The 57,671-nt window shown below is 59.7% G+C and carries 45 protein-coding genes, 1 pseudogene and 2 riboswitches (2 of these 48 cut by a window edge); of the genes and pseudogenes, 25 read left to right on the top strand and 21 right to left on the bottom strand.

The features are described from left to right. The 18 genes from RCH91_RS02100 to RCH91_RS02015 all read left to right on the top strand — a co-directional run. Nucleotides 1-531, top strand: the 3' portion of a protein-coding gene (locus RCH91_RS02100; RefSeq protein ID WP_306532870.1) for an IclR family transcriptional regulator. 276 nt of this gene lie to the left of the window's left edge; only the last 531 of its 807 coding nucleotides appear in the window; its start codon lies off the left edge, out of view; its stop codon occupies nucleotides 529-531. 456 nt (nucleotides 532-987) lie between these two features. Continuing rightward, nucleotides 988-2,991: an aldehyde ferredoxin oxidoreductase N-terminal domain-containing protein gene (locus RCH91_RS02095; RefSeq protein ID WP_306532869.1), complete on the top strand. Its 2,004-nt coding sequence runs from the start codon at nucleotides 988-990 to the stop codon at nucleotides 2,989-2,991. Nucleotides 2,992-3,045: 54 nt separating this feature from the next. Continuing rightward, entirely contained in the window at nucleotides 3,046-5,001 is a 1,956-nt protein-coding gene (locus tag RCH91_RS02090; RefSeq protein WP_306532868.1) for an aldehyde ferredoxin oxidoreductase N-terminal domain-containing protein, read from the top strand. Between the two features lie 21 nt (nucleotides 5,002-5,022). Continuing rightward, nucleotides 5,023-5,568, top strand: a complete 546-nt coding sequence (locus RCH91_RS02085; RefSeq protein WP_306532867.1) for a 4Fe-4S binding protein — start codon at nucleotides 5,023-5,025, stop codon at nucleotides 5,566-5,568. Between the two features lie 187 nt (nucleotides 5,569-5,755). Next, nucleotides 5,756-6,913 carry an acyl-CoA dehydrogenase family protein gene (locus RCH91_RS02080; protein ID WP_306532866.1) on the top strand — a complete coding sequence of 386 codons (1,158 nt, stop codon included), beginning with the start codon at nucleotides 5,756-5,758 and terminating at the stop codon, nucleotides 6,911-6,913. Between the two features lie 28 nt (nucleotides 6,914-6,941). Then, entirely contained in the window at nucleotides 6,942-7,772 is an 831-nt protein-coding gene (locus RCH91_RS02075; protein ID WP_306532865.1) for an enoyl-CoA hydratase-related protein, read from the top strand. A 53-nt stretch (nucleotides 7,773-7,825) separates the two neighbouring features. Continuing rightward, a complete protein-coding gene (locus RCH91_RS02070; RefSeq protein ID WP_306532864.1) occupies nucleotides 7,826-8,653 on the top strand; it encodes a class I SAM-dependent methyltransferase in 828 nt (275 codons plus the stop codon). A gap of 135 nt (nucleotides 8,654-8,788) precedes the next feature. Next, nucleotides 8,789-9,964 carry a thiolase family protein gene (locus RCH91_RS02065; RefSeq protein ID WP_306532863.1) on the top strand — a complete coding sequence of 392 codons (1,176 nt, stop codon included), beginning with the start codon at nucleotides 8,789-8,791 and terminating at the stop codon, nucleotides 9,962-9,964. 147 nt (nucleotides 9,965-10,111) lie between these two features. Then, on the top strand, nucleotides 10,112-10,957 hold the full coding sequence (locus tag RCH91_RS02060; protein ID WP_306532862.1) for a 3-hydroxybutyryl-CoA dehydrogenase: 846 nt from the start codon (nucleotides 10,112-10,114) through the stop codon (nucleotides 10,955-10,957). A gap of 14 nt (nucleotides 10,958-10,971) precedes the next feature. Next, on the top strand, nucleotides 10,972-11,754 hold the full coding sequence (locus RCH91_RS02055) for an enoyl-CoA hydratase/isomerase family protein (protein WP_306532861.1): 783 nt from the start codon (nucleotides 10,972-10,974) through the stop codon (nucleotides 11,752-11,754). Nucleotides 11,755-11,800: 46 nt separating this feature from the next. Beyond that, nucleotides 11,801-13,792: a heterodisulfide reductase-related iron-sulfur binding cluster gene (locus tag RCH91_RS02050; RefSeq protein ID WP_306532860.1), complete on the top strand. Its 1,992-nt coding sequence runs from the start codon at nucleotides 11,801-11,803 to the stop codon at nucleotides 13,790-13,792. Between the two features lie 241 nt (nucleotides 13,793-14,033). Continuing rightward, nucleotides 14,034-15,197 (top strand): ADP-forming succinate--CoA ligase subunit beta, encoded by a 1,164-nt coding sequence (gene sucC / locus RCH91_RS02045; protein ID WP_306532859.1) that lies wholly within the window; start codon nucleotides 14,034-14,036, stop codon nucleotides 15,195-15,197. Nucleotides 15,198-15,210: 13 nt separating this feature from the next. Continuing rightward, nucleotides 15,211-16,101 carry a succinate--CoA ligase subunit alpha gene (gene sucD, locus RCH91_RS02040; RefSeq protein ID WP_306532858.1) on the top strand — a complete coding sequence of 297 codons (891 nt, stop codon included), beginning with the start codon at nucleotides 15,211-15,213 and terminating at the stop codon, nucleotides 16,099-16,101. A 21-nt stretch (nucleotides 16,102-16,122) separates the two neighbouring features. Further along, nucleotides 16,123-16,935 (top strand): electron transfer flavoprotein subunit beta/FixA family protein, encoded by an 813-nt coding sequence (locus tag RCH91_RS02035; RefSeq protein ID WP_306532857.1) that lies wholly within the window; start codon nucleotides 16,123-16,125, stop codon nucleotides 16,933-16,935. An 86-nt stretch (nucleotides 16,936-17,021) separates the two neighbouring features. Further along, complete coding sequence (locus RCH91_RS02030) at nucleotides 17,022-18,368, top strand: electron transfer flavoprotein subunit alpha (RefSeq protein WP_306532856.1); 1,347 nt, start codon at nucleotides 17,022-17,024, stop codon at nucleotides 18,366-18,368. Nucleotides 18,369-18,404: 36 nt separating this feature from the next. After that, nucleotides 18,405-20,381, top strand: a complete 1,977-nt coding sequence (locus tag RCH91_RS02025) for a (Fe-S)-binding protein (RefSeq protein ID WP_306532855.1) — start codon at nucleotides 18,405-18,407, stop codon at nucleotides 20,379-20,381. Nucleotides 20,382-20,452: 71 nt separating this feature from the next. Then, entirely contained in the window at nucleotides 20,453-21,232 is a 780-nt protein-coding gene (locus tag RCH91_RS02020) for an IclR family transcriptional regulator (RefSeq protein WP_306532854.1), read from the top strand. 230 nt (nucleotides 21,233-21,462) lie between these two features. Beyond that, the gene (locus RCH91_RS02015) at nucleotides 21,463-22,239 is read left to right on the top strand and encodes an acyl-CoA thioesterase (RefSeq protein ID WP_306532853.1); all 777 of its coding nucleotides are present in this window, start codon (nucleotides 21,463-21,465) and stop codon (nucleotides 22,237-22,239) included. A gap of 19 nt (nucleotides 22,240-22,258) precedes the next feature. Here the strand turns inward: RCH91_RS02015 and RCH91_RS02010 are convergent, their stop codons facing one another. Beyond that, the gene (locus tag RCH91_RS02010; RefSeq protein WP_306532852.1) at nucleotides 22,259-25,468 is read right to left on the bottom strand and encodes a SpoIIE family protein phosphatase; all 3,210 of its coding nucleotides are present in this window, start codon (nucleotides 25,466-25,468) and stop codon (nucleotides 22,259-22,261) included. A gap of 422 nt (nucleotides 25,469-25,890) precedes the next feature. On the opposite strand from RCH91_RS02010, the gene fabG reads away from it, so the two are divergent. The 7 genes from fabG to RCH91_RS01975 all read left to right on the top strand — a co-directional run bounded on the left by fabG (nucleotide 25,891) and on the right by RCH91_RS01975 (nucleotide 34,020). Further along, nucleotides 25,891-26,634 carry a 3-oxoacyl-[acyl-carrier-protein] reductase gene (gene fabG, locus RCH91_RS02005; RefSeq protein ID WP_306532851.1) on the top strand — a complete coding sequence of 248 codons (744 nt, stop codon included), beginning with the start codon at nucleotides 25,891-25,893 and terminating at the stop codon, nucleotides 26,632-26,634. A gap of 33 nt (nucleotides 26,635-26,667) precedes the next feature. Then, nucleotides 26,668-27,867, top strand: coding sequence for a thiolase family protein (locus tag RCH91_RS02000; RefSeq protein WP_306532850.1), 1,200 nt, complete (start codon nucleotides 26,668-26,670; stop codon nucleotides 27,865-27,867). 175 nt (nucleotides 27,868-28,042) lie between these two features. Next, the gene (gene moaA / locus RCH91_RS01995) at nucleotides 28,043-29,020 is read left to right on the top strand and encodes a GTP 3',8-cyclase MoaA (protein ID WP_306532849.1); all 978 of its coding nucleotides are present in this window, start codon (nucleotides 28,043-28,045) and stop codon (nucleotides 29,018-29,020) included. Nucleotides 29,021-29,057: 37 nt separating this feature from the next. Further along, on the top strand, nucleotides 29,058-29,507 hold the full coding sequence (locus RCH91_RS01990; RefSeq protein WP_306532848.1) for an MOSC domain-containing protein: 450 nt from the start codon (nucleotides 29,058-29,060) through the stop codon (nucleotides 29,505-29,507). Between the two features lie 254 nt (nucleotides 29,508-29,761). Further along, nucleotides 29,762-29,971, top strand: a complete 210-nt coding sequence (locus RCH91_RS01985) for a hypothetical protein (protein ID WP_306532847.1) — start codon at nucleotides 29,762-29,764, stop codon at nucleotides 29,969-29,971. Nucleotides 29,972-30,189: 218 nt separating this feature from the next. Beyond that, nucleotides 30,190-31,989: a sigma 54-interacting transcriptional regulator gene (locus RCH91_RS01980; protein ID WP_306532846.1), complete on the top strand. Its 1,800-nt coding sequence runs from the start codon at nucleotides 30,190-30,192 to the stop codon at nucleotides 31,987-31,989. Nucleotides 31,990-32,694: 705 nt separating this feature from the next. After that, nucleotides 32,695-34,020, top strand: coding sequence for an acetyl-CoA hydrolase/transferase family protein (locus tag RCH91_RS01975; RefSeq protein ID WP_306532845.1), 1,326 nt, complete (start codon nucleotides 32,695-32,697; stop codon nucleotides 34,018-34,020). A gap of 139 nt (nucleotides 34,021-34,159) precedes the next feature. Here the strand turns inward: RCH91_RS01975 and RCH91_RS01970 are convergent, their stop codons facing one another. The 20 genes and pseudogenes from RCH91_RS01970 to RCH91_RS01875 all read right to left on the bottom strand — a co-directional run. Then, the gene (locus RCH91_RS01970; RefSeq protein ID WP_306532844.1) at nucleotides 34,160-34,981 is read right to left on the bottom strand and encodes a CoA-transferase subunit beta; all 822 of its coding nucleotides are present in this window, start codon (nucleotides 34,979-34,981) and stop codon (nucleotides 34,160-34,162) included. A 1-nt stretch (nucleotide 34,982) separates the two neighbouring features. Continuing rightward, entirely contained in the window at nucleotides 34,983-35,948 is a 966-nt protein-coding gene (locus RCH91_RS01965; protein ID WP_306532843.1) for a CoA transferase subunit A, read from the bottom strand. A gap of 26 nt (nucleotides 35,949-35,974) precedes the next feature. Continuing rightward, nucleotides 35,975-37,132, bottom strand: a complete 1,158-nt coding sequence (locus RCH91_RS01960) for an acyl-CoA dehydrogenase family protein (protein ID WP_306532842.1) — start codon at nucleotides 37,130-37,132, stop codon at nucleotides 35,975-35,977. 199 nt (nucleotides 37,133-37,331) lie between these two features. Then, on the bottom strand, nucleotides 37,332-38,246 hold the full coding sequence (locus tag RCH91_RS01955; protein ID WP_306532841.1) for an electron transfer flavoprotein subunit alpha/FixB family protein: 915 nt from the start codon (nucleotides 38,244-38,246) through the stop codon (nucleotides 37,332-37,334). Between the two features lie 13 nt (nucleotides 38,247-38,259). Then, nucleotides 38,260-39,036 (bottom strand): electron transfer flavoprotein subunit beta/FixA family protein, encoded by a 777-nt coding sequence (locus RCH91_RS01950; protein ID WP_306532840.1) that lies wholly within the window; start codon nucleotides 39,034-39,036, stop codon nucleotides 38,260-38,262. 62 nt (nucleotides 39,037-39,098) lie between these two features. Further along, on the bottom strand, nucleotides 39,099-41,090 hold the full coding sequence (locus RCH91_RS01945; RefSeq protein WP_306532839.1) for a heterodisulfide reductase-related iron-sulfur binding cluster: 1,992 nt from the start codon (nucleotides 41,088-41,090) through the stop codon (nucleotides 39,099-39,101). An 87-nt stretch (nucleotides 41,091-41,177) separates the two neighbouring features. Next, on the bottom strand, nucleotides 41,178-42,317 hold the full coding sequence (locus tag RCH91_RS01940; RefSeq protein WP_306532837.1) for an acyl-CoA dehydrogenase: 1,140 nt from the start codon (nucleotides 42,315-42,317) through the stop codon (nucleotides 41,178-41,180). A 92-nt stretch (nucleotides 42,318-42,409) separates the two neighbouring features. Next, nucleotides 42,410-43,192 carry an enoyl-CoA hydratase/isomerase family protein gene (locus RCH91_RS01935; protein WP_306532835.1) on the bottom strand — a complete coding sequence of 261 codons (783 nt, stop codon included), beginning with the start codon at nucleotides 43,190-43,192 and terminating at the stop codon, nucleotides 42,410-42,412. Nucleotides 43,193-43,252: 60 nt separating this feature from the next. Beyond that, on the bottom strand, nucleotides 43,253-44,098 hold the full coding sequence (locus RCH91_RS01930; RefSeq protein ID WP_306532834.1) for a 3-hydroxybutyryl-CoA dehydrogenase: 846 nt from the start codon (nucleotides 44,096-44,098) through the stop codon (nucleotides 43,253-43,255). A 125-nt stretch (nucleotides 44,099-44,223) separates the two neighbouring features. Next, a complete protein-coding gene (locus tag RCH91_RS01925) occupies nucleotides 44,224-45,399 on the bottom strand; it encodes a thiolase family protein (RefSeq protein WP_306532833.1) in 1,176 nt (391 codons plus the stop codon). A gap of 281 nt (nucleotides 45,400-45,680) precedes the next feature. After that, nucleotides 45,681-46,856 carry a SpoIIE family protein phosphatase gene (locus RCH91_RS01920; RefSeq protein WP_306532831.1) on the bottom strand — a complete coding sequence of 392 codons (1,176 nt, stop codon included), beginning with the start codon at nucleotides 46,854-46,856 and terminating at the stop codon, nucleotides 45,681-45,683. Then, nucleotides 46,853-48,613, bottom strand: a complete 1,761-nt coding sequence (locus RCH91_RS01915; RefSeq protein ID WP_373694357.1) for a [Fe-Fe] hydrogenase large subunit C-terminal domain-containing protein — start codon at nucleotides 48,611-48,613, stop codon at nucleotides 46,853-46,855. The genes RCH91_RS01920 and RCH91_RS01915 overlap by 4 nt, the downstream gene beginning before the upstream one ends. A gap of 37 nt (nucleotides 48,614-48,650) precedes the next feature. Next, nucleotides 48,651-48,869: pseudogene (locus tag RCH91_RS21395) on the bottom strand ((2Fe-2S) ferredoxin domain-containing protein); the annotation flags it as partial. A gap of 11 nt (nucleotides 48,870-48,880) precedes the next feature. Further along, on the bottom strand, nucleotides 48,881-50,122 hold the full coding sequence (gene hydF / locus RCH91_RS01905; protein ID WP_306532829.1) for a [FeFe] hydrogenase H-cluster maturation GTPase HydF: 1,242 nt from the start codon (nucleotides 50,120-50,122) through the stop codon (nucleotides 48,881-48,883). A gap of 25 nt (nucleotides 50,123-50,147) precedes the next feature. Beyond that, on the bottom strand, nucleotides 50,148-51,572 hold the full coding sequence (gene hydG, locus RCH91_RS01900) for a [FeFe] hydrogenase H-cluster radical SAM maturase HydG (RefSeq protein ID WP_306532828.1): 1,425 nt from the start codon (nucleotides 51,570-51,572) through the stop codon (nucleotides 50,148-50,150). Between the two features lie 13 nt (nucleotides 51,573-51,585). Then, a complete protein-coding gene (gene hydE / locus RCH91_RS01895; protein ID WP_306532827.1) occupies nucleotides 51,586-52,644 on the bottom strand; it encodes a [FeFe] hydrogenase H-cluster radical SAM maturase HydE in 1,059 nt (352 codons plus the stop codon). Between the two features lie 17 nt (nucleotides 52,645-52,661). Then, the gene (locus RCH91_RS01890) at nucleotides 52,662-54,419 is read right to left on the bottom strand and encodes an NADH-dependent [FeFe] hydrogenase, group A6 (RefSeq protein ID WP_306532826.1); all 1,758 of its coding nucleotides are present in this window, start codon (nucleotides 54,417-54,419) and stop codon (nucleotides 52,662-52,664) included. 14 nt (nucleotides 54,420-54,433) lie between these two features. Continuing rightward, a complete protein-coding gene (locus RCH91_RS01885; RefSeq protein WP_306532825.1) occupies nucleotides 54,434-56,314 on the bottom strand; it encodes an NADH-quinone oxidoreductase subunit NuoF in 1,881 nt (626 codons plus the stop codon). A gap of 1 nt (nucleotide 56,315) precedes the next feature. After that, nucleotides 56,316-56,852: an NAD(P)H-dependent oxidoreductase subunit E gene (locus RCH91_RS01880; RefSeq protein ID WP_306532824.1), complete on the bottom strand. Its 537-nt coding sequence runs from the start codon at nucleotides 56,850-56,852 to the stop codon at nucleotides 56,316-56,318. A 62-nt stretch (nucleotides 56,853-56,914) separates the two neighbouring features. Beyond that, a riboswitch (cyclic di-GMP riboswitch) is annotated at nucleotides 56,915-56,991 on the bottom strand. 144 nt (nucleotides 56,992-57,135) lie between these two features. Further along, nucleotides 57,136-57,212, bottom strand: a riboswitch (cyclic di-GMP riboswitch). Nucleotides 57,213-57,419: 207 nt separating this feature from the next. Beyond that, on the bottom strand, nucleotides 57,420-57,671 hold the 3' portion of the coding sequence (locus RCH91_RS01875; RefSeq protein ID WP_306532823.1) for a MaoC family dehydratase. Its footprint extends 177 nt past the window's final position; the window shows 252 of its 429 coding nt (coding positions 178-429); its start codon lies off the right edge, out of view — the gene reads right to left on this strand; the stop codon is at nucleotides 57,420-57,422.

Below are 57,671 nucleotides of genomic sequence, written 5' to 3'. Positions count from 1 at the left end.
TCCCTCAGTCTCGGGACCATAACCCGCCCACACCTCATCGCGCTGCGCAATACAGCACAAGCCTCGGTTCTCCTCGGTGCGCTGCTGGACGATCACCTTGTCTACCTGGACAAGACCGAGGGGCGAGGCCCGGTGCGCCTGGCCAACGACTTAGGCTGGCGGCGAGACCCCTCCAACTACGGCATGCTGGGCATGACCCTCATGGCTTACCTTGAACCCTCCGAGACAGAACGATTGTTGGATGAGTTTCCTCTTGCTCCATATACGCGAAAGTCAATGACAGACAGGGAGCTTTTCCTCCAGCGGCTGGATGAAATACGTCGGCTTGGTTATGCCCTGGAGTTTGAAGAGGCGATCGATGGCGTGTGGGGCGTTGCCGCGCCGGTATGGAATTCGGCGGGCGAAGTGGTCGCTGCGGTCGGAGCGGCGTTGCCCATGTCCGTATGCAGCGAGGAGCGCATCGCCGAGACGATAAACCACGTAACTGCCTGTGCTGGGGATATCTCCTCCGAACTCGGCCATAGGGGATAGACTCCGTTTTACCCGCTCACTCCAGGCTGGTGGCGCTTGTCAAAGGCCCTGATCCTCTCCTGTAATTCTTGATTCCCATCCCTTGCAGCAATCCTGGAAATCCCTTCATCTGCTGGCTATACACAGGACTTATTCCACCATCTGCTTCGCTTTCTGCTGCAAGCAAGGGGGGAATGATTTTTTTCATTGACAAGTTGGCAGCAGAGTGGATAATTGAATAAAAATAAAATTACGTTTCATAGAATGAAATCTGCTGACAGACTCAATTGGTCAGTGAAAGAACGGGAAGCAAAGTGATGAATTCGAAATCGTCGTTTTACGGCAATGGGTGGCAGAAGTAAGCCCAATTATTTTTGGCCATAAAAAGGTATTACGGTACCAAGTTGCTTTAATTATCGATAACGTCGTTCCGATTGCCAGGGACTGAATATCAGGCAAACAGGAAGGGGTAAATCAATGAGGTATGCAGAGACAGGCTTTGATCTGGAAGTGGATCTGACCAGAGGGAACATCGAGAAGGTGGCTACCGATCCGGGAGTGACACGGCTTCATCTCGGGGGGGAGGGTGTTGCCGCTTCGATCCTGTGGGAAAGGGTCCCACCCGAAGTCGACCCCTATTCTCCCAATAATCTCCTTATTTTCAGTGCCGGCCTCCTGGCAGCCACCCCTGTTCCCGGCGCCAATCGTACCTGTATCAGCAGCATCAGCCCCCAATCAAACCTGTATGTAAGTTCAAGCTTCGAAGGTTTTTTCGGGCCGCAGTTGAAACATGCCGGTTATGACAGGATCATCCTCCGCGGCAAATCATCCGATCTGGTTTACTTGTGGATTCACGATGACAAGGTGGAAATCCGCGATGCCGGCCATCTCCAGGGGAAAAGCGCCATGGAAACCACAGCGCTTATCCAGCGGGAGTTGAAAGACTCCAACGTCCAGGTGGCCGCCATCGGCATTGCCGGTGAAAACAAAGTCAGCCAGGCGAGCATCGAGCACGCCAACAGCAGCGCTTCCCAAGGAGTTGGCGTGATCATGGGGGACAAGGGTCTGAAGGCAATAGCTGTGCGTGGCACAAGGAATATCACTATCGCGCAGCCTGCCGAGCTTTTTGCGCTCTGTAACCCCCTCTATGGTGAAATTTATGACAACCCGTCGTGCGGGGATCTTCTCCTGAGCACGGACGACGATTCGTGGCATGTCAACAATCTTGCCTGGAGCAATGGGGCCGAGCGTGTCAAAGGTTTTTGGACCACGGAGATTGCAGAACAGTGGGAGGTGCGTGAGGAGCGGGAGGAAATCAGCTACCAGTGGGAAAATTACAGCCAGGAGCTGGAAGAGGTGCGGGAGACTGTAGTCGAGAAAAGCGAACTGCTGCGGGGGACTGGTTGCTACAACTGCCCGCGGGAGTGCCATAAAGCGTTTTCCCTGCCGGGTCACCGCAAGTATTTTCTCAAATCCTACAGCAAGCTGGTCTACGCCATGGCCGCCTGCGCGGATCTGAAGCTCAATTATGATGTTCTGTTCGCCATGCAGGAATACGGCCTGGACGAGTTCGCCATGGTGCAGGTGTTCTCCTTCGCGCTTGAACTTTACAAGGCCGGCATACTGACCGAAGCGGATTTGCCTGAGTTTCCGGCCGACGGCGTTGGCAGATTCCTTTATCTGCTGGAAAAAACAGCACAACGGCAAGGCATTGGCGACATCCTGGCCAATGGTATCAGTCAGGCAGCCAGCCGGATCGGAAAGGGTGCCGAGGCATACGTCTGTACCGTGAAAAAAACGGGGCAGCTGCCTCTGCGGCGGGAAACAGCCAATTACTCCTATTTTCTCATGTACGCCGCCGGGGAGAAGTTGGATATCACCCAGATTGAAGGCTCATTTCCCCAGCTCCCGATTCCTGACAGGGCGGCACGGGAGGAGTTCGTACGGGGATGGGACGCCGCTCCCCAAAGGTTCAAGAACTGGTTTCTGGAATGGGAAGATGGGCAGCAGCTTTCCACTGAAGCCTCAGCGGAAATTGCAGACTGGAACGAATCCATGCACTACGCCGATGATGCCCTCGGAGTCTGTCCCCTGCTGTCGTCGTTCAGGGGACAGTTCGGGGGGCAGCCTTCCTATCACCTTTACAACCTGCCGCAGCTCGTTTCCCTGGCAACCGGGATGGAGTTGGATGCGGACGGCCTGCTGGAAATCTCCCGCAGGAATCGGCAGCTGGTCAGGGCCATTAATGCCAGAAGAGGTCAGAGAAGGGTCGATGAGAATCTTTCCGCGGACCTCTGGCCGGCCAGGGACCCCGACATGGAGCAGAAGCATCTCGATGCGTACTATGCGTTCAAGGGTTGGACGGCGGAGGGGATCCCTGCCAAGGAGACCCTGGACGCGTGTGGCCTGGGTCAGGTGAGCGAAGACTTCCTCAAGAGGGGCATTCTGACGGAGAGCGAAACCCCTCTTGTCGTGGTTTAGGATCGGTGTGCGGAGCATTTGGTGAGGCTTCCATCAAATCAAAAGAGGTAAAACATGAGGTACGCAGAGACCGGTTATAATTTGGAAGTGGATCTTTCCCAGGGAACTGTCAAGAGAGTGAGAACCGACCCGGCATTGACCGAGCTTCATCTCGGAGGGCAGGGGACTGCCGCAAGAATACTCTGGGACCGGGTTCCTCCTGAAACCGACCCTCTTTCTCCCGAAAATCTCCTTATCTTCAGTACCGGCCTGTTGCACGGAACCCCCGTTCCCGGGGCGAATCGCACCTCTGTCAGCACCTTCTCTCCCCTGACGAACCTCTATGTCAATTCATTGATGGGAGGATGGTTCGGGCCGGAACTGAAACATGCCGGTTATGACAAGATCATCATCAGCGGCGAGGCCCCCGGTCTGGTGTATCTCTGGATACACAACGACAAGGTGGAAATACGCGACGCCAGTCATCTGCAGGGGAAAGGCTGCCAGGAAACGGCAACGCTGCTGCAAAAGGAGTTGAATGACCCGAGAATACAGGTGGCCGCCATCGGGCTGGCCGGCGAAAACCGGGTCTTTCAGGCGACCATCGAGCACGCCAATTCCAGCGCCTCCCGCCATGGGGTAGGCGCGGTCATGGGTGCCAAGCGGCTGAAGGCGATCGCTGTCCGCGGAACAAACGACCTCAATATTGCCCGGCCGGCGGAGTTGTGGGAGTTGTGCCGGAACAAATACAAGGAAATCCACGAAAACAAGAACTGCGGCGACCCCATGGCCCACGATCACAACGAAAGCTTCCATGTGGACAACTTCGCCTGGGGCAATGCGCGTACCCGCCGAAAGGGGTATTGGAGCAAGGAGCGTGAAGAGAAGTGGGTATCGCTCTGGAAGGATGTACGGACCCGGGACTCGGGTTGCTACAACTGCCCCAAGGATTGCCACTACACGATTTCCTATCCGGGGCGCCACAAGTATTTCCTGAAATGCTTCAACAAGCTGACCTACTGCATGGCGGCCTTTGAGGAAATTGACTTCAATTACGACATTCTCGGCCTGACGAGCGCCTACGGACTCGATGGATTCTCGACCCCCCAGGTCCTGGCCTTCGCCGTGGAGCTTTACGAAGCCGGTATCCTGACGGAGGAAGAACTGCCGGATTTCCCGTCTGACGGCGCCGGTAGATTCTTCTATCTCCTGGAGAAGGTTGTGCGACGGGAGGGGATTGGCGACGTTCTGGCCAATGGGGTCTATCTGGCTGCCCGCCAGATCGGCAAGGGGGCTGAAGCGTTCGATCACAACACCACCAAAAGAGTCGAGCAGGTGCCGCTCAAGCTGGGGGTGATCAATTATCCCTTCTATCTCATGTACTGCACCGGTGAGAAAATGAACATCACCCAGATCGAAGGTTCTTTCCCCCAGGCTCCCATAGCCGATCCGGAAAAGAGGAAAAAATTCGTGGACAACTGGGAGGCCGCCCCGGAGAGATTCAAGAAATGGTTTCTGGAATGGGAGCCGAAGGAGCACATGCCCATAGAAGCCTCGGTCAATGTCTGTGATTGGAACGAGGCCATGCATTACGTGGATGACTCCATCGGCACCTGCGCCTGGCTGTCGTCGTTCAGGGGTCAATTTGGAGGATCTCCCCCCTATCACCTGTTCAATCTGCCACAGATCATCACCCTGGCCACCGGGATGGAACTGGATTCGGATGGACTGCTGGAGATCTCCCGGAGGAACCGGCAGCTGGTCAGGGCTCTCAATATCCGGCGAGGTTTGAGAAGGACCGAAGAAAAACCGCCAGAGGACCATTGGAAGATCCGCGACCCCGAGATGGAGCAGAAGCACCTAGACGCGTACTATGAGTTCAAGGGGTGGACGAATGATGGCATCCCTGCCAAAGAGACGCTGGACAGGCTGGGCCTGGATTACGTGAGCGAAGACTTCTTAAGGAGAGGGATCTTGGCAGGTGCCGAAGGCGCTCCCTCTACAGAGGTTTCGGCGGGAAAAGCAGAATAATACGTCAGGGAGGTGGTAGCCGTGAGCGATCAGGTGAAAAAGCGGAAAGTTAAGGAAATAAAGGTCAATCTTGACAAATGCATCGGTTGTCGCGCCTGCGAGTTGGCCTGCTCCGGGTTCCACGCCAAACCGAAATACAGCAGCATCAACCCGGAAAGATCGCGGGTCCGGGTGGTTATGGACCTCCTGAGCGATGTGTACGTTCCGATCCGTGCCGGAGATTATACGCAGGCCGAGTGCAGCGGCCGCAATACGTACACGATCAACGGCAAGGAATACACCCAGTGCAGCTTCTGCAGCGTTTCCTGCCCGGCCCGGGATCTGTTCCGGGAACCGGATTCCGGCTTGCCGCTCAAATGCGACATGTGCGAGGACGATCCTACGCTCACGGAACCGATGTGCGTTCAGGTATGCCGTTGTGGAGCTTTGACCTACGCTGAGTGGGAAGAAGAGGTCGAAAAAGAGGTCGTCAAGCGGGGCGAGATGGAGATGGGCCTGGAGTCGCTGGTTACCCGGTTCGGCATCGACAAGGTGGCGGAGGCGTTGGGACAGATATCCAAAGGTTGATTGACTTGGTGACAAAGGGCTCTTCGCCCTTTGTGAAACTCTGGTTACAAAAACAGAGTTATATTTGTCTTGACGAGTAAAGTGCAATATGGTACTAAAATACCATAATTCTGTTTGCGGATGAGAGTATTGTTTGAGTCGCAACCTACGGTGCCCTGTCACACCATAACCAGATGAGGAGGTCTTTATGCGGTTCGGATTAACGGATGAACAACGGATGATGCAGGAAATGGCAAGGGATTTCGCCCAGAAAGAGATCTTGCCTACCCTCAAGGAGGACGAAGCAAATCATACCTTCCGTCCCGAACTGGTGAAGAAGATGGCGGGGTTGGGCTTCTTCGGTTGCGGCATTCCCGAAGAGTACGGCGGCAACGGTTGCGGTTTTCTGGAGTCGGTTATCCTGGCGGAGCAGCTTGCCACGGTCAGCGGTTCCTGGCGTCTGCCGCTCAACATGCAGAACATAGGTCCGGCCATAACCGTCAATCATTTCGGCACCAAAGAGCAGAAGGAACGCTTCATTCCCGACTGGGTCAGCGCCGAGTCGTTCGGCTTCTTTGCCATCACCGAACCCAATTCAGGTTCTGACGTGGTCAGCATGGGAACCGGGGCGATCGACCGGGGCGATCACTGGGAGCTGAACGGTCAGAAGATGTGGATCTCCAATGCCCAGGTTGGCGATTGGGGTCTGGTATACGCTATGACCGACAAGAGCCAAAAATATAAGGGGATGACCTGTTTTATCGTCAATCTGAAGGGGAACGAGGGGATCATCACCGCCCCGATCGATACCAAGCTCGGGCTTCACTGTGCGCCCACCGGCGAGATTTCCTTCAACCAGGCAAAAATACCCAAGGACTCGGTGCTGGGTGAGGTGGGGCAGGGATTCCAGATCTGCATGTGGCAGCTGAACAACACCCGCATCAGCTGTGCCGCCGGCGCGCTGGGGATCGGGGGAGGGGCCATCGAGGCGGCTATCGGCTATGCCAACGAGCGGACCCAGTTCGGCAAGAAAATCGGCTCCTATCAGATGATTCAGGCCCAGATCGCCGAGATGGTTGCCGAGCATGAGGCGGCCAAGCTTCTGGTCTACCAGGCTGCCTGGCTCAAGGACCAGGGGCTCCCCAACCAGTACCAGACCTCCATGGCCAAGCTCTTTGCTTCGGAGGCCGCCGTTCATGCCGCCACCGAAACCATGAAGATCTTCGGCAGCTACGGATTCTCCACCGAATATCCGGCGGAGCGTTTCCTGCGCGATTCCATGTCTCTGCGTACGGTCGAGGGGACGAGCAACATTCAGAAGACGATCATCGCAGGGGTTGCTCTTGGTGATGTCACAAACCGTTAGATTACCCTGGCAGGATTTGGAGGATTTCATGGCTACAGATAAACAGATGTCAGTGCCAAAGCTTACGGACTGTTCCCTCACCCTGGACAAGCGGATCGCCCTCCTCACCTTTCAGCGGGACGATGTGCGCAATGCCCTGACCGGAACCGCACTGATCGAAGACATAGTCCAGACGGTAAACTGGGTGAACGGTAACGACGATGTATCGGTGCTGGTCATCACTGGCGCCGGTTCGGCCTTCTCCTCGGGGGGGAACGTCAAGGAGATGAAGGACCAGTCGGGTACCTTCGGCGGATCGCCTGCCGAGATCCAGAACAAGTATCGCCGCGGGATTCAGCAGATTCCCCTGGCTCTCGCCAAGGCCGAGGTGCCGGTTATTGCCGCTGTCAACGGTGCTGCCATCGGCGCCGGTTTCGACCTGGTCAACATGTGCGACATCCGCCTTGCCTCCACCAAGGCCCAGGTGGGGGAAACCTTCATCAATCTGGGCATTACCCCCGGCGATGGCGGTGCCTGGTTCATGCAGCGGCTGATCGGCTACCAGCGGGCAGCGGAACTGACCTTTACCGGTCGGGTGATCAAGGCTGTCGAGGCTCTGGAGTACGGGGTCTTCCTGGAAGTGGTGGAACCGGAGGCCCTCATGCCGCGGGCAATGGAGCTTGCCGGGCAGATTGCCGCCAAGCCGCCGGTGACATTGCGGCTCACCAAGCGAATGATGAAGCTGGCCCAGCGCAGCGATCTCCCGGACTTCCTCGATTTGTGTGCAGTTTTCCAGGCGCTCGCCCATCACACAAGCGATCAACTGGAAGCGGTTAATGCTTTTCTGGAAAAGAGAGAGCCTTCCTACAAGGGGAAATAGGCAAGGAACGGTCAGGGTCCGAGGCATGTAAATCTGCAGGGAATGGGGCTCCAGTGATTCCATCCAGGGTAGAGGCACATTATGCACGGCCGAATGAGAATCTTGAAGAATCGATTCTGTCGGCAGTGTCTGCCTCAGGAAAAGACCCTGACCGTCTTACGCCTGATGATCTTGGGTCCATAGATCAATTTCATATTCGGGGCCGTAAGGCCACTGTCGATCTTGCGCGGGAACTTGGCCTTGATCAAAACAAACAGGTACTTGATGTGGGGAGCGGTCTCGGTGGAGCGTCCCGTTTCCTTGCATCAGAGTACGGTTGTCAAGTTATTGGGCTTGACCTGTGTAAAGAGTATTGCCGGGTCGCCACCAGTCTCACCCGTCGAATGGGACTTGACAGCCTGGCATCGTTTTGCCATGGCAATGCCGTTGAAATGCCTTTTGCTGACGGTCTGTTCGATATTGTCTGGACACAGCACACGGCAATGAATATCCCTGATAAAAAGAGGCTTTACGGGGAGATCTGGCGAGTATTGAAGCCGGGAGGAAGGCTGGCGATCTATGACATCCTTGCCGGAACAGGTGGCGATGTAATTTTTCCTGTTCCCTGGGCACAAGACACTTCAATCAGCTTTCTTTACACCGCACCGCAATTGATGGACGTACTTCGTGAGGCTGGTTTCAAGATACTTGTCTGGCGTGACGTGACCTCGGCGGGACGCGACTGGTTTGGTAGGATGCAGGAGAAGATTGCTCAGAAGGAGCCGGTTCTAGGGTTGCAGCTGCTGCTGGGACCTCATTTTCAATTGATGGCCTGTAATCAGCTGCGTAACCTGAATGAAGCTCGAATAGCTCTGGTAGAAGCCGTTGTGACCCGTCCCTAACTTCTGAAAAGAACCATCGGTAACAATCAAATGCATAATGGTGATAACGTATACAAAAAGAGTTGACGTAAAATTAGTATTGCAGTACTATTTTGCGCAAATGGTGGTTTTACCCGTTTAGCCTAGGGGGGAAATATGAAAGAAGTTTACCTTGTTGAATCGTTGCGTACGCCCTTGGGGTCCTTTGGCGGTGCTCTTGCCGATGTGGAAGCTCCCCGTCTGGCGGCAACGGTTATCGCGGCGCTTTTGGAAAAAAGCGGCCTACCGGCCGAAAAGGTGGACGAAGTCATCATCGGCCAGGTTCTCACTGGCGGTGCGGGGCAGGCCCCGGCCCGTCAGGCCATGCGCCATGCCGGCCTCCCCGACAGCATCCCCGCCCTGACCATCAACAAGGTCTGCGGCAGCGGCCTGAAAGCCCTCATGCTCGGCGCCGATTCCATCCGTCTCGACAATGCCGACGTGGTCATCGCCGGCGGCATGGAGAACATGTCCCTGGCCCCCTACCTGCTTGGCAAGGGGCGCTACGGCTACCGCATGGGCAACGGCGAGCTGGTCGACCTGCTGGTGCATGACGGTCTCCTTGACCCCTATAGCGGCAATCACATGGGGGTCATCGCCGAGGCCACCACCGAAAAGCACGGTCTCTCCCGCCAGGAGCAGGACGAGTTTGCCCTCGACTCCTATCGCAAGGCCCAGACAGCGGTCAAGGAAGGGGTCTTCCGGGACGAGATCGTCCCGGTGGTCAAAAAGGGGCGCACGGGGGAGGTGACCGTCAGCGACGACGAAGAGCCGTTCAAGGTGGACTTCGCCAAGCTGGCCGGCCTGCGGGGCGCTTTCAAAAAGGACGGCACCGTCACCGCCGGCAACGCCTCCACCATCAACGACGGGGCAGCCCTGACGCTTCTGGCCAGCGGGGAGGTGGTGCAACAATACGGCCTCAAGCCCAAGGCCCGTCTGGTGGCCTATGCCTCCAACAGCCTTCATCCCGACCAGTTCACCGAGGCACCGGTGGGCGCCATTGAAAAGGCCTGCGCCAAGGCCGGCCTGAAGCCTGGCGACATCGACCTCTTCGAGATCAACGAGGCCTTTGCCGCCGTGACCCTCCTGGCCATAAAGACCCTGGGGCTCGACCCGGAAAAGGTCAACGTCAACGGCGGTGCCGTGGCCATCGGCCACCCCCTGGGGGCAAGCGGCGGCCGTCTGACCGCCACCCTGGTTCGCGAGTTGCACCGGCGCCAGGCCCGCTACGGGCTCGCCACCCTCTGCATTGGCGGAGGAGAAGCGGTGGCAGCCATCTTCGAGAGGGTATGAAACGCCACTTTTCCGCAATATCTGCGTAAGTCTTCGGAATTGCTTGTGCGGCGTAGCGCTGCTACGCCTCCGCGCAATCCCTCGACAGCCTTGATCTTGCGAAAAATTGACGTTTCTGAAATTTCACAAGCAACCCTGGAGGATGTGATGATCAATAAAGCGGGAGTACTCGGAGCGGGCCAGATGGGGAGCGGCATTGCCCATGTGCTGGCCCAGCAGGGAATAGCGGTGGTGCTCTTCGACATTGCCGAGGCCCAGCTGGCCAAGGCCCTCAGCGGCATCGAAAAGAACCTGGAGCGCCAGGCCAAGAAGGGGCAGCTGGAAAGCGCCGCTATCCCGGCCATCATGGGACGCATCCGCACCACCCAGGCCATGGACGATCTGGCCGACTGCGACCTGGCCATCGAGGCGGTGACCGAGAAGGAAGCGCTGAAGCTGGAAATCTTCAGGAAACTGGACGGAATCGTGAAAAAGGATGCGATCCTCGCCTCCAACACCTCCTCCATCCCCATCACCCGCATTGCGGCGGTGACCGGGCGGCCCGACAGGGTCATCGGCATGCACTTCATGAACCCGGTGCCGGTCATGCAGCTCGTCGAGGTGATCCGGGGGCTTGCCACCAGTGACGAGACCTTTGCCGCCACCACGGCGCTGGTGGCGAAGCTCGGCAAGGAGACGGCAGTATCCGCCGACTACCCCGGCTTCATCGTCAACCGCATCCTCATCCCCATGATCAACGAGGCGGCCTTCGCGCTCTTCGAGGGGATCGCCACGGTCGAAGACATCGACAAGGGGATGAAGCTCGGCACCAATCAGCCCATGGGGCCCCTGACCCTGGCCGACTTCATCGGCCTCGACACCTGCCTCGCCATCATGAACGTCCTCCACGAAGGCTTCAAGGACAGCAAATACCGCCCCTGTCCGCTCTTGGTCAAGATGGTGGAGGCCGGGTATCTGGGCCGAAAGACCGGTCGGGGATTCTACACCTACTGATTGGGGGAGTTGCCATGGAAACCCAAAATCTGCTTGTTGACATAAAAGACGGTGTGGCGCTGCTGACGATCAACCGGCCCACGGTGCTGAACGCCCTCCACACCTCGGTGATCGCCGAATTGCAGAAAACCTTCGAGGCTTTAAACGCAGACCAGGCGGTCAAGGTGATCGTTATGACCGGCAGCGGCGAAAAGGCCTTTGTGGCCGGCGCCGACATCGCCGAGATGGCGGTAATGAACTCGCAGCAGGCACACGAATTCGCCCGCACAGGGCAAAAGCTGGTGAACTTCATCGGTACCATGCCCAAACCGGCCATCGCCGCCGTCAACGGTTTTGCCCTGGGGGGAGGGATGGAGCTGGCCCTGGCCTGCGACTTCATCTACGCTTCGGAAAACGCCAAGATGGGGCTGCCGGAGGTGACGCTGGGCATCATGCCCGGCTTCGGCGGTTCCCAGAAATTCGGCCGGCTCCTGGGGCGCAGCCGGGCCAACGAACTGATCTTCACGGGAAAGATGCTTTCCGCGGTCGAAGCGAAGGAGTGGGGGATCGTCAATGCCGTCTTCCCGGCCGGGGAACTGGTGGCGAAGGCCCTTGAGACAGCAGGCAGGATTGCCGGCAACGGGCTTCTCGGCGTGGCTCACGCCAAGGAAGCCGTCCGCCGCGGCCTCGACATGGCGGAAGCCGACGGCATGGACTACGAGTCAGTCCTGTTCGCCTCCCTCTTCGCCTCCCGCGACCAGAAGGAAGGGATGCAGGCCTTTGTTGAAAAACGAAAGGCGAACTTTACCGGCTCCTGAGAGATTGCCGCAAATGTGAACCACCACCACTATTGGAGAATAAGCCATGGAAGCTACCCGCGAACTCTATTGGAATATTGGCCATGGGGCATCGGTCCTGATTCCGATGTACCTCTTCACCTTCGCTGCCCTGGGGTTTCTGGTGCGAAGCGGGTTGCAGCGGCTGAATGTCTACAAACAGGGAAAGTCGCTGAACCGCACCGACCAGCGTGCCGTGCGCATCGGCGAGCTCCTGAAGAACGTCCTGTTGCAGAGCCGGGTCTTGAAGGTCAAGGGGCCGGGCTATGCCCACGGGCTCTTCTTCTGGGGGTTCTTGCTTCTTTTCATCGGCACCATCTTTGTGGCTCTCCAGGCCGACTTCACCGATCTCCTCTTCGGGTATCGTTTCCTTAACGGGGACTTCTACCTCCTTTTCTCCGCTGTTCTCGACATTGCCGGCCTCGTTGCCATCGCCATGCTCGCCGGGTTCTTCGTCCGCCGCTACCTGGTCCGCCCCGAGGGGCTGGAAACCACCCGCGACGACGCCATCATGCATGGCCTCCTCTTCGCCATTCTCGTCACCGGCTTTGTCATCGAGGGGGCCCGGATGGCCGTGACCGAGCTGCCCCACAATATGTCCCTGGCCGTCTGGTCGCCGGTGGGCCTCGTGTTCGCCAAGGCCTTTGCCGGCATGGGGGAGAGTTCCCTCCGGGCCCTGCACCAGGGGACGTGGTGGGTGCATTTTTCCCTGGTCATCGGCTTCATCTGCGCCATCCCCTTCACCAAGTTCCGCCACATCTTCACCACCAGCGCCAACTACTTCCTGGCTGACCTGGGTCCCAAGGGCGCCCTGGTCACCCTCGACATGGAGAACGAGTCGGCCGAGAGCTTTGGTGCCGCGCAGATCAAGGATCTCACCTGGAAAGACATCTTCGACACCGACGCCTGCACCAAGTGCAAACGCTGCCAGGACCGCTGTCCTGCCCACAACACCGACAAGCCCCTCTCCCCCATGAAGGTCATCAACCAGCTGGGCGAGGTGGCCTGCACCACCCCCGAAGCAAACCTCATCGAGACCGTCAGTAAAGATGCCCTCTGGTCCTGCACCACCTGCCGGGCCTGCCAGGAGATCTGCCCTGCCGCCATCGAGCACGTGGGGAAGATCGTGGACATGCGCCGCAACATGGTGCTGATGGAGGGGGAATTCCCCGGCGAAGAGGTCATGGTGGCCATGGACAACACCGAGGTCAACGGCAACCCCCTGGGGATGGCGTTCGCCTCCCGGGGCGACTGGGCCGAAGGTCTGCCGGTCACGCGTCTGGCTGACAACGCTGACGTGGACATCCTCTACTTTGTCGGCTGCTACGCCTCCTTCGACAAGCGCAACATCAAGGTTGCCACGAGCTTCGTGAAGCTCTGCGCCGCGGCCGGCATCAAGGTCGGCATCCTCGGCAAGGATGAGAAATGCTGCGGCGAGCCCATGCGCAAGCTCGGTAACGAATACCTCTACCAGTCCATGGCCACCGAGAACATCGAGACCATCGAGTCGTACAAGGTGAAAAAGATCGTCACCGCCTGTCCCCACTGCTTCAATACCCTGACCAAAGACTACCGGGATCTCGGCTTCACCATCGAGACCGAGCACTACACCACGTATCTCAACCGTCTCGTCCAGGAAGGGAAACTCAAGCTCAAGGCCGACGGCTTCGACTGCACCTACCACGACTCCTGCTACATCGGCCGCCACAACGACCTCTACGAGGAGCCCCGGGCCCTGGTGGCGGCGGCGGGGGGCACCATCCGCGAGATGGATCGCTCTCAAGCGGAAGCCTTCTGCTGCGGCGCCGGCGGCGGGCGGATCATGGCCGAAGAGAAGCTGGGAAGCCGGATCAGCGAAAAGCGCGCCCTGATGGCAGCCGAAACCGGTTCAGGCACCCTGGTCTCCAACTGTCCCTTCTGCCTCACCATGTTCGAGGACGGAATCAAGGGGGCGGAGCTGGAAGGGAAACTTGTACCCCGGGATATCGCTGAAATTCTGGTGGAAAGGCTGGCTGTCTGAGAAACGGGACAGGTTGTCTCTGCAGAACGGGAGGATACCGGTGAAACTACACGTTAGCTTCAAGCAGGTTCCTGATAGAACAAATGTCGGTATTGGCTGCGCGGATGGCCAGTTGCGAATGCCACCATGAAAAAAGAGACAGCGTTTTTTTTCTTGCCATTAAAACGGTATTGAAGTACCGTATTGCTAAAATAGGCACTGCGATGTGGGGTTATACTATCTGTCTCACGGGAGGAATCCGATGAATATTCATGAGTACCAGGCAAAGGCAATTCTTCGCAAATTTGGGGTACCCGTCCCGGACGGGCATGTCTGTTACAACGGCGCCAGCGCCCGGGAATGGGCCAAGCGTCTCGGAGACGGTCCCTGGGTGGTGAAGGCCCAGATCCACGCCGGTGGCCGCGGCAAGGGAGGCGGCGTCAAGCTGGCCCGCACCAACGAGGAAGTCCAGCTCATCGCCCGCAACATGCTCGGCATGACCCTGCGCACCCACCAGACCGGCCCCGACGGCAAGGTTGTTACCCGCGTCCTGGTGGAAAACGGCTGCAACATCGACCGGGAACTGTACGTAAGCCTTCTGGTGGACCGGACCACCTCCCGGGTGACAGTCATGGCCTCCACCGAGGGGGGGATGGATATCGAGGAGGTGGCGGAAAAGACCCCGGAGAAGATCTTCAGGGAAGCCATCGACCCGCTGGTGGGGCTGACCCCGTTCCAGTGCCGAAATCTCGCCTTCAGCCTGGGGCTCACCGGCAAGCTGACCACCAAGGCGGTCAAGCTTCTGGAAAACCTCTACACCACCTTCATCGCCTGCGACTGCTCACTCCTCGAGATCAACCCCCTGGTGATCACCAAGGAAGGGGATCTCCTGGCTCTCGACGCCAAATTCGGCTTTGACGACAATGCCATGTTCCGGCACCTGCAGATCGGCGACATGCGCGACTTCGACGAAGAGGATCCCAACGAGGTGGAAGCCTCCCAGCACGACCTCTCCTACGTATCCCTCAACGGCAACATCGGCTGCCTGGTCAACGGCGCCGGTCTCGCCATGGCCACCATGGACATCATCAAGTTTTCCGGCGGCGAGCCCGCCAACTTCCTGGACGTGGGAGGCGGAGCCACCATCGAGCGGGTCACCGAGGCCTTCAAGATCATCCTCTCCGACAAGAACGTGAAAGGGATCTTCGTCAACATCTTCGGCGGCATCATGAAGTGCGACGTCATCGCCACGGGGGTCATCGAGGCGGCCCGGCAGGTATCCCTCAAGGTGCCGCTGGTGGTGCGGCTTGAAGGGACCAACGTCGCCCTGGGCAAGCAGATGCTGGCCGAGAGCGGACTCAATATCGTGGCCGCCGACGGCATGGCCGACGGAGCACAAAAAATCGTCCAGGCTGTTGCCGCCTGAGGGAGGGATAGAGATGAGCATTCTTATCAATAAGGACACGAAAGTCATCACCCAGGGGCTCGGCGCCACCGGCCTCTTTCACGCACAGGGAGCCCGGGAGTATGGTACCCAGATGGTTGGGGGCGTTACCCCCGGCAAGGGGGGAACGACCATCGACGGCTTCCCCGTATTCGATACGGTCAGGGACGCGGTCTACACCACCGGCGCCACCGCATCGGTCATCTACGTGCCGCCGCCGTTTGCGGCCGACGCCATCATGGAGGCGGTTGACGCCGGCATCGAGCTCGTTGTCTGCATCACCGAGGGGATCCCGGTCCTGGACATGGTCAAGGTGAAGCAGTACATGCAGGGGAAAAGCACCCGGCTGGTGGGGCCCAACTGCCCCGGCGTCATCACTCCCGGCCAGTGCAAGATCGGCATCATGCCCGGCTACATCCACAAGCCGGGGAAAGTGGGGGTCGTCTCCCGCTCCGGAACCCTGACCTATGAAGCGGTCTGGCAGCTGACCAACGTGGGGCTGGGGCAGTCCACCTGCGTCGGCATCGGCGGGGACCCGGTCAACGGCACGAACCACGTGGATGTGCTCCGGATGTTCGAGGAGGACCCCGATACCGAGGCGGTGATCATGATTGGAGAAATCGGCGGCAATTCCGAGGAAGACGGGGCCCGCTTCGTCAAGGAGTACATGACCAAGCCGGTGGCGGCCTACATCGCCGGGGTCACCGCCCCTCCGGGAAAGAGAATGGGACACGCCGGCGCCATCATCTCTGGCGGCAAGGGAACGGCAACGGAAAAGGTAGCCGTCCTGGAAGAGTGCGGCATCAGCGTGGCCGCCTCTCCGGCCGACATGGCCAAGGCGCTCCTGAAGGTCTACCGGCCCGACGGGCTGAAGATAGCGGTCTAACAAACGACGAGGAGAAGAATCATGCTCGTGATCTCCTGCATCAAACAGGTGCCCGACACCACCCAGGTAAAGATCGACCCGGTGACCAACACCCTGATTCGGGAAGGGATCCCCTTCATCGTCAACCCCTACGACACCCACGCCCTGGAGGAGGGATTGACCCTCAAGGACCGCTACGGTCTGCGCTCGGTGGCCATCTCCATGGGCCCCCCCAACACCGAGGCCACCCTGCGAAAGGCCTGCGCCCTCGGCGTCGACGATGCGATCCTCCTCTCTGACCGCGCTTTCGGCGGGGCCGATACCCTGGCCACCAGCACGGTCCTCTCGGCGGCCATCGAGAAGCTGGGAAAAGAAGATGAGGTGGGGATCGTGTTCTGCGGCAAGCAGACCATCGACGGCGATACCGCCCAGGTGGGTCCTGGCATCGCCACCCGCCTGGGCTTCACCCAGCTGACCCTGGTGGACCGGATCGAGCACCTCGACCTGAACCGGAAGGTGATCCGGGTGCGGCGCAAGCTGGAAGGGCGGCATGAGATCGTCGACGCCCCCCTGCCGGTGATGATCACCGTGGTGCGGGAACTGAACCGTCCCCGCTATCCCACGGTGCCGATGCGTCTGGAGGCCGAGGATGTCCAGGTCAAGGTCTGGGACAACTCGGTTCTCAAGCTCGATGTGGAAACGGTCGGCCTCAAAGGGTCCCCCACCTGGGTCAGCAAGATCTTCTCCCCCGAGCGGGACAAGGGGGAGATCATCGGCGACGGTGTGGCTGATCCGGAGGGGACGGCGAACCTCCTGATCGACAAGCTCTTAAGCAAGGATCTCTTGGCCGTGTGAGATGCGTGGAAGCGCTGCTTGCCGCGTCCTGAACTAAACACCGTGAACAAGGGCGCAGCAAGCAGCGCCCCTACGGGGGATTGACAATGACTGAGACGAAGAAGCCAATAAAAAAACCCCGCGGCAAAGTCCGTATCGTCGAGGGGAAATGCATCGCCTGCGGTGCCCGGTGCGAGAGCTCCTGCCCCGTGGACGGCATCGCGATGAATGCCGCCGGTGAGCCGTCGGTCCTGGTGGAGAAGTGCATCGGCTGCGCCAAATGCGTGAAAGTCTGCGCGGCCGGCGCCCTCGAGATGTTCTACACGCAGCAGGAACTGGAGCTTCTCAAGCAGTGGGAGAAGCAGCACGGCGCCGCCGAGGAGGAGGTCGACGAAGGAGAAAAGCACCTTCGGGAGATGCTCGCCTCCTATCGGGGCGTCTGGGTATTCATCGAGCAGTACGACGGCGAGGCGGCCAAGGTTTCCTGGGAGCTTCTGGGGGCCGGGGCCGACCTGGCCGAGAGCCTCGGCGTCGAGCTCTCCGCGGTGATCATCGGCAACAACGTCGGGCACCTGTGCGACGAGGCGTTCGGCTACGGCGCAGACAAGGCAGTCATTCTCGATGCGCCCGTGTTCGCCAACTACCGCACCAAGCCCTACACCGACGCCATCTGCCACCTGGTGGACAAGCACCGTCCGGAGATCATCCTCATGGGTGCCACCGGCCAGGGGCGCGACCTGGCCGGCGCCGTGGCCACGGTGGTCAAAACCGGCCTCACCGCCGACTGCACGGGGCTTGGGATCGACGACAAGCGGAACCTCATGCAGACCCGCCCCGCCTTTGGGGGCAACATCATGGCCACCATCATGTGCGACCGGTTCCGGCCCCAGATGTCCACGGTCCGCCCCCACGTGATGTCCATGCCCGAGTTCCAGGTGGGGCGGATTGGGGAGGTGGTCCGCGAGGAGTTCGCCCTTCGCGAGGAGGATGTGCTGGTCAAGGTCGTCGAAATCTTGAGCGACAAGGGCGGTAAGGACATCGACATCGCCGGCGCCGAGATAATCGTCTCCGGGGGGCGTGGCCTCATGAACAAGGACAACTTCGCCATGCTGCATGAGCTTGCCGACGAGCTCGGCGGGGTGGTGGGCGCATCGCGCAGCGCCGTCGATGCCGGCTGGATGCCCCACAGCCGCCAGGTGGGCCAGACCGGCAAGACCGTCCGGCCCAAGATCTATGTCGCCTGCGGCATTTCCGGAGCCATCCAGCACCTGGTGGGGATGCAGGACTCGGACGTCGTCATCGCTATCAACCGCGACCCCGAGGCCCCCATCTTCCAGGTGGCCACCTACGGCATTGTCGGCGACCTCTTCCAGGTCATTCCGGCAATCATCCGCAAGGTGCGCAATCTGAAGGGCCAGCGCGGCGGAGTGGTCCCTGACCGGCTTGCGGTCTGATTCTTCATCATCGCATTATCGTTTGTGAGGTGTATCATGTCTATCAATCACTCGCTCTTCATCCCGCTCTTTGCCGTTGCCATGCTGACCTTCTGCTTCAGCTGCTACCAGCGCCTGCAGCTGGTCGCCATCGGCAGCTCGGAAGACCGCTTCGATAACCCCGGCGAGCGGCTGGCGGGCATGCTCTCCTATGCCTTCGGGCAGAAGAGGGTGCTGGCCAGGCCCTACGGGTTCAACCACTTTTTCCTCTTCTGGGCGTTCATGCTGCTACTGGTTGCCAACGGGGCGTTCCTGCTGGAGGGGCTTTCCCCCGGCTTCAGTCTGGCCGCCTTGCCGGCACCGCTGCACCACGGCCTGGAGTTCGTCTTCGACATCGTGTCCCTGGTGGCTCTGGTCAGCGTGACGATAGCCTTTGTTCGGAGGGTTCTCTTTCCCCCCTCGTACCTGGGTAACGATTACACCTCCGCCCGCAGCGGCGAAGCCCTGCTTATCCTGGCGCTGATCGCCACGCTGATGGTCGCCTTCTTCCTCCTTAATGCTGCCCAGATCGCCATGGGCCAGGAGGGGGGCTGGAAGCCTGTCTCGTCCGCAGTCGCTGCCCTTTTGGATGGCATGTCCGGCAAACCTCTTGAGAATATCGCCACGGCCTCGTGGTGGATTCACGCCGTGGTGCTGCTGGTCTTCATGAATATTCTGCCCCGCAGCAAGCATATGCACATACTTACCGCCATACCCAACTGCTATTTCCGCAGCCTTGACAAACCCAATGTCCAGCCCCGGGAGAGCTTCCAAAAGGGAAACCGCTTCGGGGTGAGCAAGGTCGAGCAGTTCACGTGGAAGGATCTCCTCGACGGCTTATCGTGCACCGAATGCGGTCGCTGCCAGGACCTCTGTCCCGCCCACAACACCGGCAAACCTCTCAATCCCCGTCGCATCGTCCACGACATCAAGGTGAACCTCCTTGAAAACGGGCCGGCCCTGAAACGGGGTGAGAAGGGAAACATCCCTCTGATCGGTCCGCAAGGGGAGGGATCGAGCAGTGAGGATGCGCTCTGGTCCTGTACGACCTGCGGGGCCTGCACGACAGTCTGCCCCGTCCTGATCGAGCAGATGCCGAAGATCATCAAGATGCGCCGTCACCTGGTGCAGGAGAAGGCTCAGTTTCCCGAGGAGCTTCTCAACCTGTTCGAAAACATGGAGCAGCGGAGCAACCCCTGGGGTATCGCCCCTTCGGACCGGGGCAAGTGGGCTGCTCAGCTGGGGGAGCGCCCCTTCAAGGCAGGGGAGACCGACTATCTCTTCTTCGTCGGCTGCGCCGGCTCTTTCGACAGCCGCAACAAGCACGTCACCGTGGCGTTGGCGAGCATCCTTGATGCCGCCGGAGTTTCCTGGGGAATCTTCGGCCGGGAGGAGCAGTGCTGCGGCGACAGCGTTCGGCGCCTTGGCAATGAGTTCGTTTTCGACAAGATGGCCAGGGAGAACGTGGCCCTCTTCAAGGAGCGGGGGGTAACCCGGATTGTTACCCAGTGTCCCCACTGCTTCAGCACCCTCAAGAACGACTACAGGCAGTACGGGTTGGAAGTGGAAGTAGTGCACCACAGCCAGCTGATCGCGCAGCTTGTGGAACAGGGGAAGCTCAAGCTTCCCAAGCAGGCCGAGCAGGGCAAGATCGTTTTTCACGATTCCTGTTACCTGGGCCGCCACAACGACACCTTCGAGGCACCCCGGGCCGTGCTCAAGGCAGCCACCGGAAAGGCTCCGGCCGAGTTCGAGCGAAATCAGGAAAACGGTTTCTGCTGCGGAGCCGGCGGCGGTCGGATGTGGATGGAGGAGCAGATCGGGAGCCGGATCAACCTCGAACGGGTCAAGGAAGCTTTGAAGCAGCAGCCGGACACGCTCTGCGTCAGCTGCCCCTACTGCATGACCATGATGGAGGACGGCCTGAAGGACGAAGGTTGCGAGCAGGTGCGGGTGAAGGACATTGCTGAGGTCATGGCCGAGGCCATGGCGTAAGGGGAATCCCCCGGTTCTGCCGGGGGATTTCTTCGTTGTACGTTTCCTGACAGCCGGAGGGAACACGAACCATGAAGACAAAAAGCAAAGCGGTACCTTTGATAAAATCGGTCGACCATGCTTTTGAGCTTCTGGAGCAGTTCCAGGGCGATGTCAACGAGCTCAGTCTGAGCGAGCTGGGGAGGCGTCTGCAGCTTCCCAAGAATAACGTGTTCAGGTTGCTGGCCACCCTTGAGTCCCGCAGGTTTATCGAGCAAAACGCGCGTACCGGCAGCTACCGGCTTGGTCTCAAGGCCTTTCACCTCAGTCGGATGGTTGCCAGGCAGATGAGGCTCGTCAGTCGTGCGAGACCAACCATGGAGGCAATGGTCAGGGAATGCAACGAGACGGTCTGCCTGACGGTCTTGAGAGAATTTTCCATTATCTGCCTTGATGCGGTCGAGTGCAGCCACCCGGTACGGGTCGTACCCCCCATCGGCATGCGGCTTCCTGCCCATTGCACAGCAGCCGGAAAGGTGCAACTGGCCTACCTACCTGAAGACAGACTGGCAAAGTTTCTTTCAGACCATGAGTTTGAGCGGACTACGCCGAATACGATTACCAACCCTGCACACTTGCTGGAGCACCTTCGGCAGATTGCCCGACAAGGGTATGCCGTCAATCAGGAAGAACTGGAGGGGGGAGTCATCTGTGTCGGGGCTCCTGTTCGCGATTACAGTTCAAATGTTGTGGGGGCAGTTGTACTTCCCGGGCCGATTACGCGGTTCGGCGCTGACCTGATAAATGAAAAACTTATTCCACTCGTGGAAAAGGGGGCTGCGGACATATCATCCAAGCTTGGGTATTTCTGAAGCATTATCCAGCGTAAGGTCATATTGTTACTGCTGTTCATAAAGGGGGACACATGTCTGGGACAACGTTTTCATATCGGCGACGAGTCGATTTTGGAGACTGTGACTCCGCGCGTGTCTATTTTACGCCGCGGGCTGTTGATTATGCCGTGGAGGGGGTTGAGGCCTGGTATGAGGATGTGCTGGGTGTTTCCTGGGCAGATCTGGTAATTCGGCACAATCTCGATCCAATGTTTGTGCAGATAGGGTGCGAATACTTCCGACCCGTGATTGCCGACCAGATTGTTTATGTGCTGGTTAAGGTGGTCGGCATCGATCGGGCCACCATGACATTTAGTGCCGTTGGGCAGAGTGCCGCTGGCGAAACCTTCTTCCGGGTCACCCTTCAGGCGCGGTTCAGCGAGGGGGACAACGTCGAATCTACCCCGATTCCGGCGCGGTATCGCCAGCGAATCGAGGCTTGTCTGGTACCCTGTGATGATTTGGCGAGTACCCCCATGAAAAAGGTGCGCGGCTTCGTCAGAAGGGATGAACGGAATCCATGCCGACAGCGGCTTGAGGGTCCAGCCGGCAAGGTGCCGTTTACCAGCCAGCGTCTGGTGGTCTTTGGAGATTGCACGGTGTCCGGGACTGTCTACGCTCCGAGGATCTTCAATTACGCCGTTGAGGCAGTGGGGGAATGGTACCGGGAGACCTTGGGCATATCGTGGCTGCAGCAGTGTATTCGCCAGAGGGGTGTTCCGTTTTTGGAGATCCGGTGCGAGTGCCTGACCCCCCTGGTGCCCAGGCAGGTGATTACCATGGCAGTAACGGTTCCTCGGCTGGGAAGTTCAAGCATCGGCTATGACGTGATAGGATATGATGAAAAGGGAAAGCCCTGTTTCGATGTGCGGATGTCGGCCTGTTATATCTCGGATGCAACCGGTTCCTTCAAGGTGACCCCTTTCCCCGATGAGATGCGTGCACGGATACTTGCCTATCAGGCGTCCTGCGAGCGCGGAGATTGAACCGTACCCACCATTATGGCTAGTCCACCTTCAGAATGACAAGTGAGACATCGTCGGTCAGGTTCTGGCTTGCGGCGAACGACCTGACCTGAGTAAGTAAATTATCGATAATCTGTTGTGGGTGAAGTGTGTGATACTCGGCAATAAGGGAGCAGAGCCGAACTTCGCCGAAAAATTCACCAACAGGATTGGATGCCTCGGTAATGCCGTCAGTATACAGCAGCAGAATATCTCCTGGCTGCAGCAGCACCTGTTTCTCTTCAAACGTGACTTTTCTTTTTACGCCGAGAATAAGACCTTCTGCATCAAGGCACTCACAGGTTCGCGAATGTGACCTCCAGACCATCGGCGGGTTGTGTCCGGCGCTGGCGAAGGAAAGCTTCCGCATGTCGGCATCGTAGTTCAGGTAAAACATGGTAATGAAGAGCTCGGCACGGGTGAGGTCTTCATAGAGAAATTCGTTGAGGACACTCAGTATCTCGCCGGGACCCCGGATGACCTTTGCCTCGGCCTGGATGATGGTGCGGACTTCCGCCATGAGCAGGGCTGCACCGACATTATGTCCGGATACGTCTGCGATGACCAGGTCCAGACTACTGGTGCCGCGAAGCAGAAAATCATAATAATCCCCTCCCACCTCGCGGGCTGGAATGCATGCTCCCGCCAGGGATATTCCCGTGACAGCCGGGGCGCGTGTCGGCAGGAGCCCCATCTGGATGGTCCGGGCGATCTGCATCTCCTTTTCATGTTCCTTCGCCTTAATCAGTTTTTCGGCCTGCTGAAAGTTGCGAAGGGCTATCCCGATCTGTCCCGCCAGATTAGTGAAGAGTTCAACGAACTCCTCGGTAAAAATTCCCTTCATTGACTTTGAGAAGGCTGACAGAATGCCCACAGGGTTTCCCTCGATCGTAATGGGGGCATGGGCAAAGGACTTGAATCCCTCCCGCCTGACAACCCGGGCGGAGACTGGTTTGTCCATGAAATCCGTATCGTTGACCACTACGGCAGAGTTGGTGAGATAGGCTGTTCCGGCGTACGTCTCAAGGCTCAATTCCCGGTCCGATTCATCAAGGTGATCCGAGCTCATCCCTTTCTGCCCCTGTACGGTAAGAACCTTCGTTTCTTCATCGAGAATGCGGATAACGCACATGTCGAACTTGAACTGCTGCTGGAGGAGTTCCAGGATGTTGTCCAGTATGGTCTTCAGGTCGGATTTCCCGGCCACAACCCGGGCAGCCTCGTAAAGAACGCCGAGTTGTTCCCGGCTGGCGGTGCGGCTGAGGGTGACCGTGCCGAACAGGTCGAAAACATCTTCCAGTTCACTCCCCCGTGCAGCCAGATAGCTATCCACGATGATGCCGGCCGAGGCGGCGCCCACCGAACCGGCCAAAACCTTCTCGGTAAAACGTTTCAGAATGGGGAGTTCGTATTCCGAGAGGCTCCCCTTTTCATCGATCCGTTGGTGTTCAAGGAATCTGGATATGGCGGCATGGGCCTGTTCTTTGCCGATGAACTTGGTCATGAGGTCGACGAATTCCACGATGGCAAATGCCTTGCTCATTCTTTTGCGCTTGACTGGTTCTTCGCGAGTTTCAAAAACATCCACAAATTTGACGGCCTGTTCGGCTTCTGTTTCGTCCGGCTCGGTCAGGAGGGAAAAGGCAATAAATCCCCCCAGGTTGAAGAAAAGGGTCCAGAATAGCGCGTGGGAGAGCATGTCGAGACCGCTCAGGCCAAAGAGTTCCAGCGGGCGCAGGAAGCCGAGACCGAAGGGGCCGCTTTCCAGAATATTCCTATTCAGCCACCCCGACTGAACAAACAAGGGGATCAGCAGGGTGTAAAACCAGAAGATAAATCCCAGTAACAGTCCGGTCATCGCACCGCGACGTGTTGCACGTTTCCAGAAGAGCCCGCCGATTATGGATGGTGCGAATTGGGCAACGGCGATAAACGTGACGATCCCGGTGTTGATCAGTGCGTATGACTCGCTGATGAACCGATAGTAGAGGTATCCGAGAAAGACGACGGCAATGATTCCGGCCCTTTTTATGGTGAGGAGAACCTTCGATATGTCGGAAGCTTCCACTTTGAATTTCAGAATGACTGGTAACACCAGATGGTCGAGAATCATGGTGGAAAGAACCACCGCTTCAACAATGACCATTCCCGCCGAAGCGGAGAAGCCACCGATGAAGGCCAGCATCGCCAGCCATGGGTGACCTGACTGCAAGGGAAGATTGATGACAAAAAAGTCGGCTGTGGCGGTATTCCCCTCGTTGATGATGATCCCTCCCAGGGCTATGGGCACGACGAACAAGGCGAGCAGAAACGCATAGGCCGGCAAGCGCCACATGGCATCTTTTATGTGTTCCTCGTCGGCATTCTCGATAACCATGACATGGAACATGCGGGGAAGGAACATGATCGCCATCATGATCATAAATAAGCGGGAGAACCATAAAGAATAGGGGACTTGCGGCGTCCCCACGAGAAAGAGGTGTGTCCGGTCGGGGAATTGGGCGGCGAAGCGGTTGAAGATGTCGGTGAAGCCGTCGAAGAGGCCATAGGTAACAAATATCCCGACGGTGATGAAGGCAATGAACTTGACCACCGCCTGCAGGGCAATGGCAGCCACCAATCCTTCATTGCGCTTGGAGACGTCCAAGTGCCTTGCCCCGAACAAGACACCGAAAAGGGCGAGGAAAAGGGTGACGATAAAGGCGGTATCAATGAACGGAGGAAGTGCGGGAATAAGATTATTTAATCCGCCGGCCATTTGGGGCGGTTTTGTGAGGAGATCGAAGGTGTAGGCCACCGCCTTGAGCTGCAGTGCTATGTAAGGAGGAATCGCTGCAATGACGAAAATGGTGACAATCGCGCCCAAAAGGGGTGACTTTCCGTAGCGGCTGGAGATGAAATCGGCGATGCTGCGGATATTCTGTTCTTTGCTGATGCGTACCATTTTGCGCAGCAGGAACCACCAGATGAAAGCCACCAGAGTGATGCTCAGGTGGTCGGCGAGGAATTCTATACCGCTGGTGGCGACCCGCCCGACGGAGCCGTAAAAGGTCCAGGAGGTGTAAATAACCGCCAGGGAGAGGGAATAGATGTAAGAGTTGGAAACAATGCTCCGTCCTGCCTCACACCGTTTGTCGGCAAAAAAGGCAACGGCGTATAAAAGGCCAATATATAGGAGAGAGATTATGGAAACGATCTCAACCGGGATCATCCTGTGGATTCCCTCTTTGCCATACTTTCTGTGGCGCCTCACCCATTGGGATGTTCAGGTGATGGGGCAGGTATCGTTACTTAATAACACAGCAATGGTGAGTTGTCATGAATCGCCCCGTTGCAGCCGCCACTCTCTGCACAAAAATAGATAGCAACGGAATAAGACCTGAGCCATCCTTGCCGCCCGTGCCTACTAAAAGCCGCTCCATTTTCTCTCCTCGTATTTGGATGGATCGCAGGTACGATCATCGGAATAATTGAAGCGACGACAATGACTTACAAGCGCAAGTAAATTTTTGTTGACATAAAAAAGGTATTGCAGTACTTGTTTACCATAATGCTAAAAGTTTGGACGCCCGGCCCAGTAGCAGGATCGCCGAAATATCAACACCAACCCAGCAGTCTAACAAGGAGGAGAACATGGATCTCAAAGGGAAAAATGCAATTGTAACCGGCGCCAGTCTTGGTATCGGGAGCGCCATCGCGCTGGACCTGGCAAAAAACGGTGCCAACGTCGCCATCAACTACCGCAAGCACTCCGAGGAAGCCAACGCCATCTGTGCCGAAATCCAGAAGATGGGGCAAAAGGCCATCGCGGTCCAGGCTGACGTAGCCAGCTTCAAGGATGCCCAGGCCATGGTGGACAAAGTCGTCGCAGAACTGGGGAGCGTGGATATCCTGGTGAACAACGCCGGGGTCAACCGTGACGCCGTCATCTGGAAAATGACCGAGGAGCAGTGGGATGATTGCCTTGCCATCAACCTGAAGGGTTATTTCAACTACTGTCGCGCCGTTGCCCCCCTGATGAAAGAGCAGGGGAGCGGCAAGATCGTCAACGTCACCTCCATCAACGGCATGCGCGGCAAATTCGGCCAGGCGAACTACGCCGCCGCCAAAGCCGGCATCATCGGCCTCACCAAGACCATCGCCCGGGAACTGGCAAAATCCAACGTCAACTGCAACGCCATCGCCCCCGGCCTCATCGAGACCGAAATGATGGCAGCCCTGCCGGAAGACGTGAAGCAGAAATCCCTGGCGGACATCGTCCTTGGCCGCATGGGTCAGCCGGAAGAAGTGGCCTGGCTGGTCACCTTCCTCTGTAGCGAAAAGTCCCGCCACATCACCGGCGAATGCATCAAAGTGGACGGCGGCCAATATATCTAGAAATCCAAACATCTCTGAGTCATGGAGGTTTCAATGCGTGAAGCAGTAATCATCGATGCCGTACGGACGCCGGTGGGAAAATTCGGCGGCGCGTTAAAAAATGTCCGCTCTGACGATCTGGCAGCCCATTGCATAGCCGAGCTCGTCAAGCGCAACAACCTCGATCCGAACCTGATCGAGGATGTGGTACTCGGCTGCACAAACGGGGCGGGCGAAGACAACCGCAACGTGGGCCGGATGGCGGCACTGCTTGCCGGTCTGCCCTACTCGGTAGCCGGGCAGACCATCAACCGTCTCTGCGCCTCGGGCCTGAACGCTGTCAACAGCGCAGCCCAGGCCATCAAGGTCGGCGAAGGGAACGTCTTCATCGCCGGCGGCACCGAATCCATGACCCGCGCCCCCTTTGTCATGGCCAAGGCGGAATCGCCCTTCTCCCGCGACATCAAGGTCTTTGACACGGTCATCGGCTGGCGTTTCACCAACCCGAAGATGACCGAACCGTACGCCAAGGAAGGGATGGGCGAAACCGCCGAGAACGTGGCGGTGCGGTACGGTCTCACCCGCCAGGAGCAGGACGAATTCGCCCTTGAGACCCAGAAGAAATGGGCTGCCGCCGACGCTGCCGGCAGATTCAATGACGAGATCGTTCCCGTCGTCATTCCCCAGAAGAAGGGTGACCCGATCATTGTCTCCAAAGACGAGTTCCCCCGGGGCAACGACGTCACCATGGAGCAGTTGGCCAAACTGCCGGCTGCCTTCAGAAAAGACGGCACCGTCACCGCCGGCAACTCCAGCGGCATCAACGATGGCGCAGCAGCACTGCTCATGATGGAGGCCGAAACCGCCAAGAAGCTCGGCTACAAGCCCCTTGTGAGGGTCGTTGCCAGCGCCGTTGTCGGCTGTGATCCTTCCTACATGGGGCTCGGTCCCATTCCCGCGATCCAGAAGGTGCTGGAACGGGCCGGTTTGAAGGTCGAAGACATCGATCTCTTCGAACTGAACGAGGCATTTGCCGCCCAGTCCATCCCCTGCATCCGTGAGCTGGGAATAGACCCGGCAAAGGTGAACGTCAACGGCGGCTCCATCGCCATCGGTCACCCTCTGGGTTCCACCGGGGCACGCATAACGGCAACGCTGGTACATGAGATGAAACGCCGCGGCTCGCGCTACGGGCTCGTGTCCCTGTGCATCGGCGTCGGTCAGGGAATTGCGACGGTCTTTGAGCGGGTGTAAACGGAAAAGGGGAGGTGGCGACACCTCCCCTTTTCGGGATATTTCAGCGTACCTGAAGTCATTAGGTTGATGCGGGGCAGAATGTCTGACGGTAAGAAAGAAGGGTCAAAGCGGACCGGGCTCGAACGATACGGTTTCACGACTTTCACGACCCGGTAGAACGAAGGAGTTCTCCATGGAGTTAACTGACACCTTCGGCAGGACGATTAACTATCTGAGGCTCTCCGTTACGGATCGCTGCAACATGCGGTGTGTCTACTGCATGCCTGCGGAGGGGCTGCCCCTTCGTTCCCACCGCGAGATCCTGAGCTACGAGGAGCTGTTAAGCATCGCACGGACTGCCGTTTCCCTGGGGATAGAGAAGATTCGGGTGACAGGAGGCGAGCCTCTCGTCCGCAAGGGAATCCTCGGTTTCCTCGCGCAACTGGCGGAGACTCCCGGCTTGCGGCAACTTGTGCTGACCACCAATGCTCTTCATCTGGCAGAGATGGCAGAGAGTCTCAAATTCGCCGGCGTCCAGCGGCTGAACATCAGTCTCGATTCCCTCAAGCCGGACACGTTTTCCGCCATCACCCGGGGGGCCGACGTGGGCCGTGTCATGGCAGGTATCGATGCTGCCGAACGGGCGGGCTTTCCCCTTAAAATCAATATGGTTGTCATGAACGGGATCAATGACGACGAGATCCTCGATTTTGTCGCCATGACCATGGACCGGGCGGTGACGGTGCGCTTCATCGAGTACATGCCGGCCATAAAGGCGACAGACTGGGAATCCCGCGTGGTTCCAGGAGATACCATTCTCGAGCGGATTGCCGAACGCTTCACCTTCATGTCCGAGGCGCGGGAAAGTCTCGCGGGACCTGCCAGAATTTTCCGCGTTGACGGTGCCGCCGGGACGTTCGGCATCATCAGTCCCGTCACCGGTCATTTCTGTGAAGAATGTAACCGGATTCGGGTGACGGCGGCCGGGCGGGCACGAAGCTGTCTCTTCTCGGATCGAGAAGTCGACTTGAAGCCGTTTCTTGCTATCGGGGACGACAGAGCTTTGGCGGCGGCCCTGCGCCAGGTGGTAACTTTCAAGCCTCGGCGGCACCTGCTGGCGGAAGCGGAGCAGCAGTTTACCCCCTTCGCCATGGCCGCCGTCGGCGGATGACTGATCAGCAGAACCTGTACGGAGAGAGGAGCCTGCCATGCCGCCAGTCATCATGTCTGTGTGCACCAGCGAGAATAAGGGAGAGCGTAAAACGCCGGTTATCGCCGTCGAGTTGCGTGAAAACCATGGCATTATCGGTGATGCCCATGCGGGTGACTGGCACCGACAGGTGAGTCTCCTGGCCACGGAGAGCATTGCCAAAATGCGTGCCCTCGGGCTCGACGTCGATTCCGGCGACTTTGCCGAAAATATCACCACGAGCGGGATCGATCTCGTTGCTCTGCCGATAGGAACGCTGCTCAAGCTGGGGGAGGCAGTCGTGGAGGTGACCCAGATAGGGAAAGAGTGCCATACCCGCTGTGCCATCTACTACCAGGCGGGAGATTGCGTCATGCCGAAAGAGGGGATCTTTGCGCGGGTTCTCCGGGGGGGGAAGATTGTTCCGGGAGCGTCAATCCATCGCCTTGAAGGCATCGACGAGCCGTAGAACCCTTCTCCTGCCAACGTAGTGTTTCTCTTCTTTCATGTTACCCGGCGGGCTGCAGGTGACAGAAATACACGCTTCAATCCTTCCATAAATGTCCCGTACGTAAAACAAAGACCTGACCTTTCAACGGGACGATGTGCCCAATGCCTCCCGGAACAGCCCTTGTCGATGATATTTTGCACTGGAAGCGGCCACCGCTTTTCTGGAAAAGAGAACAGCGGAAGCCAAGGCTGGTGCCTAGTCATGGAGGTCCAATGAACAGCAATCGGATCAAGTCTCCTGATATTATCGATGTCCACATGCATTGTTTTACGGGGCGTCAGCATGGGGAAGCCGTTGCACGCGACATCTGTTTTGTCTCAGACGCTCTCCTTCGCCATGCCGGAACGGTTCTTGACTACATAAACAATGGTGAGGGAACTGAAATTGCCGGAAGAAATCGAAGCACAGGTGTTCAACGGTAATCCCACATGGTTTTTAGGGTGCGCTTTGAATGGTGTATAGCCATAGTATGCATTCAATTAAAATAATGTTTCAAATCGTTGACAAGAATCTAACCCCTTGCATATACTCAATAATACGCATAAAAGTCTAGCTTGTGCGAGCGCTGCTGTGAGTGGTGTTGACGCCTTCTAAACACAAATTAGTCTATTGGAGTAGGTAAGCGAGAGAAAAGGTTTTTATGAATAGTGCCGATGTTAGTGCGATGGGTGGGTCGATCGGGGACCCGCCGGTAGAGGCTGGCCGTGCAGGGATTCTCCGGGTGGACACCGATCTCGGAATTGTTTCCCTCGGTGAGACCGCCGGCAGGCTGATAGGCATGCCTCCAGAGGCCCTCCTGGGACGGAGGATCGGAGATATCTTCGATCTGGCGAACCTCGGCAACCTCATGCGAAGCGGTATCAGTTTCAGCCACCAGATCATAAAGCTGGAGACGAAGCATATAGTCTGCGATTACGTGCCGATCATCGAGGATGACCGGATTGTGGGAGGGGCGCTGTCGCTCCTCAGGATGCTTCCCGAAGATGTCACCGACTCGACCGACGACCTCGGTGAAATTCTCCGTTCAACCAATTCCTTCCTGAATTTTGATCACGATGGAATTATTGTTGTTGACCGAAAGGGCATAGTGGTCCTGGTCAACCAGTCTTTCGCCAAACTGTTCGATACAACCCCGCAGACCATGATCGGCAAGCACATACAGCAAGCCTATACCAATAATTCCCAGCCCTCACGCATGCCTTTGGTGATGGAAACCGGCAAGCCGGAGATCGGCATCACCCATTATCTGAACGGCAAACAGGTGTACGCCAGTATCTTTCCGCTTATCAAGGAAGACAGGGTGATCGGCTGCGTGGGAAAGATTCTCTTTAGTGACATACGGGAGATCACCCTCATTGCCAGCCGCCTGGCCGCGTCGGAACCGCGGAAACAACAACGAAATATTACGGGCAGCGAGGCCTTCTTCAAATACGATATCAACAGCATCGTCGGCCAGAGCAGAAAGATCGCGGAGTTGAAGGATATCCTTCAGCGAGTCGCCCTCAAGACCTCCAACATCCTCCTGCGAGGGGAGAGCGGGACCGGCAAGGAGCTTTTCGCCCACGCCATTCACTCCGCCAGCAACCGACGTTATGCGCCATTCGTCAAGATGAACTGCGCAGCCATACCCGAACACCTTCTGGAGTCGGAGCTTTTCGGTTATGTGGAGGGTGCCTTCACTGGAGCCAAGAAGGGGGGGCAACTCGGGAGGTTTGAACAGGCCCATACCGGCACCATCTTCCTTGACGAGATCGGTGACATGCCACTCTATATGCAGGCCAAAATGCTGCGGCTGTTGCAGGAAAAGGAGTTGACGCCGCTGGGAAGCACAAGCTCGAGGAATGTCGATGTCCGACTGGTGGCAGCTACCAACAGCAACCTCGAGCAGCAGGTCAAGGAAGGAAAATTTCGGGAAGATCTCTACTACCGGCTCAACGTGGTAACCCTCACCATCCCCCCGCTTCGGGAGCGAATGGAGGATATCTCGTCCATCATCAGCAGTTTCATCGACAAGTTTAACGTTGAATTCGGACTTGACGTGCAGGGACTCGATGACGAGGCATGGGATATAATCAGGCGCTACGACTGGCCGGGGAACATCCGCGAACTCCGCAATGTGATTGAAAGCGCGTTCAACGTGGTCGTCGGTCCTCTGATCAAGAGAGAGCATTTTCCCGATCAGCTTTGCCGGCTGTTCCCCCGTGAAGGTATAGAGTCCGCCCGCGCCACTGCCCCGGGAGCCGAGGAGTTCATCCGCGCCAGTCTCGGCAAAAAGGATATCAGCCAGATTGTCGACGAATTTGAAAAGCTGCTCATTCACGAGGCAATCGAGTCCAGCCACGGGAACAAGGTCCATGCTGCCCAACTCTTGGGGATCTCACGGCAGGGACTCTACAAAAAGCTGCAAAAGCACGCCGGTCAGGATGAACACCCAGCCTGAACACCACACGCAAGCAAAAGGGCAGAAAAACTGGCCGGGGATAGTGTGCCCACAATCCTGAGACCGATTAATGAACTTGCCTGATTACCCCACCTGCCATATTCACACCCTGTTCACCTCACAAGCATCTATTACTCCATGTCGCTAACAATGTTATAAATTGAAACGCAGTGTTTATTAAGAAGTGAGCAAAATTTATTAAGTATGCCTGGTCAGTTCGGAATGGCGCATAGACGTCAAGAAGTGTAAACTATTGTTTACATGTGGAACAAGAACTGTAAATCTCGTTCAACTGTCTGATTAAAAAGAGCATTTATCTCGTTTGTCAATTCAATTCAGTCTATCTGGTGACAACATAAGTTTACATGGATAATCGAGTGAATTCCCGTATACATGATGCGTGTTCGACGAAACTGGTGGATTTACGAGGAAATCGAGAAAAAGCATTTGATTTGTAGAAAAACAATGTTTTGGTATTGCCCTTGCTATGTAGTTCATTACGATGTCTGCTGGAGCATAAACGTCACCTGCGGAAGGAGAATATCCAGGATGTGTATGTTTTTGTCATTATCATCGGGGTGAAGGGAATCAAAGCTGGAATGGATTACTTGATGGGAATGTAGTGAAATTGGGCACAAACCAAGCGCAGGTTTACGGAATAACTGTTCAGTCTATCAGAACATATTCAAAATGGAGGTATCAGCCGTGAACACCGTCACACAAACCAAAAAGAGTTTTCAGCAGGAGTACAAACAGAAACTCTGCACTGCGACTGAAGCAGCAATAATCGTGAAGTCTGGCGATCACCTCTGCTTTCCCCTCGGCGTAGGAGAGCCGACCCTCTTCGTCAAGGCGTTGGCGGCGCGCAAGCGAGAATTGGAAGGGGTTGTCGTCAACCAGCAGCATCACCTCTGTCCCGACTATTTCACCGAGGATTCGGTCCCGCATATCAAGGTAAATGCGTGGTTCACCAGTCACGTTTCCCGCGAAGCTGTGCAGAAAGGGTGGGCAGACTTTGTCCCCAACCACTTCAGCGAGGTCCCCAAACTGATGCGGGATTATTGGCCCGTCGACGTGGCGGGAACCGTGGTTTCCCCCATGGATGAATATGGCTACTTTACCTGCAGTCTGTCCGTGGGCTACACCATGGAAGCAGTAAGGAAAGCAGTGCAGACTGGGGGAAAGGTTGTGGTGCAGGTGAACCCCCAGTGCCCCCGTACCCACGGCAACTGTCATATTCACATCTCCGAAGTTACCCATATCATCGAGTGCGACGAACCCCTCAAGGAGCTGGATATCCCCCCCGTTTCTGCGGTTGAAGAGGCCATCGGCGGCTACATAGCTGAAATGATCGAGGACGGATCAACCCTCCAGATGGGGTGGGGCGGCATTCCCAATGCGGTTTGCACTGCACTGCTCAAGAAGAAGGATTTGGGAATACACACCGAACTGATCTCTAACGGCATTGTAGATCTGATGCTTTCCGGCGCGGTAAACAATTCCCGCAAGAACATCCACCGCGGCAAGACCGTGGGTACCTTTACCCTGGGAACGCGGAAAGTATTCGAGTTCATGAACGAAAACCCCACCATTGAGATGCATCCGGTGGACTACGTCAATGATCCGTGCGTCATAGGCCAAATCGACAATATGGTTGCCATCAATGCCACCATTCAGGTGGATCTGCTTGGGCAGTGCTGTTCCGAATCCTTTGGCCACCTGCAATGGAGCGGCACGGGCGGACAGGCCGACTTTGCCCGCGGTGCCAACAGATCCCGAGGCGGGAAAGCATTCATCTGCACGGCGTCAACTGCCAAGAATGGAACGATATCATGCATCGTTCCGGCCCTGATGCAAGGTTCGTCTGTCACTACCAGCAAGAACGATGTGGATCACGTGGTGACCGAGTTCGGGGTAGCCAAGCTCCGGGGCCAGACCGCCAAGCAACGGGCCATGAACCTGATCAATGTCGCCCATCCCGACTTCCGGGGTGAACTCATGGAGGCAGCCAGGAGAATGAACCGCATCTAGTTTAACGAAATGGCCCGGTACCCCTCAGGACTGGGACCAGCACCGTACGCACGGGAAGCTATTTTCTCCCTGCGTACGGTGCTTTTTTGTCAATCGGCCGGTTAATGTGTCGAGTTGCTTAAAAAATTACACTAAACGCCTACGCATTTTTCACTTTGGGGATGAATATCTGCTCGGGATCGAGGACGTCGTGGATGAAGTGCAGCTCTTCACGGGTGGGGGGGAGGGTTTCGCCGCTGACCCGGGAGATGTCCAGGTGGAAGTGACACATCTCCCTGATTTCCTCAGGCGTCTTGCCGGGGTGGCAGGTGTCCAGGTAGATGCGGCCGGTTTCGTCATCGAAGCGGAAGACGCCGGCAGTGCTGATGACAGCTGAGGGGCCGCCGCGGTAGGCGGCACCGTAGAGCTCCCGGCGATGGACAAAGTCGCCTTCCGGCCACTTTTTCACCCGCCAGCCGGGGCTTGTGATGTAGCTGACGTTGGGGGTAAAGCGGCGCTTTTCGTGGACCATGATGAAGACGGTCCGCTTGGCGAAGGAGTTGATGTCGGGATTGCCTCCGCTGCCGGTGAGGCGCAGTTCGGGGTTCAGGTAGTCGCCGATGCAGGTGGTGTTCACGTTGCCGTATTCATCCACTTCGGCGCCCCCCAGGAAGCCCAGGTCCACGTAGCCCCGCTGGGCGATGCTGAAGGCGTCGTAGAGCCCCGATGAGCGGGAGGCTCCCATTTCGCACCGGGCATCGCCCACCGACGTGGGGATTGCCGGCGGACGGCCGTCCAGGGTCCCGGCCTCGAAGATGAGTTTAAGGTTAGGGGCGTGGGTTCTCTGAGCCAGCATGATCGCCACCATGGGGAGGCCGGTGCCGGCAAAGACGATTTCGTTGTCCTGCACCTCGCGGGACGCCGCGCAGCACAGCAGGTCGGCAAGGCCGTATTCTTCCGGATTCGCGTACTCTCTGCTCATATCATTGCCCCCTCTTCACGCCGGTCGAGTAGTTGAGCGCGGTGTTCGCCTTCAGGGTAAGCATCCGCGGCCAGCCGAGCTTTTCCAGGTAGCTCATGTGGTCGAGCCCCGTGATCCACTCCTTCGTGAAATCGTCAAACCCTTCCTGGGTCCGTGTCCGGCCATAGAAATCCTTGAGGAAGGCGCCGTCCACGTCGTAGCGGCCGAACATGCCGGTGGGGTGGGCGCCGAAGGGGCATTCCAGGATGTAGTCCACCTCGAAACTGGTGATGGTGTTGCGGTCGGCCTCTCGGCGCAGATACTCCTCGGGGACAATCTCCTCGGCCATGACGATGGTGATGTCCGCGGCTCGGGCTGCCTCGGGGTCTGAGTAGTACTGGCCGCTCGTGCGCACCGTCCCTTCTTCCCCCACCTGTTGGACGCACATTATCGCGATGTCCACCTTTGCCGCCGGCACCAGCACCTGTGAGCCCGCGCCGTAGAAGGGGTCTTCGGTGAAGATGTATTTGTGCTTGGGGATTCGCTTCCCGTCCCGTTTGCCGGCGCGGCCGAGCATGTCGTATTCGGGGTTGTGGATGTCGGTACCGAGGGATGTCTGGGTGGCGGCGTAGGGGGCGCCGGATGCGCCGGCGGCGAAGCGGAACATCATCTCTGCGTGGCTGTAGTCCTCGACGATGATTTCCTTGTTCCCCACCTTGCGGGAGAGGTTGGCGCCGTACTTGCCGTAGAGCTCGTGCCCAACCCAGCACGACTCCCAGACATCCACGCATCCGGCCCCCACGAGGAATTCGGTGTGGGGTCCGCCGTTCACCTCGATGAGGTGGAGCCCCCGTTTGTGCTGACGTATCAGCTCGAAGACGATGGCCATGGGACGGCGCCAGATGGTGAATCCGGAGAAGGTGAGACTGGAGCCGTCCTTGATGATCTCGGCGGCCTGCTGCAGGGTTATGCGTTTATCTGCGCCCATACATACCTCCTTATATGGTTGTTCTGTTAGCTAAAATTCTTAAGGATTTCCCGAGAGATAACCAGCCGCTGGATCTCGCTGGTACCTTCGTAGATGGACGTGATCCGTGCATCGCGGGCGTAGCGCTCCACCGGGAAATCCCGGGTGTAGCCGTACCCTCCGAGCATCTGGATTGCCGAGTAGCAGGCCCGGTTGGCTGCCTCGGTGGCGTAGAGCTTCGCCATGGAGGCCTCCTTGGCGAACGACTTCCCCTGGTCCTTGCGGAAGGCCGCGTTCATCAGGAGGAGCCGCGCCGCTTCCAGCTCGGTGTAGGCATCGGCCACCATCCACTGGATCGCCTGGAAGGAGCTGATCTTCTGGCCGAACTGGCTCCGCTCGGTGGCGTAGCGGGTGGCGTAATCCATGGCCGCCAGCCCGACGCCGAGCCCCAGGGAGCCGATGCCGATCCGGCCGCCGGCCAGCTCGCTCACGGCGATCCGGAAACCGTCGTTCAGTTTCCCCATCATGGCGCTCCTGGGGATGCGGCAGTCGGAGAAGATCACCTCGTTGGTGGCCGAAGCGTGCTGCCCCATCTTGTGCTCTTCCTTGCCGATGATGAGGCCGGGCGTTCCGGCCTCCACCAGGAAGCAGCTGATTCCCTTTCCCTTGGGGGCCGCCTTGTCGGTGACCGCCCAGACCACGAAGACCCCGGCATAGGAGGCGCTCGTGATGAAGATCTTGGAGCCGTTCAGCACCCAGGAGTCCCCGTCGTCCACGGCCTGTGTCACCATCCCGGCCGGATCGGAGCCGGCGCAGGTCTCCGTGAGGGCGAAGCTGGCGGCGGCATACTCGCCGGAGCAGATCTTAGGGATGTAGGCCCGCCTCTGCTCCTCGGAGCCCACCGCCTGGATCACCTCGGCGGCCATGTTGTTGACCGACACGGTGACGGCCGTGGAGGCGCAGGCCCGGGCGATCTCGGTCATGGCCAGGCTGAAGGAGATGGCCCCGGCTTCGGCGCCGCCGTATTCCTCCCGCACGTTCAGCCCCATGAAGCCCAGTTCGGCCAGCTTCTTCAGGTTGGCCAGCAGGGGGCCCCGATCGTTTCCCTGGTCCAGCTGCGCCGCGACGGGCTCCAGTTCGGCCCTGGCGAAGTCCCGGGCAGTGTCCTGAATCAGCTTCTGTTCTTCGGTCAGTTCGAGATGCATCGGTACCTCCCTTACGTCCTCTATCCAATTGCGTCGCTACGCGTGGTCTCATTGTTCTGGTTCAGGTTTGGGAAAATTCCGGGGCAGGCCCGTCGGCCTGCCCCTGCCGATGGCGGCGAACAGGAGTAACAACGATGGCACTATGGAGGGGCAGACCCATGAGGCTCCCCAAAACCAGCGCGTGAAGGCGGATGCACCCTTACGTCAGTTTGGCCGTCAGGGCCGGTACGAACTGCATTACGTCGGCCACCACCAGGACGTCGGCCATCTCGCCGATGGGGGCGTCCTTGTCCTTGTTGATGGCGACGACGAAGTCTGATTTTTTCATGCCGGCCAGGTGCTGGATAGCTCCCGAGATGCCGCAGGCCACGTAGAGCTTGGGGCTGACGCTTTGGCCCGTGGTCCCCACCTGGTGGCTGTGCTCCACCCAGCCGGCATCCACCACCGGCCGGCTCGCCCCCAGCTCGCCCCCCAGGGCCTTGGCCAGGGCCGCGATGGTCGGGATATTGTCCTTCTTCCCCACCCCCCGGCCGGCGCTGACGATCACCTCGGCCCGGGTCAGGTCCACATCCTTCTTGTCGGCCGGCTCGTAGCCGACAAATTCCACCGACGTCGCCCCGTCGGCCACGTCGATCCGTTCCACCTTTGGCGTCCCCTGGGGAGTGCCCGTGAAACCGAAGGCGCCGGCCTGGATGGTGAGGACCGCCTTGCCGCTCCTGGGCGCTACGGTGCGGCGCATCTTGGCGTTGCAGCAGCCCACCTCGTAGCCGCCGTCCGCGATGCCGACGATCTCCGACACCTGGCCGGCCCTGAGGGCCGCGGCCACCCGGGGCGCCAGGTCCCAGCCGTAGGAGGAGTGGACGAAGACGACGCAGTCGGCGTTTTCCCGTTGGGCCGCATCGAGGACGAGCTTCTTGTGCACGTCGGGGTTGTATTCTCCGTGCTTTGCCGCGTCGGCCAAGTAGACCGTGGCGCTGCAGGCGGGAAGGGCGCTGTCGCTCCCGATGAGGAGCATTGCCTTCTCGGCGCCAAGCCGGTCGGCAAAGGCGAGGAGTTCGTAGGTTGAATCGAGAAGCGTTCCTTCCCGGTATTCGCAGACAAGCAGTGCTTTCATAGGTTTTCTCCTCTCACCGGAGCACGGTTGTTTTTTCTTTCAGGATCCCGTAGAGCTGCTCCACGAGATTCCCCACATCCCCTTCCAGCACAATGCCGCCTCCCTTCCGGGCCGGGGGGTAGAACCGCGCCGTGGCCGCAACGGCCTCTTCCTTCAGCAGGTCGGCCACCGGGATGGCGAGGATTTCCTTCTTCTTGGCCTTCATGATGTTGGGAAGCGTCGGGTAGCGGGGGATATTGAGGCCCAGCTGGCAGGTGACCACGGCCGGGAGCTTCAGCTTCGCGACCCCCTTGATGCCCCCCTCCAGCTCGCGCCTGGCGGTCACCACGCCGTCGGCGAACGCGAACCCCACCAGGGTCGTGGCGCAGGCGTAGCCGAGGAGTTCCGCCACCAGTACCCCCACCTGGGCCGAGCCCCGGTCTTGGGACTGCATGCCGGTGAAGATGAGGTCGAATCCCTCGCCCCGGGCGAACTGGGTGATAACCGAGGCGATCTGCCACGGGTCCTTCCCCTGGGGAGCTGGGTCCTGGATGTGGACACCCCGGTCGCACCCCATGGCGAGGGCCTTCTTGATCGCTTCGTTCACCCGGTCGGGGCCGATGGAGAGGACCGTCACCTCCGGTTCATTCCCCAGCTGCTCCTTGAGCTGAACGGCCTGCTCCACGGCGTATTCGTCGTACTCGTTCATCCGGAAGGCCAGGTCGGCCTCCTCGAACCAGGTGCCGCTGCCGTCGGGCTTGAAGCGGGATTCCATGTCGGGAACCTGTTTGACGCAGACGAGAATTTTCATGGGAACCTCCGATTTTGTAGGGGCGCCGCTTGCCGCGCCCTTGGGCGCAGCAAGCAGCGCCCCTACGTTACGATTCTCTCCGCTACGATTTCCGCCAGATCTCTTACCTTAATGCTCTCCTCGAACCCGCCGGTCTTGATGCCGTCCTCGAACATGGTGAGGCAGAAGGGGCAGTTTGACACCAGGAGCGGCGCGCCGGTCTCTCCGGCCATCCGTACCCGGGCCTCGCTGATCTTCGTGCCGAGCTTTTCCTCGGCCAGGATCCGCCCGCCGCCGGCGCCGCAGCAGAAGCTGTCGCAGCCGGAGCGGTCCATTTCCCGAAGGTCACCGCCGGCGGCGGCCAGGACGGCCCGGGGCTCGGTGAAGATGTCCTTGTAGCGGCCCAGATAGCAGGAGTCGTGGTAGGTGAAGGGGAAGCGTTTCTGTTCGGGAGCAAGTGCGAGGCGACCGCTTTCCATGAGGCTGTGGATGAAGGTGGCGTAGTGCTCGGTCTCCAGTTCAAAGCCCAGGTCCCGGTAGTCGCGGGAGAGGGTGTTGAAGCAGTGGGGGCAGGTGGTGACCACCTTTTTTGCCCCGCTGGCCTTCATGGTCTCGATGTTTTCCTGGGCCACCATCTGGTAGAGGTACTCGTTGCCGAGCTTTCTCACCGGCTCGCCGCAGCACTTCTCGTCCTTGCCGAGGATGCCGACCGTGATACCGGCTGCGGCGCAGATCTTCACGAAGCTGCGGGCCACGTCGCGGTTCCGCTTGTCGAAGGAGGCGTAGCAGCCGGCAAAGTAGAGGATGTCCGCCTCTTCGCCGTCTGAAACCCGGGCCACGGGGAGCCCCTCGGCCCAGTCGCCCCGGCTGGCGTAGGCCAGGCCGAAGGGGTTGCCGTTCACTTCCACGTTGCTGACGGCGGTGCGGACCTCGTCCCCCGGGAATTCACCCTCCATGAGGGAGAGACTGCGCCGCATTTCCAGAATCTTGTTCACGTGTTCGATCTCGGCCGGGCAGATATCCTGGCAGGCCCGGCAGGTGGTGCAGCTCCAGAGGGCATCGGCGGTGACGGTCTCCACCAGTGATGAATCGGGAGCGGTCCAGGCCACTTCCCCCACCTGCTTCACCACCTTCATGGGGGAGAGGGGCTTGTCGGTGGCAGAGGCCGGGCACCGGTCCTGGCACCGTTTGCAGCTTGTGCAGGCGTCGGCGTCGAAGATGTCCTTCCAGGTGAGGTCGGTGACCTTGGTGGCGCCGAACTGCTCCTGGCTTTCGTCCTCCATGTTGAGGGTGCCGATTGTTCCCTTTTCCTCCAGGGGGGCGAAGAACGAGTTGATGCTGGTCGTCAGGATGTGGCGCAGCTTTGTGTAGGGGAGGGCGGCAATGAACCCGAGCACGAGGGTGAAATGGACCCACCAGAGCACCGTGTGCACGGTGCGGATGGAATCGTCGGTGTAGGCCGTGAACATCTGGGCGAAGACGTACCCCACGGGGGAGAAGCGGGCCAGGTCGGGGTTCTGATGAAGCTCCGTGGCGGCCATCCGCGCCCCCTCGACACAGAAGCCGGTCAGGAGGATGGCGAAGAGGAGCTGGTGGATGATCCGGTCGTCGTTGACGGTCTCAAGGCCGTCGGGCTTCACCACGAAGCGGCGGATGGAGAGGCCGGCCAGCATCAGGATAGTGCCGAGGCCGGCCAGGTCCAGAACCAGGGAGAAGGCCTTGTAGAACTCCCCCTTGAGGATGTTCACGTTCATCAGGGGGGTGAAGAAATCGGCCTGGAGCATCACCAGGAGCGTTCCGGCGAAGAGGGTGAGGAACCCCCAGAAGAAGAGGGCGTGGGGAATGCCCCCGTCCTTCACCCGGGCGACCTTGTCCTGACTCAGCACCACGGAGACGAGGCGCTTGACCCGCTCGTCGTAGCGGTCGAACCGGTTGAGAGGCTTTCCCTGCCGCCAGACCGGAAGGCGTTTCCAGAATCCCCAGGCCAGGATGCCGAAGGCGGCAAAGGTGAGGAGGTACATGGGGATGACGACCCCGTGGCCGATGTTCCAGTAGATTTCGCGGGTTGCTTCCATGTCACGATTCCTTGTAGGGGCGGCCCCATGTGGCCGCCCTTGGTCAGGGCAACCACACGGGGTTGCCCCTACAGGCACAATCCGAACCTACGCCAACAGCAACTTCGAAATAACCACCCGCTGCACCTCGTTGGTTCCCTCGTAGATCTCGGTGATCTTGGCGTCGCGAAACATCCGCTCAACCTCGTAATCGCAGATGAAGCCGTAGCCTCCGTGGATCTGGATCGCCTCTTTGGTGACGTAGGTGGCGGCCTCCGAGGCGAGCATCTTGCACATGGCCGACTCCATGGTGTAGCTCTTCTTGGCATCTTTCAGGCAGGCGGCCTTGTAGGTCATGAGCTTGCTGGTCTCAATGCGGGCCCACATATCGGCCAGCTTGAACTGGATCGCCTGGAGGTCGCAGATGGGGGCGCCGAACTGTTTGCGCTCCTTTGAGTAGGCCAGGGCCCGCTCGAAGGCCCCCTCCGCGATCCCCAGGGCCTGGGAGGCGATGCCGATGCGGCCGCCGTTGAGGGTATCCATGGCGATCTTGAAACCTTGTCCTTCCTGGCCCAGCAGGTTTTCCGCCGGAATCCGTACGTCGTCCAGGGCGAAGGCGGTGGTGTAGCTGCCGCGGATTCCCAGTTTCTTCTCGTTCTTGAGGATGGAGACGCCGGGGCTCTTCAGGTCGATGATGAAGGCCGAGACCCCCTTGTGTTTCAGACTCTTGTCGTGGGTGGCGAAAACGACGCCGGTTCCCAGGTAGCCGCCGTTGGTGATGAAGATCTTCGAGCCGTTGATGACGTATTCGTCCCCCTCGCGGCGATAGGTGGTGGAGAGGGCGCCGGCGTCAGAGCCCGCGTCGGGCTCGGTCAGGAGGAAGCAGCCGATGGTCTCGCCGCTGTTCAGGGCCGGCAGCCACTTCTTCTTCTGCTCCTCGGTGCCGAAGGTGTAGATGGGGCCGCAGGCAAGGGAGGTGTGGGCCGAAATAAGGACGCCGCTGGAGCCGCAGGCCTTGGAGACCTCCTCCACCACGATGGCGTAGGAGAGCATGTCGAGGCCGGCCCCGCCGTACTCCTCGGGGAGATAGCTCCCCATGAACCCCATCTCGCTCATCTTCCGCACCAGTTCGTCGGGGATCGCATGCTCCTCGTCGATCTGAACGGCGAGGGGCTTGATCTCCTTCTCCACGAAATCCCGCACGGCGTCCTGCAATACCTTATGGTCCTGGCTCAGCTCGAAGTTCATGGTTGCCTCCGTTATTGGGTCATGTAGGGGCGCTGCTTGCTGCGCCCGTTTTGAACGCCGTAAATGAGGGCGCAGCAAGCAGCGCCCCTACATTATCTCCCCTTAAACACCGCTTTCCGCTTCTCCACAAACGCCCCCATCCCTTCCTTCTGGTCAACCGTGGAGAACAGGACCCCGAAGAGGGAGGCCTCGTAGCGGAAGCCGTCTTCCTTACCCATGTTGAGGCCGTTGGCGATGGCGTTCTTGGCGTAGGTGACCCCCAGGGGGCCGACGCCGGCAATGGCGGCCGCGGTCTCCCGCGCCTTTGCCAGAAGCTCCTCCGGAGCGAAAATCTCGTTGACGATCCCCCAGGCCTGTGCCTTGTCGGCCGTGATCATCCAGCCGGTGAAGATCAGCTCGTTGGCCCGGTTCTTACCGATGAGCCGCGCCAGGTTCTGGGTGCCGCCGAAGCCGGGGATGATGCCGAGGGTCACCTCGGGAAAGCCGAGCTTCGCCTTCTCCGAGGCGTAGATGAAGTCGCACCCCAGGGCCAGTTCCAGCCCGCCCCCCAAGGCGAAGCCGTTCACGGCGGCGATGACCGGGGTCTTCATCTTTTCCATGGCCATCATGCAGTGCTGACCCTTCAGGGCGAACTGGTGACCCTCGAAGGAGGACATGGCCGCCATCTCCTTGATGTCGGCCCCGGCCACGAAGGCCTTCTCGCCGGCGCCGGTGAGGACCACCACCCGGACCGCGGGATCGTATTCCAGCTGATAGAAGGCTGAGGCCAGCTCCGTCAGCACCTCGCTGTTCAGGGCGTTGAGAGCCTGGGGGCGGTTGACGGTGAGGGTGGCGACGCCGTCGGCGGTTTCGATGAGCAGGTTCTTGAATTCCATGGATGGTCTCCTGTAGGGGCGGGGTTCCCCCGCCTAGGGCGCGGCAACCGCGCCCCTACATTAGTACGTGTAGAAACCGCGTCCTGACTTCCGCCCCAGGTACCCCGCATTCACCATCTTCACCAGGAGCGGGCAGGGGCGGTACTTGGGATCCTTGAAGCCGTCGTACAGGACATTCATGATCGCCAGGCAGGTGTCGAGGCCGATGAAGTCTGCCAGAGTCAGGGGCCCCATGGGCTGGTTGGTGCCGAGCTTCATCCCCTTGTCGATGTCCTCGGCGGTGGCGATTCCCTCGTAGAGGGCGAAGACCGCCTCGTTGATCATCGGCATGAGAATGCGGTTGACGATGAAGCCGGGGTAGTCCTGGGAAACCGCCATCTCCTTGTCGAGCTTTGCCACCAGTTCGGCGGTGAGGCGGAAGGTGGCGTCGCTGGTGGCGTGGCCCCGGATGACCTCCACCAGCTTCATCACCGGCACCGGGTTCATGAAGTGCATGCCGATGACCTTGTCCGGGCGTCGGGTGACGGCGGCGATTTTGGTGATGGGGATGGAGGAGGTGTTCGAGGCCAGGATGGCGCCCGGTTGGACGATTTCGTCCAGCTTGCGGAAGATGTCCAGCTTGAGGGGCTCGTGCTCCGTGACCGCCTCCACGCAGAAGTCGCAGCCGGCGAGATCGGTCATGTTCTTCGTGGTCAGGATCCTGTCGATGGTCTCGCCCACCAGGGCTTCGGGGATGACCCCCTTCTTGGCCTGGCGCTCCAGGTTCTGCCTGATGGTTGACACCGCCTTTTCGAGCTGAAGTTCGGCAATGTCGAAGAGCACCACGTCATAGCCGAACTGGGCAAACACGTGGGCGATGCCGTTTCCCATCTGACCTGCGCCAAGAACACCTACTTTTGTGATCATAAGCTGCCTCCATTTCAGAAACTGAATAACACTGAGCAACGGAGCAACGGAGAAAATCGGGAAGCTAAGAAAAAGAGTTTATTGTCTTTCTCCGTTGCTCCGTTGCTCCGTGTTTCAAATTGTTTTCAAACCCTTTCGAAGATGACCGCCACCGCCTCGCCGCCGCCGATGCAGAGGGTGGCGAGGCCATAGCGCTTCTGCCGCCGATGGAGCTCCCGGATGACCGTGGCCGCCAGTCGTGCCCCGCTGGCGCCGATGGGGTGGCCGATGGCGCAGGCGCCGCCGTTGACGTTGACCTTGTCCAGGGGGAGGCCGAGACCCTTGATGGCCAGGAGGGCCACGGAGGCGAAGGCCTCGTTGATCTCGAAGAGGTCGATATCGGAAACGGTCAGCCCGGCCTTGGCGCAGACCTTCTCGATGGCGCCGATGGGGGCCTCGGGGAAGTTGTCGGGATGGCGGCTTTCGGTGGCCGAGGCGACAATCCTGGCCTTGGGTGTGAGGTTATGCTTCTTCAGGCCGTTGGCATCGGTCAAGAGGGCCAGGGCCGCGCCGTCGTTGATTGTGGAGGCGTTGCCGGCGGTGATGGTGCCGTCCTTCTTGAAAACGGCCCGCAGCGACGCCAGTTTGCTCGGGTCACCCTTGAAGGGCTCCTCGTCCGTGGAGAGGGTTTCGTCACCCTTTTTACCCTTCTTCACCACCGGCACGATCTCGTCGGCGAACACTCCGCCGTTCACCGCCGCCTGGGCCAGTTCGTAAGAGCGCCGGGCGAATTCGTCCTGCTCCTCGCGGGTCAGACTGCCCCGCTCCGCGCTCGCCTCGCCGATTTCTCCCATGTGGCGGCCCGTGTAGGGGTCCTGGAGACCGTCGTAAATCATCAGGTCCAGCAGTTCGCCGTGCCCCATGCGGTAGCCGGCCCGGGCCTTTTTGAGGATGTAGGGGGCAAGGGACATGTTCTCCATCCCTCCGGCGATTACGATTTGGGACTCGCCGAGGCGGATGCTGTCGGCGCCGAGCATGATCGCCTTCAGGCCGCTGCCGCATACTTTGTTGATGGTCAGGGCGTGGGATGAGTCGGGTATTCCCGCCCCTCGCATGGCCTGCCGGGCCGGGGCCTGACCACAGCCGCCGGAGAGGACCTGGCCGACGATGACTTCATCCACCGTTTCGGGGGAGAGCCCGGACTTGGCCAGCAGCTCCTTCATGACCGTTGCGGCCAGTCTGGGCGCATCCACGTCGGACAGCATGCCGGAAAAAGAGCCAAACGGTGTTCTCAGGGCATCAACCACGAATATTTCTTTCATCGAAGCCTCCCGATAGTTTGAGTCACTGTTGTAAATTATATAGCGGAACTTTACGTGCATGTCAAGCAATTGTAGAACACGTTTATAAACCAAGATAATAATGTTGTGCGTGTCCATAACTATATACACAATTCAATGATGTTAGGGCAGCGCACGTGGTGCGGGCTCTTGCTGATAAACTGTTTGTATGATGGGAAAGCTTACGTCAAGGTAAAATATTACGGAGGGATGGTGTTGACGGCGTTTGTGGGTGCGGGGATGCCGTTCCCGCGTCTTTCATGTCAGATGTACCGGATGCGGACATCCTTGAGATGCGTCTCCTCAAGAACTTTTGAGATGCGCTTGATAATGGAGCGGCGGATTTCCAGGTCGACCGGGTGGGTCGGATCCTGATGCGCTTCGTTGATCCTGGTGCCGACCACGAAGTCGATGGTGTCGCTCTTCCTCAGCAGGTCGAGAAGGTGCGCGGCAGCGTCGCTTCTGGCTGGCGGCAGCTGCTGTTCGAGCAGGTGGGCGACCCTCGTGAGGGTGAGAATCCCCTCGGTCACCAGGTCAACCCCGTCCATGCGCGCGGAGGGGGGGACCTCCATGGCGCAGGTTTCGAGGTCGGTGGTGATTTCCCGGCCCAGCTCCCGGGCGACGATCTCTGCCGTTGTCCCTCCGCAAATGGCCTTGCGGCCGTTAAAGGAATCGAGGATGTGCGCGAACTCGCCGTCGCGCTCCCTGGCAAAGGGGGGGCCCGAAAGCACCAGCAGGGGACGTGGTCTGCGAAAGGAGAAGACTGCGGCGGTCATGTCGTCCTGGGCTCGCCCCCCGGGCTCCTGGCGAAGCGCCTCGTTGAGAATCCGCTGCGCCAGGGAGCCGGCCGACAGGGAAGGGTTACGCTGCACCTGATCCGCAATGAACCTCTGGCACCCGTCCCGGCGCCAGCCGCCTTTCAGGGGCTCCGTCCCGAGGCCTGCCTGGGTGATTCCGTCGGTGAGGATCACGAGGCGGTCCCCGGGACAGGCCTCCAGTGTGGAGATGCGCATGACCCGGTCCTGCCGGCTCCGTGAAGCAATGGTCCTGGACTCCACCTCCGCCGCCTCCCCGTTGCGGATCAGGACAAACGGAGGATTGTCCATCTCGATGATGCGGATTCCGGTCTTTTGCCGGTTGTCGACAATGGTGAAGGTCGCGTACCCGATCCTGCGCACCTGGCAGGTCGGAAGCGCATCCATGATGGTTTCCGCCGACCGGATGATCTCGCAGTCGCTGGCAACCAGCCGCAGGGCCATGGACGCGGTCATGGTCGAGAGGATGCTTGCCTTCACCCCCTTTCCCAGGCCATCGGAGAGTACCGATAGTATGCGCCCCTGTTCCGGGATTTTCTGCGACCTGAAGGTGTCCCCGCACAGGGACTCCCCATGCATCCGGCGTTGCCGGCATTCGATTTCGACAACCAGCTCCGCTGTCATGGCTTCCCTGACGCTGGGGACCCTGGTTCTGCCTCCCCGCCGTGCGTGCGCCCATCCCCGATGTGGCCGTCGACAAGGGACCGCAGGAGGATTTCCGTGTCCGCCATGTTTTCGCCGAGACGGCAGGCGACCTCCTGGACCATATCCAGGTTCTTCCGGATGACTTCCTGGGCGAGCTGGGCGATCTGGACCCGCGGCATCTCGGAGCTGGTGACGTCCAGCACGAAGCCGCCGATGAGCCGATGGGGCTCGATGGAAAAGATGGCGACAGAGAATATGCGCCCCGCCAGGCGCAGTGTTTCCCGATGGATGTCCTGGCCGGTGTCCAGCACCGTCTGGAAAGATCCGGCAAAGGGAACCAGGCGTTCGAGCCTCGCCCCCGCCAGGCCCGGCCATGCCTGGTAAACGGACAGGGTGTCTTCGTCGAACATCCGGGCGAGGGTCTCATTGCACTCCATCACCGTCAGGTCGGCATCAACGATCACCACCCCGGCCGGCATGCACCGCAGCAGCGCATCAATTTTCTTCCCGGTCTGGGTACGGAGCCAGATCGGGCACATGGACGGCTCCGCACGCCCTTCGTGGAGAGCCCGGGCCAGATCCCGGCAGGTTTCGTAGCCGCAGCCGCCGCAGTTCAGCTCATCCTCCGCCAGTTCGATCCCGATCCGCCGCAAGGCGGCACGCTGATGTCCTTCTTCGTACTGCGGCACCGCAAGAGGGGCTTCCGGGCCGTATTCTCCTATCTCCAGCGGCACCGTGCCCATGGCGGTGACAGGGGAGGGGGTGGCGCGCCCCAGCACTTTCAGCCGTTCGAGGAGCCAGGGCTTCCGCGAGCTCCGGCAGGGACCGTTCACACACCCCCCCGGGCAGGCCAGGAGTTCCAGCATTACCGGTGCCGTCAGTTCCTCGCTCCTAAGACCGGAGAGGATTCGGATTATCTCGGCTATGCCGGCAGCGGTCAGAAAGCGAACACCATCTACCGTGCCGCGCGAGCGGATGGCATTGCTCATTTCCCCTTCCAGTGCGAAAAGGGCTCCTCCAGGGGCCGCTTCGGGGATAAAGCGGTCTTGGGGCCCTGGAACATGTTGTGCGGGATCGAGGTCGCACTCCTCCAGCCAGCGCCGCAGATCCTTGAACGTCAAGGCCAGGTCCAGGAGTTCGGGATGCAGGTCCGCTTCCCGCTTCGTGGCCACGCAGGGGCCGATGAAGACGATGCCGACCGCCTCGCCCCATGCCTGTCGCAGCATCCTGCAGTGGGCCAGAACCGGGGAGAGAAGGGGCACGATGTCATCCGCCAGGGTCGGCAGATACTTCCGCACGTACGCCACGGCGGCAGGGCAGGCGGAAGAGAGGGTCAGGCTGGAGGTGCCGCGGCCCAATCGGTCCGCAACCCGCGCCGAAACCTCCTGGGCGCCGAGCGCGGTTTCACTCACCCCGGCAAATCCGAGGGACCTGATTGCCGAAATCAGGTTTGCCGCGTCGACCCCTGCAAATTCACTGACATAGGAAGGCGCCAGGGAGACATAAACTCTCTCCTTGTGCTGCAAGAGGTTCCTGGCCCGCCCCAGGTCGTCGCGGACCCGCGTGGCCATGGCCGGGCAGAGGTTAACGCAATGGCCGCAGGCGACACAGAGCTCAGGGATGACAGCAGCCCGCCCCCCCCTGAAGCCGATCGCCTTGACCGGACAGTGGCGAAGGCACGTGCGGCATCCCCTGCATTCTCTCTCTTCCGTATAAACCGGGTAATGATGCTCCATGCGCCCCTTCCTTGCGGTTTCCCAGGTACTGATTCAGCAGGTCGATCAGCATCCCCCGGTCAACCCCGACGAAGAGCCGGTCGTCGATCCGGATGGCCGGCCCTTTGGTGCACTGCCCTTCGCAGCGGCATCCCGCCACGTTGACCCGCGCTGCCATTCCCCGGCGGTCGAGATAGGCGTTGAGCACCGCAAGGTTTTCGCGGTTGCCGCGGCTGAAGCAGGAACTTCCCATGCAGATGGTTATGGTTGCTTTCATGATGGACCTCCTCAGGCTGCCGCGTGCCGACTATGCTGGCGGCAGGCCTCCAGGGCATCCGGAAACGGTCCGAGCGCCCGCGGCAGTATCCCCAGGGAGAACGCGATCGTCAGCCCGTAGTTGCTGATCGGCACTCCGGCCTGCTGGCAGCGGACGATGCGCGAGAGCACTTCCCGCCGGTTCCCCATGCAGGCGCCGCACTGCACCACGAGCCGGTACGGGCTCAGGTCGTCGGGGAAATCGTGTCCCTGGACGTGGGTGAACTCCAGCCGGCCCCCCACATAATCCCGGAGCCAGCGGGGGATTTTCTCCCGGCCGATGTCCTCCTCGATCGGGTGGTGGGTACAGGACTCGCAGATCAAGACGTGATCCCCGGGCTGGAGCCGGTCGATTGCCATGGTCCCCCGGACCAGTTGGTTCAGATCTCCCTTGGTGCGGGCGAAGAGAATGGAAAAGGAGGTGAGCGGCACGCTGTCCGGGGTCTCGGCGGCCACCTCTAGGAAGGCTTGGGAATCGGTGACGACCAGCGCCGGCGGGCTCTTGAGGCGGGCGAGGGCATCGCGCAGCTCCCGCTCCTTGACCACCATGCAGTAGGCGTCGCTGTCAAGGATGTCGCGGATCGTCTGCACCTGGGGAAGGATGAGCCGCCCCTTGGGGGCCTCCTTGTCGATGGGTACCACCAGAACCACCAGTTCGCCGGGAGGGACCAGATCGCCGACGATGGGCGGGGCCTTGATGAACTCATCGGGAACCGCCCGGACAAGGGCCTCGCGAAGATCGGCGAGCCCCTCTCCCCCCGTGGCCCAGGTGCAGACCCACGGAAGCTTCAACCCCTTGAGCCGGTCGAGAAGAGCGGCTTCGGGACGGGCCGCATCGCTTTTGTTGAACACCACGATGACGGGTACCTTGCGGCTGCGCAGCTCTTCGAGGATGGTCTCCTCGAACGCCCCCCACTCGCCGGCGGCAGTGACGATGAGGCCGATGTCGGTGCGGTCGAACACCTGCCGGGTGCGCCGGATCCGCATCTCGCCCAGGGCGCCGACGTCGTCGATGCCGGCCGTGTCGATGAAGAGGACCGGCCCGATGGGCTGCAACTCCATGGCCTTGTCGACCGGGTCGGTGGTGGTGCCGGCAACATCGGAGACGATGGAGACGGCCTGGCGGGTCAGGGCGTTGAGGAGCGACGACTTGCCGACGTTGCGGCGGCCGAACAGGCCTATATGTAAACGAAATCCTTTGGGTGCAGTCTGCATTGGATGTTCCTTTCTTCGTTCTTCCCTAAAAATAGCTGTCCCGGCTCTTCTTCTCCCGAATGTCGGCAAGCCGGCCGCATATGGCTTTCTTGAAATCACTATCCTCCAGCTTCCCCAGTTCCTGGGCCACGAGCGCTTCACCCACTGTGCGCGTCCCGGGCGAGGCGTAGTCCTCCAGATATTCCTGCAGGGTCAGCAGGGCGTTGGGGGTGCAGAACTCCTTGATGAATCCGGGGATGCTGAATTCCATGAAATGCTCGCCAGTGCGGCCGCTGCGGTAGCAGGAGGTGCAGAAGCTGGGGAGATAACCGTCCTCCATCAGTTCGGCCATGACTTCGTCAAGGGAGCGTATGTCCCCCAGGCAGAACTGTTCCCGCTCCATGACCTGGGCATCCCCGACCTCGGTGTAGCCCCCCAGCTCGATGCGGCTGCCGGCGTCGATCTGGGACACCCCGAAAGCCATCAGCGCCCGGCGTACTTCCGGGTTTTCCCGGGCCGTCAGGATGAGCCCGGCATAGGGGACAGCCAGGCGCAGGATCGCGATGATCCTCTTGAAGTCGAAATCATCGACCAGGTGCCGCGGGTCCACTTCCACTCCGTGGGCCGGCCGCAGTCGGGGAAAGCTTATGGTGTGGGGCCCCACCCCGTAGTGGTGCTGAAGATGGAGGGCATGGCTCACCAGCCCCAGCACCTCGAAGCGCCAGTCGTAGAGCCCGAAGAGGACGCCGAGCCCCACATCGTCGAGGCCGGCCTCAAAGGCCCGGCTCAGACCGTGGAGGCGGTAGAGATAGTCCCCCTTGCGCGTGTTGGCGGGATGAACCTGGGCATAGGTGCGGTGATGGTAGGTTTCCTGGAAGATCTGGTAGGTGCCGATTCCCGCCTCTTTGATGGTGGCGTATTCCCCGTGGTCAAGGGGAGCGGCGTTGATGTTGACCCGCCTGATCTCGCCGTGGCCGGACCTGGTCGCGTACACGGCGCGGACGGTGTCGGCGATGAAGTCGGGGCTGTAACGACGGTCTTCGCCGAACACTAGGATGAGCCGCTTGTGCCCCTTGTTTTCCAGGGCGACAACCTGCTCGCGGACCTCGTGGGGCGTCAGGGTGCGGCGCTGCATCTCTTTATTGGAGCGCTTGAACGAACAGTAGGAGCAGTCGTTGACGCAGTTGTTGCCGATGTAGAGGGGGGCGAACAGGACGATCCGGTTGCCGTACACCTGCTGCTTGAGCTGGCGGGCGGCCGCGAAGATCTCCTCGACCAGTTCCGGCTGTTCGGTCATGACCAGGGCGGCGGTTTCTTCAACGGTCAGCGGCTCCTTGGCCAGGCTCTTGGCGATGATTTCCCGGATGCGGACGGCATCGGGACGCTGTCTGAGGAGCATCCCCAGCAGATGGTCGTCATTTATGAAATCGTAGTCCTTTGAAGATAGTTTCTTTGCTGTCATTCCACGCATGGTTGCACCTCGTTTATTCGGGTTGGACGGTCCTGCTCCGATTCGGCGAATCTCCCCGGCCGCTGCCGACGGATCTCCCGATGGAGCGGATCCGCCCGGTCATGCAGCCCCGGCATTGGTCGGCGGTTTCGTCGATGCAGGCCTTTGCCGGATAGATCTCGTACATGGCACGATACTCTTGGGGGGTCAGGTTCGGCATGACGACGTTTCCGCCGCGCATCAGCCCGAGCTCCCTCCCCTGGGCCAGGTTCAGGGTGGCCAGGGCAGAGGTGGCGGGAATGTTCGCCCGGGGAGAGACCAGCCGGGCCAGGGCCATGACCCGGTACGTCATGGCCTCGCTGTTGGGAACCTGCTCCCCGGCCAGGGGGGCGTGCGTGCCCCCCATCCGCCCGAGGGGGGTAGCAGGGTGGGGGATGAAGGGGCCGACGCCGATCATGTCGAGATCGAGGATCTGGAAGATCTCGATATCCCAGGCCAGGTCGTCATAGGTTTGGCCGGGGATGCCGATCATGATGCCGCTGCCGATCTCATAGCCGAGCTCCTTCAAGGTGTGGAAGAGGGCGAACCGGTCGGAGCGCCTCCCCGCCAGGGGGGGGTGGATGGCGTCGTAGAGGGCCCGGTTGGAGGTTTCGAAACGGAGAAGGTAGCGGTCCGCCCCTGCCTCCCGCCAGGCCGCGAACTCATCCTCACTGCGCTCACCCAGGCTCAGGGTGACGGCCAGGGGGGTCTCCCCCTTGATGCGCCGGATCAGCTCCGCCATCCAGTCGCGCTCGATGCCGTAGTCCTCGCCCGCCTGCAGAACCACCGTGCCGTAGCCGAAGGCCACGGCCTGACGGGCGCAGTTCATGATCTCCTCTTCAGCCATCCGGTAGCGCGCGACCCCGGTGTTTTCCACCCGAAGCCCGCAGTAGCGGCAGCTTCTCACGCAGAAGTTGGATATCTCCATCAGGCCCCGCAGATGCACCTCATCGCCCACGTTACGGCGGCGCACCTCGTCGGCCCGGAGCCACAACTCCTCAAGCCTCGCTTCATCTGCGGTTTTCAGCCACTGGCAGATCTCATCCCTTGTCATGGTTTTTCCTCCATGTCCTACAGCCCCGGCCTCACCTGATAGTGGGTATGGAGCAGTTCATGGGCCTTCTCGCCCAGGGGCTTGCCGAGAAATGTACGGTACAGCTCCTGAACATGGGGATTCTCGTGGGACTTGCGCAACGGCTTGCCGCGGTCATCGCGGTATAGGGCCTCTGTCCTCTTTTCCAGGAGCTCCTCGCAGCCATGGTGATAGGGTTGTCCACCGCCGCCGACGCAGCCGCCGGGACAGGACATGACCTCGATGGCGTGGAACTCCTCCTCGCCGGAACGGATTCTTTCCATGAGTTTTCGGGCGTTGCCGAGCTTATGGACGATTCCCAGCTTCAGGGCCAGATCGCCGACCTGGACCGTGGCGCGCCTGACCCCTTCGTCGCCGCGCAGCTCCTGGAAGTCGATCGTGGAAAGTTCGTGGCCTGTCGCCACTTCGTAGGCGGTCCTTACCGCTGCCTCGAGCACCCCGCCGGTGGCCCCGAAGATGGTGGCGGCGCCGGTGGATTCCCCCAGTGGTTGATCGAAGTCTTCGTCGGGAAGGGAGGCGAAGTCGATGTTGGCCCCCTGTATCATTCGCGCCAGTTCCCGGGTGGAGAGGACGTAATCCACGTCGGGGTTGCCTCCGACGGTGAACTCGGGACGTGCCGCCTCGAACTTCTTGGCCAGGCACGGCATGATGGAGACAACCACCATCTTCTCCCGGGGGATGCCGATGGTGTCGGCAAAGTAGCTCTTGGCGACGGATCCGAACATCTGCTGGGGGGACTTGGCCGTGGAGGGGAGATCGAGCAGGTCGGGGAACTGGTGCTCGAAGAACTTGACCCAGGCCGGGCAGCAGGAGGTCAGAATCGGCAGCTTGGCCGTTTCATCCCCCGCCAGGTGCCTGTTCAGGCGATCGAGCAGTTCGGATCCCTCTTCCATGATGGTGAGGTCGGCGGCGAAATTGGTGTCGAAGACATGGTCGAAGCCCAGTTCTCGGAGAGCCGAGACCATCTTCCCCGTCACCAGGGTGCCCGGTTCGATTCCGAGGGATTCGCCGAGGGCAGCCCTTACGGCCGGCGCAGTCTGAACCACCACCACCTTTTCACGATCGGCCAGGGCACCGATGACCTCCGCGGTCTGGTCATTCTCCATCAGCGCCCCCACCGGGCAGACCGCGACACACTGGCCGCAGTTGGTGCAGACGGTTTCGTCGAGGGGCAGGTCATAGGGCGGGGCGACCACGGAACCGAAGCCCCGGTTGACCCCCGCCAGAACCCCGCATTCCTGCACCACGTTGCACATGGTGTCGCAGCGCCTGCACATGACGCACTTGTCCATGTCCCGCACGATGGCCGGAGTGTCATCCTTGCGGTAGGTGGACATGGCCCCCTGGAAACGGACTTCGCGCAGGCCGAACTTCTCGGCCAGTTCCTGCAGTTCACAGTCGCCGGACTTGGCGCAGACCAGGCAGTCCCGGGGATGGTCGGACAGGAGGAGCTCCAGCACCGCCTTTCTGGCACCGAGGACCCTCGGGGAACGGGACTTCACCACCATCCCCTCCGCAACCGGGGTTGCGCAGGCCGGGGCGAGGTTTCTGCGCCCCTCCACCTCAACCACGCAGAGCCGGCACGATGCCGGTTGGTTCTTCACGTCCATTCTGTGCAGATCCAGGTGGCAGAGGGTCGGAATGCCGATACCGACTCCCTGGGCCGCCTCAAGGATGGTGGTTCCCGGGGAGACGGCAGTTTCTTTGCAGTCTATTGTTATGGTCACTGTAGTCATGGTCGTGGAACCTCCTAGGCGCTCGCGATTGCGGCAAACTTGCATTTTTCGACGCAGACCCCGCACTTGGTGCACATGTCGGCGTCAATGCGGAAAAGGCTCTTGGGCGTTCCGGAGATGGCCCCGGCCGGACAGGCGCGGGCGCAGAGCGAGCAGCCGATGCATCTGTCCGCGGCTATGGAGTACCGCCGCAGGGCTGTGCAGGCTCCGGCCGGGCAGCGCCCTTCCATCACGTGGGCCAGGTATTCGTCCTCGAAATATTCCAGGGTGCTCAGCACCGGGTTCGGTGCTGTCTGCCCCAATCCGCACAGTGCCGTGTCCTTGATGGCCGCGGCCAGGGTGCGCAGGGTCGCGATGTCCTCGGGGGTACCCTTTCCCTGGGTGATCTTCTCCAGGATTTCGTGCATGCGCTTTGAGCCGATGCGACAGGACGTGCACTTGCCGCAGGACTCGTCCATGGTGAATTCCAGATAGAACTTGGCCAGATTGACCATGCAGTCGTCTTCGCTGAGGACGATCATCCCCCCTGACCCCATCATGGAGCCGATGGCGGTCAGGGATTCGAAATCGATGGGGGTGTCGAGGTGGCGGGCCGGTATGCAGCCGCCGGAGGGGCCGCCGGTCTGCACCGCCTTGAACTGGCGGCCGTTCTTGATGCCGCCCCCAATGTCGTAGATGATTTCCCGCAGGCTGGTTCCCAGGGGGACCTCCACGAGACCCACATTGCTGATCTTGCCGGCCAGGGAGAACACCTTGGTCCCCTTGGACTTTTCGGTGCCGATGCTCCGGTACCACTCGGCCCCCCGCAGAACGATGGGAGCGATGTTTGCCAGGGTCTCCACGTTGTTGACGTTGCTCGGCTTCCCCCAGTACCCCTTTTCGGCGGGAAACGGCGGCTTGGTGGTCGGTTCGCCCCGCTTCCCCTCCATGGAGCGGATCAGGGCTGTCTCCTCGCCGCAGACAAAGGCGCCGGCTCCGAGCTTAATCTCGATGTCGAAGGAGAAGCCGCTTCCCAGAATATTGTCTCCGAGGAGTCCGCAGTGCCTGGCCTGGTCGAGGGCCATCTCCAGGCGCTGGATGGCCAGGGGATACTCGGCGCGGATGTAGACGAGCCCCTTGCTGGCGCCGATGGCGTAGCCGCCGATGGCCATGGCCTCGATCACCGAATGGGGGTCACCCTCCATGATTGCCCGGTCCATGAAGGCTCCCGGGTCTCCCTCGTCGGCGTTGCAGATGAGGTACTTCTGGTCAGCCTCCTGGGCCCGGGCAATGTCCCACTTGACGCCGGTGGGGAAGCCGCCGCCCCCCCGGCCCCGCAGCCCCGATTCCTTGATCAGGAGGCAGACCTCCTCGGGGCTCATGGCGGTCAGGACCGTGCCGAGAGCCTGGTAGCCCTGGTTGGCCAGATACTCCGCGATGGACTCGGGATTGATGAGTCCGCAGTTGCGCAGGGCGATGCGCATCTGCTTCCCGTAGAAGGAGATGTCGCTCTGCCGGTGAACGCGGGCATTCACGCTTGGTTCCTCGAACAGCAGCCGCTCGACAGGGGAGCCGTCGAGCACATGGCGCTCGACGATCTCCCGGGCGTCCTCCGCCCGGACCTCCACGTAGAAGACGTTATCCGGGTGTACCTTGACAATGGGTCCCTTTTCGCAGAACCCGAAGCATCCGGTGATCTGAGCGCGGACCTCCCCGTCGAGGCCATGTTCCCCGAGAATGGCATTGAGGTTCTCCACCAGCCGTTCGCTCTCCGATGCCTGGCAGCCGGTGCCGCCGCAGACGAGGATGTCGCGCATCCGCGGGTCGACGCTCTCTTCCGCGAAGCGCAGCGAAAGGAGCGGTTCAAGCTCTTCGTGCCGTATCTTCAGTTCCTGGAATGATCCTATCCTCTCCATGTCAGTTAACCTCTCTGTTCTTGTATTCGGTCAGGATCTCCCGCAGCTGGCTGGCTGTGGTGACCTTTCCGTACACCTTCTCGCCGACCATGACCACTGGCGCAAGCCCGCAGGCCCCGACGCAGCGAAGGGCATCCACGGAAAAAAGGCCATCCGCCGATACCTCTCCCACCTTGACCCCCAGTTCCTTCTGGAGGTTCTCCAGGACATCTCCGGCCCCCTTGACGAAACAGGCGGTTCCCATGCAGACCGAGATGGGATGCTTCCCCTTGGGCTCCATGGTGAAATACGAATAGAAACTGACCACGCCGTACACCGAGGCCCGCGACTCCCCCATGCGCTGGGCAACGAACTCCTGAACCTCACGCGGCAGATAGCCAAAGAGACTCTGGGCCTTGTGGAGCACGCTCACCAGGTGCCCCTCCTTCCGGGGCAGCCTGCTGATGAAGCTGTCGAGCTCGCCGCAGAGGTGGGCCGGCAATCCCGTGGCGCCTCCCGTGCAGCAGTGTTCCCTATTCTGAGATTGAATGACGTGCATGATATTAGTTCTCCTTTCCTTGAACAAAAAAAGCCGGGTCGCCGAATATCGTTCTGTGATATTTCGGCGACCCGGCTGTCTCGGTGAGACCCTGTAGGCTTTCCGTCCCACCCTCGCAGATGGTTTAGTATTATCGATATCGGCGTCGTCTCGATGACGAAGCGCTTCTGTTTTGTGTTGGGGCCCGTTACCCCGTCCCTTTGCCACCGTCCGTGGTGGCTTGCTCCTTCATGGGCATCCCGGAAACGAAAAAAGCCGGGTCGCCGAATATCTGGATGGATAGTTCGGCGACCCGGCTGTCTCGGTGAGACCCTGTAGGCTTTCCGTCCCACCCTCGCGGGTGGTTTAGTATTATCGTGTATCTCCGTGGAAGAATATGTGTCGTGTTGGGTGAAGGCTTCTACCATATGCTCCGAAGAGCATCAAGATAAAATTTGTAAGGTATTGATTCGTAGGCACTTAATTCAGGCAGTCGGCAATTCTATGCATTTTGTGTCGATTCTAGAGCGTTTTCTTGTCTGACAGCCCGCGAATGACCGTGAGGAGAACCGTGCTCCCCGTCCAATTCTATTCTTTTGGTGGTTTGGGCGGACTGACGACCGCCTCTCCGTCCAGAACCAGCGTCCCGTCCTGATTCGTGCAGGTTGTTCTTGCTATCATCCTGTTCTTTTCCTTGATTATTTCAATCACTTCCACTCTGGCCGTGATTGTGTCCCCCATGCAGACCGGCGCCAGAAATTTCAAACTCTGTTGAACGTAAATCGTTCCCGGACCGGGCAACTGGTTCCCCAGGATAGCCGAAATGTAGCCGGCAGTGAG

The organism is Geobacter sp., assembly GCF_030834625.1.
In the GTDB taxonomy this organism is placed as follows: Bacteria; Desulfobacterota; Desulfuromonadia; order Geobacterales; family Geobacteraceae; genus Geobacter.
This window is presented reverse-complemented; position numbering and strand designations above follow the sequence as displayed.

Coding starts and splice junctions, on each gene's coding strand:
- RCH91_RS01880 (WP_306532824.1), bottom strand. CDS start 56,852: ATGCACGTCATTCAATCTCAGAATAGGGAACACTGCTGCACGGGAGGC.
- RCH91_RS02090 (WP_306532868.1), top strand. CDS start 3,046: ATGAGGTACGCAGAGACCGGTTATAATTTGGAAGTGGATCTTTCCCAG.
- RCH91_RS02075 (WP_306532865.1), top strand. CDS start 6,942: ATGGCTACAGATAAACAGATGTCAGTGCCAAAGCTTACGGACTGTTCC.
- RCH91_RS01940 (WP_306532837.1), bottom strand. CDS start 42,317: ATGAACTTCGAGCTGAGCCAGGACCATAAGGTATTGCAGGACGCCGTG.
- RCH91_RS02025 (WP_306532855.1), top strand. CDS start 18,405: ATGTCTATCAATCACTCGCTCTTCATCCCGCTCTTTGCCGTTGCCATG.
- RCH91_RS01960 (WP_306532842.1), bottom strand. CDS start 37,132: ATGCATCTCGAACTGACCGAAGAACAGAAGCTGATTCAGGACACTGCC.
- RCH91_RS01950 (WP_306532840.1), bottom strand. CDS start 39,036: ATGAAAATTCTCGTCTGCGTCAAACAGGTTCCCGACATGGAATCCCGC.
- sucD (WP_306532858.1), top strand. CDS start 15,211: ATGAGCATTCTTATCAATAAGGACACGAAAGTCATCACCCAGGGGCTC.
- RCH91_RS01945 (WP_306532839.1), bottom strand. CDS start 41,090: ATGGAAGCAACCCGCGAAATCTACTGGAACATCGGCCACGGGGTCGTC.
- RCH91_RS02060 (WP_306532862.1), top strand. CDS start 10,112: ATGATCAATAAAGCGGGAGTACTCGGAGCGGGCCAGATGGGGAGCGGC.
- RCH91_RS01930 (WP_306532834.1), bottom strand. CDS start 44,098: ATGATCACAAAAGTAGGTGTTCTTGGCGCAGGTCAGATGGGAAACGGC.
- RCH91_RS01920 (WP_306532831.1), bottom strand. CDS start 46,856: ATGACAGCGGAGCTGGTTGTCGAAATCGAATGCCGGCAACGCCGGATG.
- RCH91_RS01935 (WP_306532835.1), bottom strand. CDS start 43,192: ATGGAATTCAAGAACCTGCTCATCGAAACCGCCGACGGCGTCGCCACC.
- RCH91_RS02015 (WP_306532853.1), top strand. CDS start 21,463: ATGTTTGTGCAGATAGGGTGCGAATACTTCCGACCCGTGATTGCCGAC.
- RCH91_RS02030 (WP_306532856.1), top strand. CDS start 17,022: ATGACTGAGACGAAGAAGCCAATAAAAAAACCCCGCGGCAAAGTCCGT.
- hydE (WP_306532827.1), bottom strand. CDS start 52,644: ATGACAAGGGATGAGATCTGCCAGTGGCTGAAAACCGCAGATGAAGCG.
- RCH91_RS01890 (WP_306532826.1), bottom strand. CDS start 54,419: ATGACTACAGTGACCATAACAATAGACTGCAAAGAAACTGCCGTCTCC.
- RCH91_RS02050 (WP_306532860.1), top strand. CDS start 11,801: ATGGAAGCTACCCGCGAACTCTATTGGAATATTGGCCATGGGGCATCG.
- RCH91_RS02020 (WP_306532854.1), top strand. CDS start 20,453: ATGAAGACAAAAAGCAAAGCGGTACCTTTGATAAAATCGGTCGACCAT.
- RCH91_RS02035 (WP_306532857.1), top strand. CDS start 16,123: ATGCTCGTGATCTCCTGCATCAAACAGGTGCCCGACACCACCCAGGTA.
- RCH91_RS01980 (WP_306532846.1), top strand. CDS start 30,190: ATGAATAGTGCCGATGTTAGTGCGATGGGTGGGTCGATCGGGGACCCG.
- RCH91_RS02010 (WP_306532852.1), bottom strand. CDS start 25,468: ATGATCCCGGTTGAGATCGTTTCCATAATCTCTCTCCTATATATTGGC.
- RCH91_RS01965 (WP_306532843.1), bottom strand. CDS start 35,948: ATGGGCGCAGATAAACGCATAACCCTGCAGCAGGCCGCCGAGATCATC.
- RCH91_RS01955 (WP_306532841.1), bottom strand. CDS start 38,246: ATGAAAGCACTGCTTGTCTGCGAATACCGGGAAGGAACGCTTCTCGAT.
- RCH91_RS01970 (WP_306532844.1), bottom strand. CDS start 34,981: ATGAGCAGAGAGTACGCGAATCCGGAAGAATACGGCCTTGCCGACCTG.
- hydG (WP_306532828.1), bottom strand. CDS start 51,572: ATGCGTGGAATGACAGCAAAGAAACTATCTTCAAAGGACTACGATTTC.
- RCH91_RS02000 (WP_306532850.1), top strand. CDS start 26,668: ATGCGTGAAGCAGTAATCATCGATGCCGTACGGACGCCGGTGGGAAAA.
- RCH91_RS01990 (WP_306532848.1), top strand. CDS start 29,058: ATGCCGCCAGTCATCATGTCTGTGTGCACCAGCGAGAATAAGGGAGAG.
- sucC (WP_306532859.1), top strand. CDS start 14,034: ATGAATATTCATGAGTACCAGGCAAAGGCAATTCTTCGCAAATTTGGG.
- fabG (WP_306532851.1), top strand. CDS start 25,891: ATGGATCTCAAAGGGAAAAATGCAATTGTAACCGGCGCCAGTCTTGGT.
- RCH91_RS02095 (WP_306532869.1), top strand. CDS start 988: ATGAGGTATGCAGAGACAGGCTTTGATCTGGAAGTGGATCTGACCAGA.
- RCH91_RS02065 (WP_306532863.1), top strand. CDS start 8,789: ATGAAAGAAGTTTACCTTGTTGAATCGTTGCGTACGCCCTTGGGGTCC.
- RCH91_RS02080 (WP_306532866.1), top strand. CDS start 5,756: ATGCGGTTCGGATTAACGGATGAACAACGGATGATGCAGGAAATGGCA.
- RCH91_RS02055 (WP_306532861.1), top strand. CDS start 10,972: ATGGAAACCCAAAATCTGCTTGTTGACATAAAAGACGGTGTGGCGCTG.
- RCH91_RS01915 (WP_373694357.1), bottom strand. CDS start 48,613: ATGGAGCATCATTACCCGGTTTATACGGAAGAGAGAGAATGCAGGGGA.
- RCH91_RS01925 (WP_306532833.1), bottom strand. CDS start 45,399: ATGAAAGAAATATTCGTGGTTGATGCCCTGAGAACACCGTTTGGCTCT.
- moaA (WP_306532849.1), top strand. CDS start 28,043: ATGGAGTTAACTGACACCTTCGGCAGGACGATTAACTATCTGAGGCTC.
- RCH91_RS01885 (WP_306532825.1), bottom strand. CDS start 56,314: ATGGAGAGGATAGGATCATTCCAGGAACTGAAGATACGGCACGAAGAG.
- hydF (WP_306532829.1), bottom strand. CDS start 50,122: ATGCAGACTGCACCCAAAGGATTTCGTTTACATATAGGCCTGTTCGGC.
- RCH91_RS01985 (WP_306532847.1), top strand. CDS start 29,762: ATGAACAGCAATCGGATCAAGTCTCCTGATATTATCGATGTCCACATG.